53 protein-coding genes and 2 pseudogenes (1 of these 55 cut by a window edge) are annotated in these 55788 nt (G+C 59.1%); 30 read left to right on the top strand and 25 right to left on the bottom strand.

Features of this window, described 5'->3' with window-relative positions; translation table 11 throughout:
* The 10 genes from AB4O11_RS07795 to AB4O11_RS07750 form a co-directional block, all read left to right on the top strand.
* A protein-coding gene (locus tag AB4O11_RS07795; RefSeq protein ID WP_460130415.1) for a lysozyme inhibitor LprI family protein crosses the window boundary here: on the top strand, positions 1-151 show its 3' end. The gene continues 989 nt to the left of window position 1, outside the view; 151 of the gene's 1140 nt are visible here — the last part of the coding sequence; the start codon falls outside the window, past its left edge; the stop codon is at positions 149-151.
* Positions 152-197: 46 nt separating this feature from the next.
* A complete protein-coding gene (locus tag AB4O11_RS07790; protein ID WP_460131061.1) occupies positions 198-1565 on the top strand; it encodes a lysozyme inhibitor LprI family protein in 1368 nt (455 codons plus the stop codon).
* Positions 1566-1768: 203 nt separating this feature from the next.
* On the top strand, positions 1769-3163 hold the full coding sequence (locus tag AB4O11_RS07785) for a TIGR01777 family oxidoreductase (RefSeq protein WP_460130414.1): 1395 nt from the start codon (positions 1769-1771) through the stop codon (positions 3161-3163).
* 9 nt (positions 3164-3172) lie between these two features.
* Positions 3173-5623 carry an alpha/beta hydrolase gene (locus tag AB4O11_RS07780; protein ID WP_460130413.1) on the top strand — a complete coding sequence of 817 codons (2451 nt, stop codon included), beginning with the start codon at positions 3173-3175 and terminating at the stop codon, positions 5621-5623.
* Positions 5620-6348: a hypothetical protein gene (locus tag AB4O11_RS07775; RefSeq protein WP_460089280.1), complete on the top strand. Its 729-nt coding sequence runs from the start codon at positions 5620-5622 to the stop codon at positions 6346-6348. Before AB4O11_RS07780 ends, AB4O11_RS07775 begins: the two co-directional genes overlap by 4 nt.
* An 88-nt stretch (positions 6349-6436) precedes the next feature.
* Complete coding sequence (locus tag AB4O11_RS07770) at positions 6437-6892, top strand: hypothetical protein (protein ID WP_460131058.1); 456 nt, start codon at positions 6437-6439, stop codon at positions 6890-6892.
* A gap of 4 nt (positions 6893-6896) precedes the next feature.
* Complete coding sequence (locus tag AB4O11_RS07765) at positions 6897-7442, top strand: hypothetical protein (RefSeq protein WP_460130412.1); 546 nt, start codon at positions 6897-6899, stop codon at positions 7440-7442.
* Positions 7429-8277 (top strand): tetratricopeptide repeat protein, encoded by an 849-nt coding sequence (locus tag AB4O11_RS07760; RefSeq protein ID WP_460130411.1) that lies wholly within the window; start codon positions 7429-7431, stop codon positions 8275-8277. The genes AB4O11_RS07765 and AB4O11_RS07760 overlap by 14 nt, the downstream gene beginning before the upstream one ends.
* A gap of 2 nt (positions 8278-8279) precedes the next feature.
* Positions 8280-9353 carry a tetratricopeptide repeat protein gene (locus AB4O11_RS07755; protein ID WP_460131055.1) on the top strand — a complete coding sequence of 358 codons (1074 nt, stop codon included), beginning with the start codon at positions 8280-8282 and terminating at the stop codon, positions 9351-9353.
* 66 nt (positions 9354-9419) lie between these two features.
* Positions 9420-9851 carry a hypothetical protein gene (locus AB4O11_RS07750; protein WP_095119799.1) on the top strand — a complete coding sequence of 144 codons (432 nt, stop codon included), beginning with the start codon at positions 9420-9422 and terminating at the stop codon, positions 9849-9851.
* Positions 9852-9908: 57 nt separating this feature from the next.
* Here the strand turns inward: AB4O11_RS07750 and AB4O11_RS07745 are convergent, their stop codons facing one another.
* A complete protein-coding gene (locus AB4O11_RS07745; RefSeq protein WP_093429654.1) occupies positions 9909-10271 on the bottom strand; it encodes a DUF6124 family protein in 363 nt (120 codons plus the stop codon).
* A 365-nt stretch (positions 10272-10636) separates the two neighbouring features.
* Between AB4O11_RS07745 and AB4O11_RS07740 the strand changes: the two genes are divergently transcribed.
* Together AB4O11_RS07740 and AB4O11_RS07735 are read left to right on the top strand one after the other, a co-directional pair.
* Positions 10637-11020, top strand: a complete 384-nt coding sequence (locus AB4O11_RS07740; RefSeq protein WP_007920327.1) for a hypothetical protein — start codon at positions 10637-10639, stop codon at positions 11018-11020.
* A 192-nt stretch (positions 11021-11212) separates the two neighbouring features.
* A complete protein-coding gene (locus tag AB4O11_RS07735; RefSeq protein ID WP_460130410.1) occupies positions 11213-13822 on the top strand; it encodes a hypothetical protein in 2610 nt (869 codons plus the stop codon).
* Here AB4O11_RS07735 and AB4O11_RS07730 read toward each other — a convergent pair.
* Positions 13808-14027 (bottom strand): annotated as a pseudogene (locus tag AB4O11_RS07730) (DUF6124 family protein); the annotation flags it as partial. The gene AB4O11_RS07735 and the pseudogene AB4O11_RS07730 sit on opposite strands and share 15 nt — an antisense overlap.
* 264 nt (positions 14028-14291) lie before the next feature.
* Here AB4O11_RS07730 and AB4O11_RS07725 point away from each other — a divergent pair.
* Positions 14292-15653, top strand: a complete 1362-nt coding sequence (locus tag AB4O11_RS07725) for an NHL repeat-containing protein (protein WP_460130409.1) — start codon at positions 14292-14294, stop codon at positions 15651-15653.
* Positions 15654-15743: 90 nt separating this feature from the next.
* Here the strand turns inward: AB4O11_RS07725 and AB4O11_RS07720 are convergent, their stop codons facing one another.
* From AB4O11_RS07720 to exbB, 6 genes are all read right to left on the bottom strand, one after another.
* A complete protein-coding gene (locus AB4O11_RS07720; RefSeq protein ID WP_460130408.1) occupies positions 15744-17144 on the bottom strand; it encodes an aminoacyl-tRNA deacylase and HDOD domain-containing protein in 1401 nt (466 codons plus the stop codon).
* Between the two features lie 79 nt (positions 17145-17223).
* Positions 17224-19299, bottom strand: a complete 2076-nt coding sequence (gene recG, locus AB4O11_RS07715; protein ID WP_316917317.1) for an ATP-dependent DNA helicase RecG — start codon at positions 19297-19299, stop codon at positions 17224-17226.
* A gap of 9 nt (positions 19300-19308) precedes the next feature.
* Entirely contained in the window at positions 19309-20238 is a 930-nt protein-coding gene (locus AB4O11_RS07710; protein WP_460130407.1) for a LysR substrate-binding domain-containing protein, read from the bottom strand.
* A 276-nt stretch (positions 20239-20514) separates the two neighbouring features.
* Complete coding sequence (locus tag AB4O11_RS07705) at positions 20515-21261, bottom strand: energy transducer TonB family protein (protein WP_093429658.1); 747 nt, start codon at positions 21259-21261, stop codon at positions 20515-20517.
* Complete coding sequence (exbD, locus tag AB4O11_RS07700) at positions 21258-21686, bottom strand: TonB system transport protein ExbD (protein WP_007920333.1); 429 nt, start codon at positions 21684-21686, stop codon at positions 21258-21260. The genes AB4O11_RS07705 and exbD overlap by 4 nt, the downstream gene beginning before the upstream one ends.
* A 6-nt stretch (positions 21687-21692) precedes the next feature.
* Complete coding sequence (gene exbB / locus AB4O11_RS07695) at positions 21693-22652, bottom strand: tonB-system energizer ExbB (RefSeq protein ID WP_099757518.1); 960 nt, start codon at positions 22650-22652, stop codon at positions 21693-21695.
* Positions 22653-22840: 188 nt separating this feature from the next.
* Between exbB and AB4O11_RS07690 the strand changes: the two genes are divergently transcribed.
* Positions 22841-23698 carry an SDR family oxidoreductase gene (locus AB4O11_RS07690; protein ID WP_320336150.1) on the top strand — a complete coding sequence of 286 codons (858 nt, stop codon included), beginning with the start codon at positions 22841-22843 and terminating at the stop codon, positions 23696-23698.
* Between the two features lie 139 nt (positions 23699-23837).
* Here the strand turns inward: AB4O11_RS07690 and AB4O11_RS07685 are convergent, their stop codons facing one another.
* The 6 genes from AB4O11_RS07685 to AB4O11_RS07660 all read right to left on the bottom strand — a co-directional run bounded on the left by AB4O11_RS07685 (position 23838) and on the right by AB4O11_RS07660 (position 29143).
* Complete coding sequence (locus tag AB4O11_RS07685) at positions 23838-24578, bottom strand: putative periplasmic lipoprotein (protein WP_099757516.1); 741 nt, start codon at positions 24576-24578, stop codon at positions 23838-23840.
* Positions 24579-24647: 69 nt separating this feature from the next.
* Positions 24648-25028 (bottom strand): RidA family protein, encoded by a 381-nt coding sequence (locus AB4O11_RS07680; RefSeq protein ID WP_003229509.1) that lies wholly within the window; start codon positions 25026-25028, stop codon positions 24648-24650.
* 24 nt (positions 25029-25052) lie between these two features.
* Complete coding sequence (spoT, locus tag AB4O11_RS07675) at positions 25053-27158, bottom strand: bifunctional GTP diphosphokinase/guanosine-3',5'-bis pyrophosphate 3'-pyrophosphohydrolase (protein ID WP_064589822.1); 2106 nt, start codon at positions 27156-27158, stop codon at positions 25053-25055.
* A gap of 57 nt (positions 27159-27215) precedes the next feature.
* Positions 27216-27479 carry a DNA-directed RNA polymerase subunit omega gene (gene rpoZ, locus AB4O11_RS07670; protein ID WP_003177259.1) on the bottom strand — a complete coding sequence of 88 codons (264 nt, stop codon included), beginning with the start codon at positions 27477-27479 and terminating at the stop codon, positions 27216-27218.
* 167 nt (positions 27480-27646) lie between these two features.
* On the bottom strand, positions 27647-28267 hold the full coding sequence (gmk, locus tag AB4O11_RS07665) for a guanylate kinase (RefSeq protein WP_008078609.1): 621 nt from the start codon (positions 28265-28267) through the stop codon (positions 27647-27649).
* Positions 28268-28279: 12 nt separating this feature from the next.
* Positions 28280-29143, bottom strand: a complete 864-nt coding sequence (locus AB4O11_RS07660; protein WP_093429970.1) for a YicC/YloC family endoribonuclease — start codon at positions 29141-29143, stop codon at positions 28280-28282.
* Positions 29144-29414: 271 nt separating this feature from the next.
* Here AB4O11_RS07660 and rph point away from each other — a divergent pair, with 271 nt between their 5' ends.
* From rph to gltS, 3 genes are all read left to right on the top strand, one after another.
* Positions 29415-30137, top strand: coding sequence for a ribonuclease PH (gene rph, locus AB4O11_RS07655; protein ID WP_016985814.1), 723 nt, complete (start codon positions 29415-29417; stop codon positions 30135-30137).
* Positions 30138-30165: 28 nt separating this feature from the next.
* The gene (locus AB4O11_RS07650) at positions 30166-30534 is read left to right on the top strand and encodes a DUF4870 domain-containing protein (RefSeq protein ID WP_007920344.1); all 369 of its coding nucleotides are present in this window, start codon (positions 30166-30168) and stop codon (positions 30532-30534) included.
* A gap of 357 nt (positions 30535-30891) precedes the next feature.
* On the top strand, positions 30892-32103 hold the full coding sequence (gene gltS / locus AB4O11_RS07645; RefSeq protein ID WP_093429662.1) for a sodium/glutamate symporter: 1212 nt from the start codon (positions 30892-30894) through the stop codon (positions 32101-32103).
* A gap of 78 nt (positions 32104-32181) precedes the next feature.
* Here the strand turns inward: gltS and AB4O11_RS07640 are convergent, their stop codons facing one another.
* A complete protein-coding gene (locus AB4O11_RS07640) occupies positions 32182-32961 on the bottom strand; it encodes an exodeoxyribonuclease III (RefSeq protein ID WP_007920349.1) in 780 nt (259 codons plus the stop codon).
* A gap of 82 nt (positions 32962-33043) precedes the next feature.
* Here AB4O11_RS07640 and pyrE point away from each other — a divergent pair, with 82 nt between their 5' ends.
* On the top strand, positions 33044-33688 hold the full coding sequence (pyrE, locus tag AB4O11_RS07635; protein ID WP_008078597.1) for an orotate phosphoribosyltransferase: 645 nt from the start codon (positions 33044-33046) through the stop codon (positions 33686-33688).
* Positions 33689-33856: 168 nt separating this feature from the next.
* Here pyrE and argB read toward each other — a convergent pair whose 3' ends face one another.
* From argB to coaBC, 4 genes and pseudogenes are all read right to left on the bottom strand, one after another.
* Positions 33857-34762 (bottom strand): acetylglutamate kinase, encoded by a 906-nt coding sequence (gene argB / locus AB4O11_RS07630; RefSeq protein WP_003229488.1) that lies wholly within the window; start codon positions 34760-34762, stop codon positions 33857-33859.
* Positions 34763-34779: 17 nt separating this feature from the next.
* A pseudogene (locus AB4O11_RS07625) lies at positions 34780-36156 on the bottom strand (phosphomannomutase/phosphoglucomutase); the annotation flags it as partial.
* Positions 36157-36474: 318 nt separating this feature from the next.
* On the bottom strand, positions 36475-36930 hold the full coding sequence (gene dut, locus AB4O11_RS07620) for a dUTP diphosphatase (RefSeq protein ID WP_038359240.1): 456 nt from the start codon (positions 36928-36930) through the stop codon (positions 36475-36477).
* Positions 36931-36935: 5 nt separating this feature from the next.
* The gene (gene coaBC, locus AB4O11_RS07615; protein WP_007920365.1) at positions 36936-38144 is read right to left on the bottom strand and encodes a bifunctional phosphopantothenoylcysteine decarboxylase/phosphopantothenate--cysteine ligase CoaBC; all 1209 of its coding nucleotides are present in this window, start codon (positions 38142-38144) and stop codon (positions 36936-36938) included.
* A gap of 135 nt (positions 38145-38279) precedes the next feature.
* Between coaBC and radC the strand changes: the two genes are divergently transcribed.
* Positions 38280-38954, top strand: a complete 675-nt coding sequence (gene radC, locus AB4O11_RS07610; protein WP_095125023.1) for a RadC family protein — start codon at positions 38280-38282, stop codon at positions 38952-38954.
* A gap of 133 nt (positions 38955-39087) precedes the next feature.
* Here radC and AB4O11_RS07605 read toward each other — a convergent pair whose 3' ends face one another.
* Positions 39088-40674 carry an ABC transporter substrate-binding protein gene (locus tag AB4O11_RS07605; protein WP_460130406.1) on the bottom strand — a complete coding sequence of 529 codons (1587 nt, stop codon included), beginning with the start codon at positions 40672-40674 and terminating at the stop codon, positions 39088-39090.
* Positions 40675-41122: 448 nt separating this feature from the next.
* On the opposite strand from AB4O11_RS07605, the gene rpmB reads away from it, so the two are divergent.
* Both rpmB and rpmG read left to right on the top strand, forming a co-directional pair.
* Entirely contained in the window at positions 41123-41356 is a 234-nt protein-coding gene (rpmB, locus tag AB4O11_RS07600; RefSeq protein WP_007920377.1) for a 50S ribosomal protein L28, read from the top strand.
* 11 nt (positions 41357-41367) lie between these two features.
* Complete coding sequence (gene rpmG / locus AB4O11_RS07595) at positions 41368-41523, top strand: 50S ribosomal protein L33 (protein ID WP_007894709.1); 156 nt, start codon at positions 41368-41370, stop codon at positions 41521-41523.
* Positions 41524-41703: 180 nt separating this feature from the next.
* On the opposite strand, the gene AB4O11_RS07590 is transcribed toward rpmG, so the two are convergent.
* Entirely contained in the window at positions 41704-42066 is a 363-nt protein-coding gene (locus AB4O11_RS07590) for a cupin domain-containing protein (protein WP_460130405.1), read from the bottom strand.
* A gap of 238 nt (positions 42067-42304) precedes the next feature.
* Here AB4O11_RS07590 and AB4O11_RS07585 point away from each other — a divergent pair, with 238 nt between their 5' ends.
* Together AB4O11_RS07585 and AB4O11_RS07580 are read left to right on the top strand one after the other, a co-directional pair.
* Positions 42305-43798 (top strand): aldehyde dehydrogenase, encoded by a 1494-nt coding sequence (locus AB4O11_RS07585; RefSeq protein ID WP_257356602.1) that lies wholly within the window; start codon positions 42305-42307, stop codon positions 43796-43798.
* Between the two features lie 188 nt (positions 43799-43986).
* Positions 43987-45129: an MFS transporter gene (locus tag AB4O11_RS07580; protein ID WP_099757511.1), complete on the top strand. Its 1143-nt coding sequence runs from the start codon at positions 43987-43989 to the stop codon at positions 45127-45129.
* 86 nt (positions 45130-45215) lie between these two features.
* On the opposite strand, the gene AB4O11_RS07575 is transcribed toward AB4O11_RS07580, so the two are convergent.
* Both AB4O11_RS07575 and AB4O11_RS07570 read right to left on the bottom strand, forming a co-directional pair.
* Entirely contained in the window at positions 45216-46784 is a 1569-nt protein-coding gene (locus tag AB4O11_RS07575; RefSeq protein WP_460130404.1) for a phospholipase D family protein, read from the bottom strand.
* 60 nt (positions 46785-46844) lie between these two features.
* Complete coding sequence (locus tag AB4O11_RS07570) at positions 46845-48266, bottom strand: aminotransferase-like domain-containing protein (protein WP_093429671.1); 1422 nt, start codon at positions 48264-48266, stop codon at positions 46845-46847.
* Positions 48267-48444: 178 nt separating this feature from the next.
* Here AB4O11_RS07570 and AB4O11_RS07565 point away from each other — a divergent pair, with 178 nt between their 5' ends.
* A complete protein-coding gene (locus tag AB4O11_RS07565; protein ID WP_095049332.1) occupies positions 48445-48690 on the top strand; it encodes a DUF1127 domain-containing protein in 246 nt (81 codons plus the stop codon).
* Positions 48691-48833: 143 nt separating this feature from the next.
* Here AB4O11_RS07565 and AB4O11_RS07560 read toward each other — a convergent pair whose 3' ends face one another.
* Positions 48834-50144 (bottom strand): NAD(P)/FAD-dependent oxidoreductase, encoded by a 1311-nt coding sequence (locus tag AB4O11_RS07560; protein WP_460130403.1) that lies wholly within the window; start codon positions 50142-50144, stop codon positions 48834-48836.
* Between the two features lie 147 nt (positions 50145-50291).
* Between AB4O11_RS07560 and AB4O11_RS07555 the strand changes: the two genes are divergently transcribed.
* Positions 50292-50645: a YkgJ family cysteine cluster protein gene (locus AB4O11_RS07555; RefSeq protein ID WP_064389779.1), complete on the top strand. Its 354-nt coding sequence runs from the start codon at positions 50292-50294 to the stop codon at positions 50643-50645.
* Positions 50646-50755: 110 nt separating this feature from the next.
* Here AB4O11_RS07555 and AB4O11_RS07550 read toward each other — a convergent pair whose 3' ends face one another.
* Entirely contained in the window at positions 50756-51244 is a 489-nt protein-coding gene (locus tag AB4O11_RS07550) for an Lrp/AsnC ligand binding domain-containing protein (RefSeq protein ID WP_003177284.1), read from the bottom strand.
* 156 nt (positions 51245-51400) lie between these two features.
* Between AB4O11_RS07550 and dadA the strand changes: the two genes are divergently transcribed.
* The 5 genes from dadA (at position 51401) to AB4O11_RS07525 (ending at position 55433) form a co-directional block, all read left to right on the top strand.
* A complete protein-coding gene (dadA, locus tag AB4O11_RS07545; RefSeq protein WP_460130402.1) occupies positions 51401-52705 on the top strand; it encodes a D-amino acid dehydrogenase in 1305 nt (434 codons plus the stop codon).
* Positions 52677-53030 (top strand): RidA family protein, encoded by a 354-nt coding sequence (locus AB4O11_RS07540; protein WP_460130401.1) that lies wholly within the window; start codon positions 52677-52679, stop codon positions 53028-53030. Before dadA ends, AB4O11_RS07540 begins: the two co-directional genes overlap by 29 nt.
* A 94-nt stretch (positions 53031-53124) precedes the next feature.
* Positions 53125-54198: an alanine racemase gene (gene alr, locus AB4O11_RS07535; RefSeq protein ID WP_186620152.1), complete on the top strand. Its 1074-nt coding sequence runs from the start codon at positions 53125-53127 to the stop codon at positions 54196-54198.
* A gap of 88 nt (positions 54199-54286) precedes the next feature.
* Complete coding sequence (locus AB4O11_RS07530) at positions 54287-54835, top strand: cupin domain-containing protein (RefSeq protein WP_007920393.1); 549 nt, start codon at positions 54287-54289, stop codon at positions 54833-54835.
* A 181-nt stretch (positions 54836-55016) separates the two neighbouring features.
* Positions 55017-55433, top strand: a complete 417-nt coding sequence (locus AB4O11_RS07525) for a c-type cytochrome (protein ID WP_175555627.1) — start codon at positions 55017-55019, stop codon at positions 55431-55433.
* Positions 55434-55788: the final 355 nt, after the last annotated feature.

The raw sequence follows: 55788 nt of genomic DNA, 5'->3' as shown, positions 1-55788 counted from the left end.
CAATGTTGCGGATAAGACGTTAACAAAAATTGCGAAAGCTAGTGATGAAGGAATGATCCAGAATCCTACCCCTGTCGATATTAATGGGCGCGAAGCCGTCGTTTATCTGAATGGATCTACTCTGAAAATGGCTATCTCCCTTGAAGAATAAGCACGACTTAAAAAAACACTTTCGCAAGATATTGTTGGAATTTGCCTTGAGTAAATATCTTATTCCGGTGCTGCCCGCCGTGCTGATTGGTGGTTTATCTCTGTTGGGGGGACATGCATTTGCTGACGATGCATGTGCCGATATCACTACGAACTCTCAGAGGGAAAGATGTTCTGTAAGTGCCAAGGTTGCTGCAGATAATCAGTTGAATACCAGTTATCAAGAACTGATGGTTCGGCTCGAAGGTGGGTATCAGACCGATCCGGTTCTTGCCGCAAGCCAAAAGGCCACGGTTCAGGAGGCTCAGCGCGCCTGGATCAAACTGCGCGATACCGATTGCCAGATCGATGCGTTGGAAGCGGAACCGGGCTCTTCGGCGCATGTGGCAGCGGTTAACAATTGCATCGCCAGCATGAGTCGTGTTCGGTCAGCGTTTCTGGACAATATCGCGTCCGATACCGGGAGTGGCCCGACAATTGGACGTGGCTCGTGCCCTACGCAAGACTTTGCACAGTTTCTTCCAGCATTCTCCGCTAATGCCGAATCGCAGAAGCGACTAACTGCGCAGGCCGTGAAGCTGCTGGTATTAAAGGGGACGTCGGATATAGGGCGGATTGTGACTTACGTTACTGCGGAGGTGGGACGCGATATGGCGTTTCCCTTAATGGTGGCTGTGCCCGATGGGAAAGTGGAAGGAATAGAGATCGAGAAGGTGGATGACCGCCACGTTAACGTTGTGGATAAACGCGCCGGCAACAGCAATATCAAGATTTTCAACTTTTCGCGGAAGTCCTGCTGGACGCTAGATGGGGTTGAGGACTGGTCGATTCCTGATAAAGAGCTTTCTGTAGCCAGTACGCGGAAAATGAGTCGTGCGGAGAATTTCTGTTGGCAGCGCGGACAAGGATTTGCTGGCTTGGGCGGCCTTGAGCAATACCGACTGACAGGAGAACTTTTTGAGGCGACTTTGGAAAATTACCTGTGCGCGGCCGCTTCAGGCGATCCTATATCTAGTTCGGCTGCGGCCGGGCTGAGTCTGTCGGGTATGGCCCCGCAATTGGAATACGGCAAAGTTGAGGCTCTTTTCAAAGCAGCAGCCGTTGATTCACCGAGCGGTGCTGAGTCGTTGGCTGGCTTCTATTGTTTTGGCAATGAATTGGCCGGTTCAGGACCCTGCCAGCGCCCGCTGGACGTTGAAAAAGAGTTGATTCGTGCTACCACCATGGGATCAACCCATGCATTCGTTTCGTTAGGCGATTATTGGAAAAGCGGCGATCTAGGAAAGAAAGATATTCTTCGCGCCTTGGCCTGTTATCAGCTTGCTGCCGACAAAGGTAACGACTCGGGTATCAATGCGATTAAGCGACTTCAGTCCGAAGTGGCTGAACCGATAGTGGCCAGCAGCTGCTTTTAGTGCGGTTAAGTGAAGAAGGGCGTTTACAGCGCCCGACGCCTTTTACCTCGATGTGATCAAACGCGTTCAGCCATCATGGCTAACGCGTTTTCATATGCGCTGAGCCAGAATCCGCAGCGCTTAAACGTTTAATACTTGAGCATCTGACGACCGCGATTTTCCTTTAAACTCCCCACCCCCAAGGAATGCGCTCAGGACACGGAATGCCAGCCCCCTCGAACTCCCTTCGCCCTGCGTTAGTGCTCTGGCTATACGCCGCCGCAATCGTGCACATTCTCGCCGGTCTCACCCTGACCTGGGCCGGGCATTCCGGTTTACTCGACGGCTATCTGCACATCCTCGAACTCGCATTCTGGGGCGCTGATGCGGTGCCCGCTGCCGGCCACGAACAACAAGTCTGGTGGCTCGCGCTGTTCGGCGCGACGCTGCAAAGTTATTCGTTGTACATGCTCGCGTTGGTGCACTTGGGCAATCGCTTGAAAACCCCGGCAGTGTGGGGCTGGTTGATCGCCGGCATCCTGTTATGGGCGCCGCAGGACATGTGGCTCTCGGCGCAACAGCAGGTCTGGTCGCACCTGTGGCTCGACGGTTTTGCGTTGCTGGTGTTGTTGCCTCCGTTGTTCTGGCTGTATCGGCATGACCGCCGGAAGCCTTCTGCAGTAAAGACACCGAGCGAATCCAACCCGTTTGCCGGCGGCGCTTTCAAGCGCGTGCTGATCACCGGCGGCACCGGATTTATCGGCGAAGCCTTGGTCAACCAACTGTTCGCCGCCGGCCACTCGGTCAGCGTACTGACGCGCGATCCATTGAGCGCAGCCAATCTATTCAACGGCCGCGTCCGCTGCGTGCATTCGCTCAGCGAACTCAGCCACGACGAAGCCTTCGACGTAGTGATCAATCTCGCCGGCGCCCCCGTCGCCGGCCCACGCTGGACTCCCAAACGTCAGGCGCAATTGCTCGCCAGCCGAGTCGGCACCACCGAAGCGCTGATGACCTGGCTGAAGAACACCAAGCACAAACCAGCGCTGTGGATTCAAGCCTCGGCCATCGGCTTCTACGGCGTGCGCGACGCCAGCGAAAGCCTCGACGAACACGCCAGCAAGGGCGACGGTTTCATGGCCGAACTCTGCGCACGTTGGGAAGCCGCCGCGCAACCGGCCACCGAGTTTGGCGTGCGTCAGGTGGTGCTTCGCCTCGGAGTAGTGTTCGGCCCCGGCGGTGCGTTGACGCCGTTGCTGCTGCCGTTCCGCTTGGGTTTCGGCGGGCGCATGGGCGACGGTCGGCAGATCATGAGCTGGGTGCATCGCGACGATGTGCTTCAGGTGATCGAGCGGGCTTTCAACGACGACAGTCTGCGCGGCACCTACAACATGGTCGCGCCCGAAACGGTCAGTCAGGCAGCGTTCGCCGAGCAGGCCGGCAAGGTCCTCAAGCGCCCGGTGTGGTTGCACATTCCCGCCGCGCCAGTGCGCGCATTGGCAGGCGAGATGGCGCAGTTGTTCTTCGACGGTCAGCGCGTGGTGCCGCAGCGTTTGACCGAGGCTGGCTACACATTCCGCTTTCCAACCCTCGACGCCGCTCTGCGCGATCTGACCTGAGGATCGCTCATGAGCAAGCCGTTGATGTACCTGCTAGCCGGCAACGGTAGCGCTGCCGATTGGTGGGACGACGCGCTGCCGCACTTTCAGCGCTACGACGTGGTGCCGCTGGAGTTGCCGGGCTTCGGCGCGAATCTGCAGCCGCCCTGCGAGGATCTCGCGGACTACGCGCAGACCTTGTTGGCGATGACCCAGCAGGGCAGCGCGATCATGGCAGTCGGGGTTAATGCCTTGCTTGTATTGCATGCGTTGCAACGTCGGCCCGGGCACTTTTCGCGCAGTGTTCTGTTGGCGCCGGTTGGGGCATTTTTGTGGCAGCGTCGCTTGCCGGCGCTGATGTCGCCACTGCCGATTCGCAAGACCATTCACTGGCTGCTGTCGAACAAACCCACGCTGTTCGCGCGCAAGTTCTCCAACCAGACCTGGACCCCCGCGCAGTACCAGCGCATGGGCGCCGGCTATGCGCGCTGCCGCGCGTTTGTGCCGCATTGGGATCTGGTTCGCGCCGATACCGCACTGCCGCTGCTGGAGTGGATCACCGATCCGGTCGAGCTGGTTTGGGGCGATCAGGACGCGGTGCTCGGCATCGAGCAAGCGGCGGCGTGGTCGGCGATTCTCGCCCGCGCTGATCTGACCATCAGCCTCAAACCCGGCTGGGGTCATTACCCGTGGATCGACTCGCCCGCGCAGTTCGCGCAGTGGCTGGAGTCGGGCGAGCGCGGGTTTGTCGTGCACACCAAGGGTGGTCGTTTGCGTCTGGCCGAACTGGCGCGGCAAGCGGTGCCGGCGGCGCTGACGCTCAACGATTGTGCCGATCCGCGTCTGCCGGCATTTCTCGCCGCCCAACCTGATGTGACCTGGGCGGTGCGCTCCTCCAGTTATGGCGAGGATCAGGCCGACTCGGCGAATGCCGGTTTGAGCACCACCTATCTGCGCGAGCCGACCGCCAACGTGCCGAAACGCATTGCCGAACTGACGGCCGAAGGTGTCGAGGAAGTGGTGGTGCAGCGCTTCATCACGCCGGTCGTTTCCGGGATCGCTTTTGTGCGCCATCTCTCGGTAGAACTGGAGTGGGTTGAAGGTCATCTCGAATCGCTGGCCGACGGTCACGTCAGCCCCTCGCGGGCAACGCTTTCGCGGCTCGGTGATGCGTGGCGCAGCGGCACGTTCAAGCCGTCCCATGGCTTGACCGAAGACCTGCTCTGGCGCTTTCTGCAAGACGTGCTGCGCGTGTTCCACTACGTGCCCGGCGACGTCGAATGGGCCTGGGACGGCGCGCAACTCTGGCTCCTGCAATACCGGCCGATCAGCGACTACGGCTGGCGCCGACACCTGACCGCCGCCAACATCGCCGAGATCCTGCCGCCGCAACCGAGCGTAATGGTGGAATACGCCCAGCGCCGCGCGGCAGCGAGTATCCCGGCGATCATGGCGCGCTGGGATGCGCGAGTGTTGCAGGACAACGAGCCGTTCACCGCCGTGTTCGGCGGTGCGTCCTATATCAACAATGATTTGTTCCTCGCAAGGCTGGCCGACTGGGGAATCAGCGCCGCTAACTACTCCGGTGAAGTCGGCGGCGCGACGCCGCATCTGCCGTGGCAGCCGCTGAAGATGCTGCGTTCGTTGCCGCTGTTTTTGCGTATGCAACGCAAGGCTCGCGGGCATTTGCTGAATCTTGAAAACGGCTTGCAGCGCTTCGATCGGGAACTGGCCGAACTCGTCGCCCAGAGTGCCGATGGCCAACAACTCGCGGACTGGTTCACCCGGTTTTACGTGTTCGTGGTGCAAGGCAATCTGTGCATCGCCACGGCGCTGGCCAGTAGTGGCGGCGATTGGCTGGGCCGCCCGCCGACCGCGTACGACAACCTTGAAAACAGTCCGCATCGATTGCCGTGGGAAACCGATCCCGCTACGCCTCGACCTATGGCGACTGAGCTGCCGTTACAAGCATTCCCGCAATGGTCAGGGCTGATCCGCCTAGCGCATTCGACCGGCCTACCGGGCCTGCGCGGTTACTACCTGCAAGTGCGCGAGTGGTACCGCGACAACCTCATGCGCATCTTCTTCCGTCTGCATCACGCCATGCCGCTGGCGGATCGCGAGTACTGGTTTGCACTGCACCCCGATGTGCGCACCCGCGATGGCAGCTTTTGGCAGGACGGTCGCGAAGGTGCGGAGCAGGCCACCGGGTTCATGATTTATCCGGGGCAGGTGCAAGGCATCCTCGGCGCCGACATCCTGCTCGAAGACACCCTTGATCCGGGGCGGCATGCGCACTATCAAGCGGCGCGGGCGGTGATTGCGCGAATGGGTGGGCGGTTGTCGCATGGCTCGACGTTGCTGCGGGAATTGCGCAAGCCGTCGGCGGTGATGCCGCAGGTTGATCCGGCGTGGGTGGGGTGTGAGGTGTTGTATCGGGATGGGGATTTGGAATTGATCAATTCGAAGGATGCGAAGTGAAACTACGATGCCTCCGCGAATTGATCTTTGGTCTGTTCGCGTTTTTACAGGTGGATTATGTGACTGCCGCAGGTCCTGTATTGGTCGGTAACGAACCCGGCCAGTCGCCGGTTGCGCAAGGCCCGACCGAGGCAGTTGTAGACATGGGTCCGTGTCGGTTCTCCATGCCGCTGCTGCAGAACCAATGGCTGAAGTTCGACGATTTCTATTCGGTATTTATCGCAGCCAAACAACTGCCCAAACCGTCCAGCGCCCCCAGCTTGTGGCAAGCGCAGACGTTGAGTGGTGCCGACTGGCACTTCGAGAAACACGGTGACCTGAGCCAGCCGTGGTTTGGTTTGATGTGTGAAAACTCGGAGTACTTTTCGCTTCTCACCGACTGGAAACCCCCGGTAGACGATGCGTTTGCGGTGCAAGTCCTGCGTGACGACAACGACCGCAGGTGTCCGGCGACTCGTACCGATCAGGGCTGGGTACCAAACTCTCTGGCGGGTCGTGCGAACACCTACACCTTCGAACAATGGGGTGGGGAGAACTCTTCGGGTTTCATCTTCGGTTTCCACGACAAGTCACGACGGCACATTACCCGCATCGCTTTTTGCCTGCTGAGGGGCAAAGACGTGCTGATCGGCTCGGCGGAATCGGGTTCATCCACCCCATTGGCGATCAGCAACGAAGGGTTCGAGCAAATCAAGAAAGCGGTGCGCGGCATTGCCTTCGAATGAACACACCCACAATGACTTGCGTCGATGGAGCTACAGCGTGAAAGGATTTTCGGTTCTTCTCGGCAGCTTGATATTGGCTGCCGCGTCCATGGCATTCGCTGCCGATCCAACCTTCAAGGATTACACCGTCACGCCAGTTTTCACCGGCCCCAACCATAAGCTGGTGCCGCAAGAAAACAGCAGCCCAATGATGGATCAGGCAAGGGTGCAAGCCCTGAAAGGCAAGGTCAACTTCGCCGGCCATTACATCCTGCACAGGCTCGGTTGTGGCGGCAGCGCCATTTGCGGCGAAGTGCTGGACGCTCAAACTGGGGAAGTCGTTGGCGGGCTGCCCAATGCTTATGACGGCAGTACGTTCGGCATGGTTTACCATCCCGAGAGCCGCATGATCATCGTGTCCGGCATCACGCTCGACGGCGAAGAAGATGCGCAGGGGAATGCTTTGGAGAGCGGCAACCGGGATCGTTACTACGAGTTTGTGAGCAACGAATTCCGGCTGCTGAGCATGACCGACGTGGAATCGTCGCCGATGGATGAGGAGTGAGTGGATGAGCCGTTTTCTCGCGGGCAGCCTTTCGCTGCTGCTCTCTCTGCCAGCTCTCGCCGCGCCTTCGGACACCTTTACCCAGCGCGATGTCATGCAGTGTGGCGGTGTTGAAGTGGTGTTGGTGTCGTCTTGCCGATCGGTGACGGTGGATGGTGCGGAAACCCACGTCATCCCGGTTTGCTCCGACCAAACCATCAACATCGGCGGCAAAGTGCTTCGTCGCGATATCAGCAAAATTTCACAGCTCACTTCCGACGGTGCGAAGACGAAGATGTTGAGCAATGTTGTTGTGGCAATGGATTGCGTGGAAGGCACCAAGGGCAGTCTGGTTTCGATAGGCGGCTATGGCGGTTGTGGTGCCTGCGCGGAGTGGCATGGGTATTACTCGACAGCAGGGCGATTGGAGCAATACAGCTTCGATAATAACCAGCGCTCGTTTGGCTCGAGGGGATCTCGGGACGAGCTGATCAAGGCCTATGGCGTTACGAAGAGACAGTTAATGTCAGAAAGCCCGGTGGTGAAGAGGATCGTCTATGGCCAGCCTTAAGTGGGTGTTGATGATCGGCAGTTTGTTCAGCGCTACCAATGTCTTTGCCGTTGACCCGCCAATAGTGGGAGCCGCCGGAAACACAGTGACGTTCCGGGCTAAAAAATGGACGTCACCCGTCGTGGAATCTACCACTGCCTGGTTCACCGCGAATGGAAAAACGTTCCCGTTGTTCCATGCCGGCATTGCTGCCCAGGCTTATCCTGAGTGGCTCAGCCCTGACCAAAATTTTCTACTGGCGACTGCGGTGGAGTACGGCGTAGTCATAGGTGAGAACGGTGAGGAAATAGCGACATCACAAGGGCATTGCGATGTGATCTCGATGGAAACCGGTTGCGTGCTTGCTGAGAGTTACGAGCGGTTTTGTGAGGGAAAATGGGTAGGCAAGCAATGGGTTTCCGAAGAGGGCGGGGTGCTCAATCCTGTCTTGGAGACTAAGTCACCCAAGGACCTGCTGAAATATGCTTCGAGTATCGAGCCGGTACAGTCCCGAGCAGAGTCCATCGAATGGAGCCTGAGCTTTTTAAGCCCGGAATCCTACATGGCGTGTCATCCCCCGGCGCAAAGTGTTCAGACTTACAACGACCTCGGTTTCTACTTGGCCGAGGGCGGCAACGATGAGTTGGCGCTGAAGTTTTATCGAGGCGTTGAAGCTGTCGGCAAACGCACAGTGCTGATGCTGAACATGGCTGATTCGCTGTGGCGACTTGATCGGCAAGAAGAAGCGCAGCGTTATTACCGCGAATACCGCGACGCGATGAGTGCCGCCGGTAAAGCGCAGAAGATTCCGCAACGCGTCGTTGAGCGATCTGAAATTCAGGGACTGAAACAGTGAATATGTTCTTCCGCTTTATCGTGTTGAGCCTTGGGCTGCTAACCACTTCATGCGCACTCGCTGCCCCACAAGTCCTGAAGGAAATTCCGGCTAGCTTGCTGGGTGATGCATCACGGCAAAAGGTATTTGTTCTGACAGGGGATGCGGACGAGGCCTCCAACCGGTTGTTGATCGCGCCGGTGCAGGCACGTAATGAGGAAATTTTGCTTGATACGTCGAAGGCGCTGCCTCTGATCAAGAGTCAGTACTCGTCCGCTCTTCAGGGTGTCTTCAGCGTCCATGTAGTCAAAGGTCGCCCCGGCGTCATGACTGTCATTGATCCGCAGTCTGAGGAAGCTGTCGTCAAGCAGCCGTTCGTTGAGGCTGGGGATTACATCGCGCTGGTAACCAGCGAAGAAGATAACGCGGTTTACAACTTCAACCTGTTGTTCGCCTTCAATAGAGGTTCAAAGCAGTTTGAGCTGAAAGCTCTGCTGGAAGTGGCGAATAACGACTCCTGTGACCGGTCGCTTGTCAGCGTTGTGGAGTTGCCGGTGCAGACATTGGGCCCGATCACCCTCGCCTCTTTCGATGGGCGTGAAGCGCTGCAGAAGCTGCGGGTTGCTCGTACTGGCAGTATTGAGGGCGTTAGAAAGAAATTGATGACCGTCAATTCGGCTGATTTGATGGATATGGCGCTGGCAGCCTACCGAAAGGGTGATGACTCTTCCTTCAAGGATACGATGAGCTACGCGTTGATGGGCGGTGGCTCGCATGACACTTGTCCCCCGGATAGCTATATCGTCGCAAAGTACTACTACCCGCAGCGTCCCGGCTGGTCCAACGACCTCGGTTTTCTGCTCGGCGAGGCGGGTTACTACGCTGAGTCGATTGAGTTGCTCAACGCAGTGATTGCTAACCACCCAAACAGGACGGTTGCTTACCTGAATCTCGCTGACAGTTATTGGGCCGTGAAGGATAAAGAGCGGGCGGTGGCGGCGTACAAGCAATACGCATCGCGAATGTCTGAAGCGGGAAAAGCTTCGAAAATCCCGGCGAGGGTGGGTGAGCGCAGCGCTGTGGCGCCCGAGGCGTGACAAGAGCTCGTTGAGTTGCTGTAACTGTGTGTTCTGTACCGATGAACCGCTAAAGGAATGTTCGGTTTGAAATTTTCGTCTGCATTGTTTTCCGCGTTGCTCGTTTTCGTTCCTCTGGCGGCTCATAGCGAGGTCACGACCGAGGTTTTTTGCTTCCGCTCCTACGAAGGCAAACCCATAAATTTTGAATTCAGAACCTATTACGACTCTGTCGCCAAATGGAGCGGTGCTGGCGTCAAATACAGCAAGTCAAAAAAGGCTATTGGGTTGGTTCATCGCAGTACTGAACAAGAAGAACTCGTGTATGGCCGGCCCTACCAGTACACGACAACTTGGGTTGAAGTAGTTGATGGCGCACTGACAGGTGAGTATCAGATGGTCACTCAGGGTGGCCGGGTTGATGCGATGTCGTATACGAATTACAAATCCGCAAAGAAGTATTCGTTTGAAAACGATTACAACGTGGATTCGAAACCTGAAACAGGTTGCCAGTGGTGAAGCAGGGAATATTCAGAAAGGGGACTTAACGTCCCCTTTTTTCATCCACAAACCTCGCTACGGCTTAGCCGCCACGCTTCGCACTTCAATCTGGTCGAGCGTCCCTTCCACCATCAATCTCACCCCATCCGCCATTCTGCTCAGGGCCAGCGCTACCGAGCGGCGGGAGCCGTGGAGGTCGTCGGCGAGGTCACAGGCGATGACGCTGATGGACAGGAGGTCTTCGGAGGCGTTGGCCATGAGGGCTTCGGCGTCGGTGCCGGGGGAGAGTTTGAAGAGGCCGTTCTCGCGTTTGGGGTGTGGATCGACGGCTGGTTTGAAATGGTGGTCGAGGGCGCGTTCGGCGGCTTCGTGGAATTTCTTCGAATTGGGGGATTCGTAGGGCGAGGTTGCTTCCGCGCTGAATGTTTCATCGGTCATCGGTGTAAATCCTGAGCAGTTAATTGATTTCCCCGAGTTCGGACTTGCACATCCGGCCACCGATTTTGCGGCGACACACAAAGCCTATCGATAGCCAGCCAACTCGCCTAGTTCATGGACAGCACCGCACTTTGCAGGAAATTTCCCATAGATTCGCGGGCCGGAAGATCAAAAGATCGCAGGCTTCGCCAGCTCCTACAGGGATGTGTTTCAACAGGTGTAGGACGTTGCCTGCGGAATCGTGACTTGGCGGTCATCGTGCGGGAATTGGACTGCATCATCCTCCAACAGAGTCAGATACTGGCGTTATCGTCCGAATCCCTTACACTGCCCCGGCCGTTCATTTTCCTTTTGAGGCTGTGCGCATGAAATTTCGTTTTCTTCTGTGGATGATGGGTTTGTTGATGGGTAAGGCCAGCCGGACAAATCCTGCGTTCCAGCAGCAGTTGGGTGACAAGGATCTGGTATTTCAGCTACAGACGCTGGACGGGAAAGTGGCGCGGCATTTCGTGGTCAAGGATCAGCGCATCACCAGCAAGTCTGGCGTGGTCGCAGAGCCGGCGTTTGCGATTGCGTTTAAAGATGCCGGTTATGGCTTTGCGACGATGCAGGCGAAGAACAAGCAGTTGGCGTTTATGCAGGGCATTCAGGACAAGTCGATCCAGCTTAAGGGCAACCCTGCGCTAGTGATGTGGTTTCAAGGGTTGATGAAGTATTTGAAACCAAGAAAGGCGAAGGCTAAAGCTTAGGAAGTCGCTGGCTAGAACAAACCCATGCACGCGCACTGAATAACGGTGCGCTTGTCTTGTAAGGCCATCATTGTGGCTCGCAAAGACTGCCGGACTGTCATTTCTATCAGGTGTTTCGTGCACAGTCGCGATGTTCTACTCAAGTTCCAGTTCCGGCATTAAGGGACTTGACTGACTTGATGGAGCAAGCTCATGACGCAGACACACAGTATTTCGATCCCTAGGTCTCTCGATCCGACATTTGCTCAGGATGGTGTGTTGACCTTACCGATACCTGGTATCGCGGGCGACGAAGCGGCGGCGGTCCTGGCGCTCCCCGATGCAAAATTACTCGTTGCGATACCTTTAACGGGAGCGAATGCCCCGGTTGCCATTGCGAGGCTGAATGACGACGGTTCGCTGGACGAAACCTTTGGTCCCGCGCGCAGAGGTTTTGTTGAAATAGCGTTGGAAGGTGCTCGGATCAGCTATGTATCCGGTCTCGATGCGCTTGAGGATGATGGTTGGCTGATACACCTTCAATATTCCTCGACTACCTCCAATGACGTTGGCCTTGCACTAGTCCGCCTGAAAAATACCGGTGAACTGAACGAATCGTTCGGCACCAACGGCATGCGGTTTATCTCCCATTACGGCAATCCCCATCCCGCTAGCGTGCCGCGTGAGGCAAGTCACCCGAACACCGGATCCTCACAGACTGCCCGCGTCCCATCACGATCAACGGCCCGGCAGGTGGATGGCAAAATCGTCCTGCTCCATTTAGTGTTTTTTGATGATGCACCACTGCCAGCGGGTGTTGTGATTCGTCTGTTAGCGGATGGCTCACTCGATCAATCATTCAACGGTTCAGGCTATGTGGTTGTGGATGTCGCCACATCGAATAACGTCTACGGTATCGCCATTCAAGCCGATGGCAAGGTGCTGGTCTGCGGTTCATACCAGGACGGGTCGGGAGGTCGTGGAGTTTTTCTGGCGCGTCTGGACGCAAGTGGCGCGCCGGACAGTCAATTCAACAACGGTGTGGCCGTGTTGATGCCCGATGATGAAGGCGAGAGTTTTCTGCAGTCGATTTCGGTACGTGAAGGCGATGGCAGGATTATCGTCGCGGGCCAAGCCCAGCGTGGTGGTCTCGACGGTGGGTTGATCGTTGCATTCACGACCAGCGGCGCGCCCAACCTTGTATTCAATGGGGGCAAGCCGCTGTTTTCGCCGTTACTAAAAGGGTTGGCATGGACGCACACCTCGCAGGTGGGTGGTTCGATCGTTGTTGTCGGTCAGGGTGAATCAGCCATGGTGACGGCGCGTTTTCTTGCTGATGGAAAACCGGATACGGCTTTCAACGGTACGGGGCATGCGCTGTTTGAAGACAGCGCAGGGGCTGCCTTTGCGCGAGGTGTCTCCGTTATGACGGACGGCCGGATCGTGGTGTGCATCGAACTCTCCGTCCATTCTGATCTTCCCAACGTCCCTGGGCGTTTCGTGCGCTATGTGGCGGGCACGCCATCCTTGAATAACGATCCGACCTTCGGCGACGGTGGCATCCTCAGATTTCCATTCCCCGGATTCTCGGGATATGACGTCAGGGCGCTGCTGGCGCTGCCGCAAAACAAATTGCTGGTTGCCGTTCGCCTTTCAACGCCCGGTGCACCTACGCAGGTCGTTCGTCTGCTTGAAGACGGTGCTCTCGACTCAGCTTTCGGTGGAGAAGGCTCCGGCTACGTCGAGATCAGGCTGAAAGAAAATTTTTACATGAGCCGGATCCTCGGGTTTACACCGCTGAGCGATGGCGGCTGGCTGGTTCGTGCTCAGTACGCGGAAGAGGGCGCGAATAACTCGACGGGCCTGGTGCTGGTCAGACAGCGCGAGGACGGGCAACTGCAGACGTCTTTCGGGGAACAAGGTGCGCTCTATCTTCCCTACGCGAAGATGGGCGGCGGATATACCGGGGTGGTGCAAGCGTCTGCCAGCGGTGCCGCAGGGAATGGCGCAGCAGGGATGGTCGCTCAACAACTGGACGAAAAAATCGTCGTGGTCAGTAACGTTGAGGATGCTTCCCGCCGGACAAAAGGTATCGTTCTGAGGTTCGAGCCGAATGGCTCACCCGATACGACCTTCAACGGCACGGGCTTTGCGTTCGTAGAGCTTGCAGATATTTCGCCTTTGGACATCGTTGCGCAGGCGGCCGCGACCCAGGCTGACGGCGCCGTGGTGATCTGCGGCAATTACTTTGCGGTGAGTGGGCATGGCGCCTTCGTTACTCGTTTCGACGCTACGGGTAAGGTTGACACACGCTTTGGAGTCAACGGAGCGGTGAACGTGCCCCTCGATCAATGGATCAGCCTGGACGTTGCGGCAATCGTCGACGACAAGATTGTTGTGGCCGGCGGTGCGGCGGTGGAGGGCGTCTCTCAGGGCTTGATTGCGGTGCTCAATCTCAGCGGCTCCTACAATCGGGTGTTCAATGATGGTCAACCACTGATTTCGTCACCTGTGTCCCAAGGCGTCAGATGGTTGCATTGCGTGCCGCGTACGGACGGTTCAGTCATCGTTTGCGGTAACAGTGGCACTGGCGCGCTTGACGAGAATCTCAGCGCGGTCACCGCACGCTTTCTGGCGGATGGTTCTCCAGACTCCTCTTTCTTTGGTTCGGGATTTACCGTTTTCAATGAAAGCGCGGGTTTCGAATACCCCCACGGCATGGCGGTAATGGACGATGGGCGCATCGTGGTGGGCGGAGTGTATTTCACCGACTCTGGATACGATAAAGGCTGGGTGATCCGTTACCTGGACAAGTCGGCTTAAGCCGTGGAGGTCGTCGGCCCAGGTCGCAGGCGATGACGCTGATGGACAGGAGATCTTCCGAGGCGTTGACCATGAGGGCTTCGGCGTCGGTGCCGGGGGAGAGTTTGAAGAGGCCGTTCTCACGTTTGGGATGTGGATCGAGGGCTGGTTTGAAATGGTGGTCGAGGGCGCGTTTGGCGGCTTCGTGGAATTCCTTTGATTCCAAACCGGCGCTGGTGTTGTGGTTTCAGGAATTGATGAAGTATTTGAAGCCGAGGAAGGCCAAGCCAAAACCGTGATGTCTGGTTGGCATGTCCAGGCTGTTTTTCAAAGCCAGGGCGGGTAATTGAGTGACTCGTAAACCCTCTTCAAAACTCTTAAATACTCGAACACACCTGTCAGGTCTGACAGGTGTGTTCGAGTACTTGTTGGTGTTTCACTGTGAGCAGTGTCCATTGGTGGGCGCATGGAAATCACAGGGAGTTCGATGATGAAGAGGATTGAAGCGCTATCTGCCGAAGGAAAGCTTGACCTGAATTTTGGTGACCAGGGCGTGGTGAGCTTTCCACGTCCCGAAATTTCAGCGATGACACCTGATGCGATCCTGGAACTAACTGACAACAAGCTGTTGGTTGCCATGGTGGAACTTGGTGTGGATGCCAACCTTGTTTTAATGCGCCTGAATGAGGACGGAGCACTCGACAAGAGTTTTGGCGAGCGCAAACTGGGCTTCGTTGAAATCCAGTTCGACGATGGATTTCAAGTGACGGTTTCCGGCCTGACTGCGCTGGTGGACGGTGGGTGGTTAGTGTTTGGCCTGTACATGGTTTTCGTAGGCGACGACATTTCCGAGACTGGGTTGTTTGTTGTGCGTCAGTCTGCAGACGGCAGGCTTGATGAGTCTTTTGCTGAGCGCGGCGTTCTTTTAATCAATCGACGGGATATTGGTTACCCTGACGATAAGAGCATGGCACTTGGCTGCGCTTCTCAATTGGATGGCAGTAACCTTAGAAGCGCTAGCCTTGGTGTCAATGCCGTTGCTGCCGAGCAAGCCGACGGCAAGATTTTTTTGCTAACCAGTGTCTCGGTGGGTTGGCTGCAGGCACGAAGTCTTGTCTTGAGTTTCAATGCGGATGGTTCGAAAAATAGCTCTTTCAATGGTGGGTCTGCGAGGGTGGAGCTACCGGGCGTTACTCATGCGTCTAATTCAGGTGGGGCGATTGCACTTCAAGCGGACGGGAAAGTGCTAGTCGGAGGGTATTACTCTGACGATAGTCTTAAAGTTCTTGGAGCCTATGTGGCGCGCCTTGGCCCAGATGGTCAGGTGGATGCCGGGTTCAACGGTGGCATCGCTGTGACCATTCCTCATACTGGTTATATCCAGGTGCACGGCCTGAAGATCCGGTCGGAAGACGGCGCAATCGTTGGGATAGGGGAGGCTCATCGCGGTGTGCGTAGCGGGTTGATCTTCAAGTTGAACGCTAGTGGTTCATTCAATCGCATATTCAATGGTGGCAACCCACTGTTTTCTCTCTTGGTGCCGCAGGGTCTCGGGTGGGGAGGCTGCACTTCTCAAGAAGATAGTTCGATTGTTGTGTTCGGCAATACTGGCATTGGCCTTCTGACGGAGGAACTCAGAACGATAACGGCGCGCTACCTCGCAACAGGTGAACTGGATACCAAATATGGTAATGGCAAAGGCTATGTCATATTCGAGGATGAGTATTGGTGCAACAGTGCCTATGACATGGTGCTGATGCGGGATAAACGTATTGTAATGTGCGGTAGTTCATATAAAGAGGCTGAGCCTTTTCCTGTCGCTACGAAGGGCTGGGTTGCACGTTACGTGTGAGGCGGGTCTTGGCTGAAATGCATTTATCGCAAGCAAGCTCACTCCCCACAGGGATTTGTGTAAATCCTGGGGGAGCGGGCCTGTTTGCGTTTAGGCCTGGCTGAACTGCGAGGCCAGTTCGCGCAGCAGCACTTCAGCCTCAAGCACTTTGCTGACGACGTCGTTGGCTTTGTCGCGGGTCAGACCAACGCGTTCGAGCAGGGCATCCGGAATGTCTTCATCCGGGCCGGAGCCAATCCCGCGGCTGCGCAGCAAGCGCACGGCCAGGCAGACGAGGTTCGGGTATTCGGCGTAGGCGCCGTCGTAGCTTGGGTCGTGCTGGAAGCGCAGGGCGGTGGCCAGCTCATCCGGCATGTCCCAGTAGCGCATCAGCCACGAGCCGATCTGTTCACGGCTGATACCGAGCAGATGTTGCTCGATGTAGCTGTGGCACAGGTGCGGGTTGACCTCCAGGTGGCGGCAGATCAGCGAGAAGTGCGGCGGAAAGACGTGGGCCAGCAGCAGGTAACCGAAGTTATGCAGCAGACCGGCCAGATACGTCAGGCCGGCTTCCGGGCGCTGGGCGCGCGGCATGGCACGGGTCAGACCTTCGATGACGGCGGCGGTGTAGATCGACTGCTGCCAGTACGGCGTGGTGTGTTGCGGATGGTCTTTGGGCAGGCTCAGGGTCTTGCCGAGGGCCGGGCCCAGCGCGAGGTTGATCACCAGATCGAAGCCGAGTACGCGAACGATCGCGTCTTCCACCGAACGGATCTTGCCCGGCGAGGCGTAGTACGGCGATGCCGCCCAGCTCACCACTTGCGCGGCCAGCGCCGGGTCGGTTTCAACGACGCCAGTGATGTCGTCGATGGTGGCGTTGGGGTCGACGCGCAGTTTGATGATTTTTTGCGCGGTTTCGGCCAGCGGCGGAATCTCGATGGTCGCTTCCAGACGCTGCTGAATGCGCCGCGCGGTGAACGCTTGCACGGCCTGGGTGATTTCCTCGCGGTCATCGTCCGGGCGGTCGAGGTTCGGGCGGATGCTGCTCAGGGCTTCGCCGAAGTTGGCGGCGCTGGCCTTGGTCAGCATGGTCTTGAAGTCTTCGCTGGCGATTTCCAGCAGCAGGCCCGGCTCGCCGGAGTTGATCAGCAACTTCGGTTCGCGCAGCAGGCTTTCTTCGTAGAGGCACGGCGAGCTGGTCAGCGCTGGCAGGCCCGGCAGCAGGCTCAGGCTGTGTTTGCCGAGCATCTTTTCCAGGCGCTCGGTGGACACGGCAGTCAGACGCCGGCCAGTGAGTTCGGCGAGGCGGTTGAGGTCGAGCAATTGGCTCTGCGGAAACAGCACCATCAGCGCGCCGACGGCGTCGTCCAGCAACACGGCTTGTACCTTGCGCGATGCATTGAGGCCGTGGTGGTCGAGCACTTCTTCGTAGGCGATGCCCAGCTTGCCTAGCAGCAGCCGAATAACAGACGGCGCGTGCGGGGATTCGGGGGCGAGAGCGGCTTCGGTCATGGTCTGTATCCGTTTTTGAAACAATGGCAGGAGTATAACCAGCTTGGTCGGAACGATCTGTCAGAAACTGCGACGGTGCTCACACTTGGCCGTATTGCTGCCCGTGACGCAACCAGCGATCGAGTAATGGGCTGACGTGGGTTGGCCAGCGTTCCAGCAGGGCTTGCGCGGCGTCGCGGACGGCGGGCAGCAGGTCGGCGTCGCGCATCAGGTCGGCAACTTTGAATTGCAGCAGACCGGTCTGGCGGGTGCCGAGCATTTCCCCGGGGCCGCGCAGTTCGAGGTCTTTTTCGGCGATGACGAAGCCGTCGTTGGTCTCGCGCATGATGCCCAGGCGCTGGCGACCGATCTGCGACAGCGGCGGATGGTAGAGCAGCACGCAATGGCTGGCGGCGCTGCCTCGGCCAACACGTCCGCGCAATTGATGCAGTTGCGCGAGACCGAGGCGCTCGGGGTTTTCGATGATCATCAGGCTGGCGTTGGGCACGTCGACGCCGACTTCGATCACCGTGGTGGCGACCAGCAGTTGCAGGTTGCCGGCCTTGAACTCGGCCATGACGGCGGCCTTCTCGACGGGTTTCATGCGCCCGTGAATCAGCCCGACTTTCAGTTCGCCGAGGGCAAGAGTGAGGTCTTCAAACGTGGTTTCGGCGGCCTGACAGGTCAGCTCTTCGGATTCTTCAATCAGCGTGCACACCCAATAGGCCTGACGGCCCTCGGCGCAGGCACCGCGCACGCGTTCGATGACTTCGACGCGACGGGTGTCGGTGACCAGCACGGTGTTGACCGGGGTGCGCCCGGGCGGCAGTTCGTCGAGGATCGAGGTGTCGAGGTCGGCGTAGGCGCTCATCGCCAGCGTCCGCGGAATCGGCGTGGCAGTCATGATCAGTTGATGCGGACACATGCGCCCGCCGACGCCTTTCTGCCGCAGCGCCAGACGCTGCTGCACGCCGAAGCGGTGTTGTTCGTCGATGATCACCAGCGCGAGGTTCTTGAACTGCACTTCGTCCTGGAACAGCGCGTGGGTACCGACCACCATCGGCGTGCCGCTGGCGATCTGCTCCAGCGCGGCGACGCGGTTCTTGCCCTTGAGCTTGCCGGCCAGCCACGCGACTTCAATGCCCAGCGGTTCGAGCCAGCGCTTGAAGGTGATGAAGTGCTGTTCGGCGAGGATCTCGGTCGGCGCCATCAGCGCAACCTGATAACCGGCCTCCAGCGCTTGCAGTGCGGCGAGGGCGGCGACCACGGTTTTACCCGCGCCGACGTCGCCCTGAATCAACCGCAGCATCGGTTCGTGCTGGCTGAGGTCGTAGGCGATTTCGTTGCCGACGCGCTGTTGCGCGCCGGTCGGGTTGAAGCCGAGGTTGGCCAGGTATTTCGGCGGCAGCTTTTTGGCTTTCGGCATCGCGGGCGCGCGCAGGGAACGCATGCTTTCGCGCAGACGCTGTTGCGACAGTTGGTGCGTCAGCAGTTCTTCGAAAGCGAGGCGATGTTGCGCCCAGTGATGACCGAGGGCGAGTTCGTCGACGTCGGCGTCGGCGGGCGGGTTGTGCAGGTAGCGGATCGCATCGGCCAGCGGCGCCAGTTGATAGTCGCGCGCCAGTTCGGTTGGCAGCCAGTCGGGCAGGGTATCTGGCTTGAGCAGGGTCAGCGTTTGCATGCACAACTGACGAAGGCGCGCTTGGGTCAGACCTTCGGTGAGCGGATAGACCGGGGTCAGGGTTTCATCCACGGGCGGCGGTTCGTCACCGGTGATGGCGCGATACTCCGGGTGGTAGATTTCCAGGCCGGACGCACCGGGCCGGGCTTCGCCGTAGCAGCGAACCCGCGTGCCGCGCTTGAGGCCTTCTTTCTGTGCGTTGCTGAAATGGTAGAAGCGCAGGCTGAGTCCGCCAGTGCCGTCCTGCAGGCGTACGACCAGGCTGCGGCGTCGGCCCATGACCACGTCGGCGCCGCTGACGGTGCCTTCGACCACGGCGTCCTGCCCCGGCCGCAGCGCGCCGATCGGCACCACGCGGGTGCGATCCTGATAACGCAGCGGCAGGTGAAACAGCACGTCCTGCAGATTCTCCAGACCGACCTTGGCCAATTTCTCGGCCATGGCTTCGCCGACACCCTTGAGTGCCGTCACCGACACTTGCGACAGCTCCGTCATGACGCTCGCTTAACCGGCTGTAACCGGTGCCGCTGGCTTGGCCACCGAACACAGGCGAATGGAGTCGGCGAGGATCTCGATGGCTTTTGGCCGTGGGAAGCTCGCGCGCCGGGCAATGGCCACGGTGCGGAACGGCACCGGCGGCGACAGTGGGCGCACTTCGATCACGCCGGGGGCGTAGTGATGGCTGTCGACCGCCGACAGCGGCAGGATCGAGATGCCCAGACCGGACGCGACCATGTGGCGGATGGTTTCCAGCGAGCTGGATTCAACCGTGGTGTGCTTGGCGCCATCGTTGCCCTTGGTCAGGGTCGGGCAGGCTTCCAGCACTTGGTCGCGGAAGCAGTGGCCTTCGCCGAGCAGCAGCAGGCTTTTGTCGTTGAGCAGGCCGGCGTCGATGGTTTCTTTTTGCGTCCACGGGTGCTGCGCCGGCATCAGGACGTAGAACGGCTCGTCGTAGAGCGGCAGGGTCAGCACGTCGGCTTCGTTGAACGGCAGGGCGATGATGATCGCGTCGAGCTCGCCGTTGCGCAGTTTGTCGCGCAGCACGTGGGTGAAGTTTTCTTCGATGTACAACGGCATCTGCGGGGCGACCCGGTGCAGTTGCGGAATCAGGTGCGGGAACAGGTACGGGCCGACGGTGTAGATCGCGCCGACTTTCAGCGGTGCGGTCAGCTGGTTCTTGCCGGCCTGGGCCAGTTCGCGGATGCCTTGCGCTTGCTCGAGGACTTTCTGCGCCTGGGCGACGATGCCTTCGCCGACCGGGGTCAGGCGCACGGCGCTTTTGCTGCGCTCGAAAATCAGCACACCGAGTTCGTCTTCAAGCTTTTTCACGCCCACCGACAGGGTCGGCTGGCTGACGTGGCAACGTTCGGCGGCGTGGCCGAAATGCTGCTCTTGGGCGAGGGTAACGATGTAGCGTAATTCTGTGAGGGTCATAGCAAGCGTCCATGAAGATGCGGGCCAAGCATACCGGCTGCAATCGATAGACGCACGTTATCAGACTGAGTGTGGAATGCGACACCGGGCAATGTCGGTTTGCCGTTGCAAGATATGCAAAAGGCACCTTCGGTGCCTTTCTCTCGATTTAACGGTCGACTCATAACCCATGTGGGAGCGAGCCTGCTCGCGAAAGCGGTGGGTCAGACAAGCATGTGCTGACTGACACGACCTCTTCGCGAGCAGGCTCGCTCCCACAGGGTATTGCGGTGTGGCTTAGCGGCGGCGTTCGAGGGAGTAAACAAACGGCGCAACAATTTCGATCGAACCGTTGGTCAACATGTCGGCCGGTGGCTTGGGCAGCGGTTGTGCGCGGCGGATCATTTCCAGGGTGGCCCGGTCCAGATCGGCGTTGCCTGAGCGGCCCACCAGTTCAAACGACAACACGTTGCCTTCGGCATCGACTACAAAACGCAGACGGTTCAAGCCTTCCTTGCCCCGCGCCTGTGCACTTTGCGGGTACTTCTTGTACTTGGCCAAATGCGCAAGCAGAGTGCCTTGCCAACTGGCCTTGGCTGCCAACTGTGCCGGCGACGGGCCGGGCGCCGGTGCAGCGGATTTCTCCGTCGGTGCCGGGGTCGGTGGTGTATCGGCCGGTTTCTCCTCGGAAGGTTTTTCCTTCGGTGGATCAGGCAGCTTCTTCTCGACCGGCTTCGGCGGTTTAGGCTTTGGCTTCGGCTTGGGCTTCTGCACCGCGATTTCAGCTTTCGGTGCTTCGGCCAACTTCGGAATCGGCAACTCTTCAACCGGAGCCGGTGGCTGCGGCGGTGTGACGACTTTCGGCGGAGCAGGCGGTGGCGGGGCTGGAACCGGGGCCAGCTCGACCATCATTGCCTGTGGGGGCAATTCGATGGGCGGGCGGGCGGTCCAGTTCAGTGCCAGCGCGATGGCCAGCGCATGCACGCCCAGCACCACGGCCAGGCTACCGCTGTAACGCGTCAGCTTATGGCGCGTCGTGATCATTTCTTGGCTGCCGTCTCAAGTCCGACCAGGCCGACCTTCAGGTAACCGGCGGAGCGTAGCTTGTCCATCACGCTCATCAGGTCGCCGTAATCCACGCCTTTATCAGCCTGGAAGAAGATAGTGGTGTCTTTCTTGCCCTGAGTCTTGGCGTCGAGCACGGCGCCAAGGGTTTCGGCTTTCACTTCGTCGTCGCCGATGTACAGGCGCTGGTCAGCTTTGACGCTGAGGAACACCGGCTTCTCTGGCCTTGGCGCCGGTTTGGCGGTCGAGGCCGGCAGGTCGACTTTGATGTCCACGGTGGCCAACGGAGCGGCCACCATGAAGATGATCAACAGCACCAGCATCACGTCGATGAACGGCGTGACGTTGATTTCGTGGTTCTCGGCCAGATCGTCGTCTGCGCCTTCTTTCAAATGCAGGCCCATGGCCGATTACCCCACTTTCACCATGTGCGGTTGCGAGCTGCGCTCAGGCTGGTGATCGAGGTCGCGGCTGACCAGCAGCAGAACTTCTGCCGACGCGTCGGAAACCTGCGCCTTGTAACCGGCGATGGAACGGGCGAAGACGTTGTAGATCACTACCGCAGGAATCGCCGCAACCAGACCCAATGCAGTGGCCAGCAGCGCTTCAGCAATACCGGGCGCTACGACAGCAAGGTTGGTGGTCTGGGTTTTGGCGATGCCGATGAAGGAGTTCATGATCCCCCACACGGTACCGAACAGGCCGACGAACGGCGCGGTGGAACCGATGGTGGCGAGGACGCCGGTGCCGCTGCTCATGTTGCGACCGCAGGCCGCTACCAGACGCTCGAGGCGGAAGCTCACGCGTTCCTTGATGCCTTCTTTCTCGCGGCTGTTGACCGACAAGCGCATCTCTTCGAGGGCGTCGTGCACCAACAGGTTGGCGAGGGTGCCTTCCTTGCCGGCGGTGGCGCTGGCTTCTTTAAGGGTGGTGGCTTTTTTCAGAGCGGCGATTTCGCCACGCAGACGACGTTTGGCGCCCATCAGCTCGAAGCCTTTGGCGATCCAGATGGTCCAGGTGATGATCGAAGCGATGGCCAGACCGATCATCACGATTTTCACGATGATGTCGGCGTTCTGGTACATGCCCCACGGCGACAGGTCGTGGGCCATGCCCAGGCTGTTGTCCGCTTCGAGAACTTCAGGTACGTCGGCAGCGTCTACCGCTTGCACTGGATCAGTGGCAGCGGGAGCAGCGGCAGGCGCGTTGGCGGCCGGTGCGTGCTGTTCGGTCGCGGCCGGGGCTGCTGGCGCTTGTGCGTCGGCGAACGCGGCGGTCGGTGCCAGCATCATGCTGAGCAGCAGAGCCGCCAGCGCGCTCCAGGCGCGAGGTCGATTGGTTGGCGAAGCGGGGATTTGATTGCGTGTCATGCTGGCCGGACCTGAGATAGAAAAACGTTGATGCTCTTCCAGGCCTCGTGAGGCCGAGAACAAAAGTGAGGTGCATTATTGCAAGTAATTCTTGTTAACAAAAGTAATAGAGTATCTTTTTTTCCTTCATTGCTAGCCGCCCGTCCTTTGCCAGCGCTAGTCTGTGTCTTTCCGATAGGAGTTTTTTGATGTCCGCGCCTTCTGTTTTGATTGCCGGTTGTGGTGATGTCGGCAGTCGTCTGGCCAGGCAATTGCTGGCGGCTGGTTGGGAAGTTCACGGCCTGCGCCGGGATGTTTCGAAGCTGCCTGCTGGGGTGATCGGCGTTGCCGGCGACCTGTTCAACGAAGACTGCCCGGCGACCTGGCCGGTGGGTGCCGTGGACTATCTGGTGTATTGCGCTGCAGCGACTGATCACGATGAGGCCGGTTATCGCGCGGCTTATGTGCAGGGTTTGCAGAATGTCCTGAGCTGGCTGGACGATTACGGGCAAGTTCCTGAGCGGCTGCTGTTCGTATCCAGCAGCAGTGTCTACGGTCAGCAGGATGGCGAGTGGGTTGACGAGGCATCCGCGACGGTCGCTGCGGGTTATTCCGGGCGACTGATGCTCGAAGCAGAGCAGGTGGCTCTAAACAGTGGAATCCCTGCGAGCATCCTGCGCCTGACCGGGATTTACGGCCCGGGTCGCGAATGGCTGCTGACTCAGGTGCGTCGCGGTTATCGCGTCGCGGTGGAGCCGCCGCTGTATGGCAACCGGATTCACGCTGACGACGCGGCGGGATTGCTGGCGTTTCTGCTGGAGAAGGATCGGCAGGGCGTGAAGCTGGAGGATTTCTACATCGGCGTGGACGATGCACCGGCACCGTTGGCCGAAGTGGTGGGCTGGTTGCGTGAATATCTGGGCGTTACCGAATGGGCGGAAGACGCCAGCGTTCGGCGCACGGGCAGCAAGCGATGCAGCAATGCCCGGGCGAAAGCGTTGGGCTGGACGCCAGCGTACCCAAGTTACCGCGAGGGCTATGCCGCGATCCTCGAAGGTAAGTGCTGACTTCCTGACACCCCAAAACAACTGTAGGAGTGAGCCTGCTCGCGATAGCGGTCTAACATTCAACACTTATGCTGACTGTTACACCGCTATCGCGAGCAGGCTCACTCCTACAGGGGATCTCAGCGGATTGTGGTCCGGATTACTGCTTCTCCAGCAACCACTTACGCTCGCCCGGCGTGTATTGCGGCATTTCATCCGCCAGCGCGGTGTTCACTGCCTGGAAAATCTCCAGTTCCTTGCCCTTGCGCGCAAAGATGTAGGCATTGCCCTGACCGTTGAGCTGCAACCACATGTTGTCGTTGGTGCTGCTCATCGAAGCGCAATCACCTGCCAGGCACAAGGCATAACGGTCGGCTCCTGGCAGCCCGGAAACCTGGCCGTCAGCCTGGAACTGCACGGTGCTGCCTTCGCCCTGACCACTGGCGATTGTCCAGCTGCCGCCCATGTAGGCGGAATACAGCGCACGTTCGAAACTGGCGCCGATCGGCGCACCTTCCGGCACCGGAATCTGCGCACGGTCGAAAAGCTGCTCGGGTTCGTTCTCGCTGGCGGCTTGCTGCAGTTGCCCGCCGTCGCGTTTCAGCTCGCTGGCGGAGCTGCCATAGAAGTCGACTTTCCAGGCGCCGGATTTCTCACCCAGTAGCCGTCCTTCGACGTTCTCAAAACCGTTGGTGTAGCGGGCCTGACCGGCCTTGGTGTTGACGTCCCACTCAAGGTTCGGGCCGTAAGCCTGAAGCGCTTCGCGCAGGGGGCCGCCCTTGGCTGCGGCATCGATCGCCACCTGGTTGATCCAGGTGCCGCTGATGTCACGGTCGGCAGGGTTGCTGGCGCAGCCGCCGAGGAAAATGGCGAGCAGCGGGAGAGCTAGCGCTTTGCGCATGGTGGAATCCTTTCAAAACCTTTTCTTGCTGAGCAGTCGGCGCGGCGTTTGAAGGCCGCGCCGTGCGCATCACTCGATGACCAGAATGGCATCCATTTCAACCTGCGAACCCTTTGGCAGGGCAGCCACGCCGATGGCGGCGCGAGCCGGGTATGGCTGGTCGAAGTACTTGCCCATGATCTCGTTGACCTTGGCGAAGTGGCTCAGGTCGGTGAGGAAGATGTTCAGTTTGACGATGTCCTTGAACGAACCGCCAGCGGCTTCAGCCACGGCTTTGAGGTTCTCGAATACCTGGACGGTCTGGGCTTCGAAGCCTTCAACCAGTTCCATGGTTTTTGGGTCCAGAGGAATCTGACCCGACATGTAAACGGTGTTGCCTGCCTTGATCGCCTGGGAGTAAGTACCGATGGCGGCCGGGGCCTTGTCGCTGGTGATTACGGTTTTGGTCATGTATGACTCCTTGTAATAGGCAGGTTATGCACGCATGCGGGTGATGCGGATCACCCCGGTCAAGGCGCGCAGCTTCTTGATCACGCGGGCCAGGTGCACACGGTCGTGGACGCTGACCACCAACTGGACCACGCTGATGCGACCATCGCGCTCGTCCATGCTGATTTTCTCGATATTGCCGTCGGCTGCGTTGACGCTGCTGGCCAGCAGGGCAATCAGGCCGCGCTGGTGTTCCAGCTCGACGCGCAGTTCGACGTTGAATTCGCCGGTGACATCCTTGGCCCACGAGAGCTGGATGCATTTTTCCGGGTTGTGCCTGATTTCGCTGATGTTACGGCAGTTGTCCAGGTGCACGACCATGCCTTTGCCCGCCGACAGGTGCCCGACAATCGGGTCGCCCGGGATCGGCGTGCAGCACTTGGCGTAGCTCAGCACCAGACCTTCGGTACCGCGAATCGCCAGCGGGCCTTCCGGGCTTGGCAGCTGCTCGCCTTCGCCAAGCAGGCGGCGGGCGACCACGTAGGCCATGCGGTTACCCAGGCCAATGTCTTCGAGCAGGTCTTCGATCAGTTCGAGGCGGTACTCGGTGAGCATGGCTTTGACGCGTTCGGCCGGGATCTTTTCCAGCGCGCTGTCGAAACCGTTGAGCACTTTGTTCAGCAAGCGTTCGCCGAGGCTGATGGACTCCGAGCGACGTTGCAGTTTCAGCGCATGACGGATGTGCGTGCGCGCCTTGCCGGTGACCACGAAATTAAGCCATGCCGGATTCGGTCGTGCGCCCGGAGCGCTGACGATTTCGACCGTGGAGCCGCTTTGCAGCGGTTCGGACAGCGGTGCGAGTCGACGGTTGATCCGGCAGGCAATGCAGCTGTTGCCGACGTCGGTGTGTACCGCGTAGGCAAAGTCGACCGCCGTGGAGCCTTTCGGCAGCTCCATGATCCGGCCTTTGGGTGTGAACACGTAGACCTCGTCCGGGAACAGGTCGATCTTCACACTCTCGATGAATTCCAGCGAGTTGCCGGCGCGTTGCTGCATCTCCAGCACGCCTTTGACCCACTGGCGGGCGCGGGCGTGAGTGCCTTTCGGCTGTTCGTCACCGCTGGACTTGTACAGCCAATGGGCGGCGATGCCGTTGTTGGCCATCTCTTCCATTTCGCGGGTGCGGATCTGGATTTCGATCGGTACGCCGTGCATGCCGAACAGCGTGGTGTGCAGCGACTGATAGCCGTTGGCCTTGGGAATCGCGATGTAATCCTTGAAGCGCCCTGGCAACGGTTTGTACAAATTATGTACAGCACCCAGCACGCGGTAGCAGGTATCGACCTTGTCGACGATGATCCGGAACGCATAGACGTCCATGATCTCGTTGAAGGCCCGACGCTTGCCGCGCATTTTCTTGTAGATGCCGTAGAGGTGTTTCTGCCGACCGCTGACTTCGCCCTGGATGCCGTCGATGGCGAGGCAATGGCCAAGGGATTCTTCGATTTTGTTGACGATTTCCTTGCGGTTGCCCCGGGCGCGTTTGACCGCTTGGTAGATCCGCGCGGAACGCATCGGGTGCATGGCCTTGAAGCCAAGGTCTTCAAATTCGATACGAATGGCATGCATGCCCAGCCGGTTGGCGATGGGCGCGTAGATTTCCAGGGTTTCCTTGGCGATGCGTCGGCGCTTTTCGCCGGACAGCACTTCCAGCGTGCGCATGTTGTGCAGGCGGTCGGCGAGTTTGACCAGGATCACGCGAATGTCGCGTGCCATGGCCATGGCCATTTTCTGGAAGTTTTCGGCTTGGGCTTCGGCCTTGGTCTCGAAATTCATCTGGGTCAGTTTGCTGACCCCGTCGACCAGTTCGGCCACGGTTTCACCGAACTGCGCTTGCAGCGCTTCTTTGGCGATACCGGTGTCTTCGATCACGTCATGCAGCATCGCCGCCATCAGGCTCTGATGGTCCATGTGCATGTCGGCAAGAATATTGGCCACGGCAAGAGGATGCGTGACGTACGCCTCGCCGCTACGACGGCGTTGACCGTCATGGGCTTGTTCGGCGTAGAAATACGCTCGGCGGACCAGGTTGACCTGGTCGTTGCCGAGGTAGGTCGATAAGCGATCGGCGAGGGCGTCTATGCTCGGCATGATGATTCCTGCCGTAAGCTGTGATCCCGCGCCGTGCTACGTCGACCAGGCATAGGCTTAGACGGCCTCGTTGGACTCGTCCTCGAACGCTGCAAACAGCGGTTCGTCTTCGACGATCTCAGCGTTGGCGATGAACTCGTAGCTCATCAGGCCTTCAGCGATTTCACGCAGGGCGACAACGGTCGGCTTGTCGTTTTCCCACTGAACCAGTGGCTCTTTGCCGCCGGTGGCCAGTTGACGGGCACGCTTGGTAGAGAGCATGACCAGCTCAAAGCGGTTTTCCACGTGTTCTAGGCAGTCTTCAACGGTTACGCGGGCCATGGTATTCCTCGGAGCGAATGCAATATGCGCGCTGCCCGGTTGGGCGAGCGGACTCAACAGTTTAAAAAATCACCAGCGATTAGGGAAGCGCTGATTTTTTGACCAAGCCCTTCAACGCGCTGCAAGCACCAATGTAAAGCGCTTGCAGCTGTTTTGGGAAGTGCTGATTATCCGAGCAATTCGGCCAGCAATTTGCCGAAACGTACTTGCTGGCGTTTCTGCTGGAGTTGATTGGCGCGGAAAATCGCCTTCAGATCGTCCAGTGCGTGAGCAAAATCGTCGTTGATGATCAGGTAGTCGTATTCGACATAGTGACTCATCTCGCTGACCGCTTCGCGCATCCGCCCGTCAATGATCTCGTCGCTGTCCTGACCGCGATTGGTCAGGCGTTGGTGCAGGGCCTGAAGCGACGGCGGCAGGATAAAGATCGAGCGTGCTTGCGGCATCAGCTTGCGTACTTGCTCGGCGCCTTGCCAGTCGATTTCCAGAATCAGGTCGTGACCTTCGTCCAGCGTCTGCTGCAGGCGGCTTTGCGAGGTGCCGTAGAAGTTGCCGAAGACTTCGGCGCGTTCGAGGAAGTCGCCATGCTCGCCCATCTTCACGAACTCTTCGCGGGTCACGAAGTGATAGTTCACGCCGTCCACTTCACCCGGACGCATGGCGCGGGTGGTGTGGGAAACCGAAACGCGAATTTCCGGTATGGCATCGGTCAAGGCCTTGACCAGACTGCTCTTGCCCGCGCCCGATGGCGCGGAAATGATGTACAGGGTGCCGGTGCTGTGGGTCATGTCGGGGTAGCCTTACTCAATATTCTGCACTTGTTCGCGCATCTGCTCGATCAACACCTTGAGGTTGACGGCGGCTTGGGTGCTGCGCGGGTCGAAGGCCTTGGAGCCCAGTGTGTTGGCTTCGCGGTTGAGTTCCTGCATCAGGAAGTCCAGGCGCCGACCGGCGGCACCGCCGGACTTGAGCACCCGGCGAACTTCGATGATGTGGGTGCTCAGGCGATCCAGTTCTTCGGCCACGTCGCTCTTTTGCGCGAGGATGACCATTTCCTGTTCGAGACGCTGCGGATCCAGTTCGGCCTTCATGTCGGCGAAGCGATCGAGGACTTTCTGGCGCTGGGTCGCGAGCATCTGCGGCACCAGTTCACGCAGGGTCACCACGTCTTCTTCAATGGAGGTCAGACGCTCGTTGATCAGGCGTGCCAGCTCCGCGCCTTCGCGCTCGCGGCCGGCCTTCAACTCTTTCAGGCCTTGATTGAACAGCGCCAGTGCGTCGGCATTCAGCGCCTGCGGGTCGCTCGCATCGCCCACCAGTACGCCGGGCCAGGCCAGCACTTCCAGCGGGTTGAGTGCGGCAGGGTTCTTGATCAGGCCAGCCACGGTCTCAGCCGCTGCGACCAGCTGCGCGGCGCGCTCGCGATCGACTTGCAGGGTTTTGCCGGTGCTTTCTTCGGTGAAACGCAGGGTGCATTCCAGTTTGCCCCGCGACAGGCCCTGACGCAGCGCTTCACGCACCGCGCCTTCGAGGTCGCGAAACGACTCCGGCAGGCGCAGGTGCGGTTCCAGATAGCGGCTGTTCACCGAGCGCAGTTCCCAGCTCAGGGTGCCCTGTGCGCCGGCTTTTTCGACGCGGGCGAAGGCGGTCATGCTGTGCACCATGGCGGTGACCTCGCAAATGCAGATCGGCGCGAAACCTGTGTTCCGCAGGCGCGATATGTATGAATTTAAGCCGACTGGCAGCAAAGGCGCAGGATTGTAGCGCAGTGCGGCGAATGCGCCCAAACACACGGTGTGACAAAGGGCTGCATCCCGTCGGTAACGGGTGTTTCAGGGCCTTCGATCGTCGGGCTGGATTTTTAACGAGTGCCCACGCGCGGTGCAGCGCTCTATAATGCTCGGCAGTTTTCCGTCCCCAGTACAGGTATTCCCTATGAAACGTCCAAGTGGTCGCGCTGCCGATCAGCTCCGCTCGATCCGCATTACCCGCAACTACACCAAACACGCCGAGGGATCCGTACTGGTCGAATTCGGTGATACCAAAGTCATCTGCACCGTCAGCGTCGAAAACGGTGTACCACGCTTCCTCAAAGGCCAGGGCCAGGGTTGGTTGACCGCCGAATACGGCATGCTGCCGCGCGCCACTGGCGAGCGTAACCAGCGTGAAGCGAGCCGTGGCAAGCAGGGCGGTCGCACCCTGGAAATCCAGCGCCTGATCGGCCGTTCCCTGCGCGCTGCGCTGGACATGTCCAAGCTGGGCGATGTGACCCTGTACGTCGACTGCGACGTGATTCAGGCCGACGGTGGTACTCGCACGGCTTCGATCACCGGCGCCATGGTTGCACTGGTTGATGCACTGAAAGTAATCAAGAAGCGTGGCGGCCTGAAGGGTGGCGATCCGCTCAAGCAGATGATCGGTGCCGTGTCGGTGGGCATGTATCAGGGCGAGGCTGTGCTGGATCTGGACTATCTTGAAGATTCCGCCGCCGAGACTGACCTCAACGTGGTGATGACCAGCACCGGTGGTTTCATCGAGGTGCAGGGTACGGCTGAAGGCGCGCCGTTCCAGCCTGAAGACTTGAACGCCATGCTGGAACTGGCCAAGCAAGGCATGAACGAAATCTTCGAACTGCAAAAGGCTGCACTGGCCGACTGAGCAGGTTCATAACCGCAAGGAGGACGCGATGAGTGACGAACAAGAGTTGCTGCCCAAACCGAGCCAGGAGGTTCGCCAGTGGGCGATGTTTTGTCACTTGTCCGCCTTGCTGGGGATCTGGATCCCGTTCGGCAATCTGATCGGGCCGTTGATCCTCTGGCAGATGAAGCGCGAAACGGACCCGTTCATCGACGCTCAAGGCAAGGAGGCGCTGAATTTTCAGATCACCGTCGCCATCGCCTCGTTGATCTGTTTCCTGCTGATGGTGCTGATCATCGGGTTCTTCCTGTTGGGGATACTGGCCATTGGTGCGCTGGTATTGACCATCATCGCCGGTGTGAAGGCCAATGAAGGTTTTCCTTACCGATATCCGTTTACCTGGCGGCTGATCAAATAAGGCGCTCGAAAAGTTTTAAAACAAATGCCCTGACCTGTCAGGGCATTTTATTAATGCAACAAAATTAATCGTTATTATGGGTAGGAATGATCTGATCGCGATGATCGGTCGATACTCTTTCTGTATATACACTTTTAGTCACAACTGCATCGGCTTAGTTAGGATTCATGGCCTTGGAATCAAAGGCGACGATTGTTAAAGTTGCTCGGATAATATTTCTCCTGAAATATTAAGATATATTCAAGCCATCGAAGGCTATTGAATTTCCGAGTAATCAGTGTTGAGACAATCAGCCGGTTCATGAGGCGCGTGCAGGTAAACAGCTCGCCTCTGAATATATAGCCAAGAATAATCCCAATGATTCAGCTCGATTTTTACGGAACACTTGTGGCCGCCTCCTTAGTCCTTCTGCTAGGACGCGGGCTCGTTATGCGTGTTGGTTTCATGCGCAGTTACAACATTCCCGAACCTGTCGCGGGTGGCCTGGTAGTTGCCTTGATCTTGTTGCTGCTGCGAACGCTCAATATTGAAATTCGTTTCGATACTTCGCTGCAGACACCTTTGATGCTGGCCTTTTTTGCCACCATTGGTCTAAGTGCAGACTTTGCCAGCTTGAAGAAAGGCGGGCGCGTTGTCGGGATATTTCTATTGGCAGTCACCGGATTGTTGGTAGTGCAGAATGCGATGGGGATCGGGCTGGCAACAATGCTCGGGCTCGATCCATTGATGGGACTGCTGACCGGATCGATCACCTTGGCGGGCGGTCACGGCACTGGGGCTGCGTGGGGTACGGTATTCAGTGAGAAATACGGTCTGGCATCTGCGTCGGAGCTGGCGATGGCTTCCGCGACGTTTGGCCTGGTGCTGGGTGGTTTGATCGGCGGACCAGTCGCGCGCTTGCTCATCAAGCGAGTGCAGGTGCCCGGTTGTCAGAGTCCGGATGCGCCGCTGCGGTTGCCGAAAGGCTTCGAGCAACCAAACAAAGAACGCTCGATTACCCCGTTTTCGTTTATAGAAACACTCGCCCTGATCGCGGTCAGTTTGCTGGCGGGCAATCTGTTGAACGGCCTGCTGCAGGGCACCGCATTCGAGTTGCCGACGTTCGTTTGTGTTCTGTTTGTTGGCGTGGTCTTGCGCAACGGGCTTTCGGCGTTGGGTCTGTATCAGGTGTTCGAGCGTGAGGTGTCGGTGCTGGGCAATGTCAGCTTGTCGCTGTTTCTGGCGATTGCCCTGATGTCGCTCAAACTGTGGGATCTGGCAGCATTGGCGCTGCCCATCTTCATCATCCTGGCAGTGCAGGCGCTGGTCATGGCGTTGTTCGCGATTTTCGTGACATTCCGGATGATGGGGCGCAACTACGACGCGGCCGTGCTGGCGGCAGGGCACTGCGGTTTTGGCCTGGGTGCCACGCCGACTGCCATTGCCAACATGCAGGCCGTGACGCAGCGCTATGGCCCCTCGCAGATCGCGTTTCTGGTGGTGCCGATGGTTGGAGCGTTCTTCATCGACATTATCAATGTCATCGTGATCAAGCTGTATCTGGCCTTACCGTTCTTCGCGGCAGTCTGAGTTCGAATCTGCTGCACTGTGAGGCACAAAAAATGCCCGTATCTTGCGATACGGGCATTTTTAACTGCGAAAAGGCGCTTAGATGGTCAGCGTCCAGTCGTAGTCGACGATCAGCGGTGCGTGCTGCGAGAACCGTGGCTGACGCGGCAGGCGAGCACTGCGCACGAAGCGCCGCAGGCCCGGGGTCAGGATCTGGTAATCGAAACGCCAGCCCAGATTGAGCATCTCAGCCTGTTCGTTGTCCGGCCACCAGCTGTACTGGTCGCCTTCGCGGCTGACTTCGCGCAGGGCATCGACGTAGCCCATGTTGCCAACAATCTCGTCCATCCAGGCGCGTTCTGGCGCCAGGAAGCCCGGGGATTGTTGGCTGTCGCGCCAGTTCTTGATGTCGAGCTTCTGCTGCGCCACGTACAGCGAGCCACAATAAATGTACTCGCGACGTTTGCGCCGCTGTTTGTCCAGGTACTTGCCGAAGTCGTCCATGAGCTTGAACTTCTGGTTCAAGTCCTCATCGCCGTTCATCCCCGAAGGAAGCAGCAAGGTGGCAATACTGACTTTGTCGAAATCTGCTTGCAGGTAGCGCCCGTAGCGGTCGGCCGTCTCGAAACCGAGACCGCTGATGACAGCCTTCGGTTGCAACCGCGAATACAAAGCCACGCCGCCTTGGGCAGGGACTTCAGCATCGCAGGCATAAAGGAAGTAGCCATCCAGTTGGAAGGCTGGGTCATCCAGTTCAAAGGCGGAGGCACGGGTGTCCTGCAGGCAGATGACGTCGGCATTCTGTGCTTGCAGCCAACTGAGCAAACCACGCTCGACTGCAGCCTGAATACCATTGACGTTCACACTGATGATCCGCATAAATGGCCCCAAAAATCGCGTGCGTGTATGATACACGGCGTCAAGCTAATTAGCTAAATCCGTGGTATTTGGGGTTTTTTTCATGCAAGCGTATCAGCGCGATTTCATTCGTTTTGCCATCGATCGCGGCGTTTTGCGCTTCGGTGAGTTCACCCTGAAGTCCGGGCGCACCAGTCCTTACTTCTTCAATGCCGGCCTGTTCAACTCGGGTTCGGCCCTGGCGCAGCTGGGGCGTTTCTACGCGGCAGCCATCGCTGAGAGCGGCATTCCTTTCGACGTTCTGTTCGGCCCGGCCTACAAAGGCATCCCGTTGGCGGCAACCACCGCTGTGGCACTGGCCGAGCACCACGACCGTGATCTGCCGTGGTGCTTCAACCGCAAGGAAGCCAAGGCCCACGGCGAGGGCGGTAGTCTGGTCGGCGCGCCACTGACTGGCGATGTGCTGATCATTGATGACGTAATCACGGCCGGTACAGCAATCCGCGAAGTGATGCAGATCATCGCTTCCCAGGACGGTGCCAAGGCTGCGGGCGTGCTGATTGCGCTGAACCGTCAGGAACGTGGCAACGGTGAATTGTCGGCCATTCAAGAAGTCGAGCGTGATTTCGGTATCCCGGTGATCAGCATTGTTTCGCTGAATCAGGTGCTGGAATTCCTTGCCGATGATCCGCAGCTCAAGCAACACCTGCCCGCCGTGGAAGCCTATCGCGCCCAGTTCGGCGTTTAACCGCAGAGCACTGTGGGAGCGAGCCTGCTCGCGAAGAGGGCTTCACATTTAACATTGATGTGATGCAGAGACCGCTTTCGCGAGCAGGCTCGCTCTCACAGGGAATGTGGTGCAAAAAAAGACCCCGCTCAGCCAGGCTGAGCGGGGTCTTTTTGTTTACGTCAGCGCTTATGGGCGCTTGCGATTGCTGATCAGCGTGCCCACACCGGTGTCGGTGAAGATTTCCAGCAGGATCGCGTTCGGCACGCGGCCGTCGATGATCAGCGAGCTGCCCACGCCGCCCTGAACCGCTTCCAGTGCACAACGGATCTTCGGCAGCATACCGCCGTAGATAGTGCCGTCGGCGATCAGGTCGTCGACCTGCTGCGTGCTCAGGCCGGTCAACACGGTGCCCGACTTGTCCATCAGGCCGGCAATATTGGTCAGCAACATCAGCTTCTCGGCTTTCAGTGCCTCGGCGACTTTACCAGCCACCAGATCCGCGTTGATGTTGTACGACTCGCCGTTCTCACCCACGCCGATCGGCGCGATCACCGGGATGAAGTTGCCTTTGACCAGCAGGTTCAGCAGTTCGGTATTGATCCCGACCACTTCGCCGACCTGACCGATGTCGATGATTTCCGGTTGAGTCATCTCCGGCGTCTGACGGGTGACGGTGAGCTTCTTCGCACGAATCAGCCCGGCGTCTTTACCGGTCAGGCCGATGGCGCTGCCGCCGTGACGGTTGATCAGGTTGACGATGCTTTTGTTGACCTGGCCGCCAAGGACCATTTCCACCACATCCATGGTCGCGGCGTCGGTGACGCGCATGCCATCGACGAAGTGGCTTTCGATCGACAGACGCTTGAGCAGATCGCCGATCTGCGGGCCGCCACCGTGAACCACGACCGGGTTGATGCCCACGGCTTTCATCAAGACGATGTCGCGCGCAAAGCCGGTTTTCAGCTCCTCGCTTTCCATCGCGTTGCCGCCGTATTTGATCACCAGGGTCTTGCCGACATAACGTCGGATGTAAGGCAACGCTTCGGACAGGACCTGGGCGGTATGGGCGGCGGCTTCGCGTTCGAGGGTCATTCAGGGCTCCGGGTGGATCAGAACGGTAGTTGGAGATCAGGTGCAACGCGTTTCAGTTGGGCGTGGAACACATCCTTGATGCGTTGCAATTCAGCCTCGTCATCGGCCTCGAAGCGCAGCACCAGCACCGGTGTGGTGTTGGACGCGCGCACCAGGCCCCAGCCTTTGGCGTAATCGACTCGCACGCCGTCGATGGTGGTCAGGTCAGCGCCTGCGCCCCACTGTGCGTCGTGCAGTGCATCAATGATGCTGAATTTGCTCTCTTCGGTCACATGGATATTGATTTCCGGCGTAGAAATATCGTTCGGGAACGTCGCAAACAGCTCTTCCGCGGTGGATTTTTCCTTGCTGAGGATCTCCAGCAGCCGTGCGGCGCTGTAGATGCCGTCGTCAAAACCGAACCAGCGCTCCTTGAAGAAGATGTGCCCGCTCATTTCCCCGGCCAATAGCGCACCGGATTGTTTCATTTTCTTTTTGATCAACGAATGACCGGTCTTCCACATTAGCGGACGACCACCGTATTCCTTGATCAGCGGCACCAGGCGACGGGTGCATTTGACGTCGAAGATGATTTCCGCGTCCGGGTTGCGCGCGACCACGTCACGGGCGAACAGCATCAGCAGGCGGTCGGGATAAACGATGCTGCCGGTGTTGGTCACCACGCCGACGCGGTCGCCGTCGCCGTCGAAAGCCAGGCCGATATCGGCGTTGGTTTCCTTGACCTTGGCGATCAGGTCGACGAGGTTCTCAGGCTTGCCCGGATCCGGGTGGTGGTTGGGGAAGTTGCCATCGACCTCGCAGAACAGCGGGATGACTTCGCAATTCAGCGCTTCGATCAGTTGTGGGGCGATCACACCGGCCGCGCCGTTGCCGCAGTCGACCACGACTTTCAGGCGCCGTGCCAGTTTAATGTCCTGGACGATTTCGGTGTTGTAGCGGTCGAGGATCTCGACCTGAGTGACACTGCCGGTGCCGCTGCTCAAGTTGTTGCTCTTCAGGCGCTCGTGCAGGGCCTGGATCTGTTCGTTGGCGAGGGTGTCGCCGGCGATGACGATCTTGAAACCGTTGTAGTTCGACGGGTTGTGGCTGCCGGTGAGCATCACCCCGGATTTGCCGGCCAGGACGTTGGCGGCGTAGTACAGCGCAGGCGTTGGCACCAGGCCGACATCGCTGACGTGGCAGCCGCTTTCGGCGATGCCGCGAATCAGTTCTGCAACCAGCTCCGGGCCGGACAGGCGGCCGTCGCGACCGACGGAAACGTTCGGTTCACCTTGGGCCAGGCTCTGCGAACCGATGGCGCGGCCGATCCAGTAAGCGGTTTCGGCATTGAGGAATTCCGGCACGGTGCCGCGAATGTCATAGGCGCGGAAAATGCTGTCGGGCAGCTTCGGGGCGATCTTGGCTGGGGTGCTCATCTACGGAAATGCTCCATCTCGAAAGTGGCGGGACAGACCGACGAATCGTTCGACGGCAGGCTCAAACTGAAGGGTATGACGGCGTTTTTCACGGAGAGTTCGTGGTATGAAAGGGCCATGATGCCTCGGCGGGCGTGGCTTTCGGCCGGCAAAACCTTGATTTTCGGTGTTAAACCTTTCAGCTGATCTGCTGAAACTTCCCCCTGTAGGAGCTGCCGCAGGCTGCGATCTATTGATCTTGATCTTAAAAATCAAAAGATCGCAGCCTGCGGCAGCTCTTACAGAAGATGACTCCGGTTACTTGGTGCCGGTGTGGCCAAACCCGCCGGTGCCGCGTTCGGTTTCGACGAACTCTTCAACCATTTCGAAATGCGCCTGTACCACCGGTACCAGCACCAGTTGCGCCAGACGTTCGCCGACGGTCATGGTGAAATCGGTCTGGCCACGGTTCCAGCAGGACACCATCAACGGGCCTTGGTAATCGGAGTCGATCAAACCGACGAGGTTGCCCAGCACGATGCCGTGCTTATGGCCCATGCCCGAGCGCGGCAGGATCAGCGCGGCGAGGTTCGGGTCGCCGATGTAAACCGACAGACCGGTGGGGATCAGCACGGTTTCACCCGGCTTGATCACGATGTCCTGATCCAGCATGGCGCGCAGGTCGAGGCCGGCGGAACCCGGGGTGGCGTATTGCGGCAGCGGGAAATCGGTACCGATGCGTGGGTCGAGGATCTTGGCTTGCAAAGCGTGCATGTAAATTAAACCTGGTTCAGACGTTCGGCGATAAAGGTGACCAGTTGGCGAGCGATCTTGCTCTTGCTGGTCTGGGCGAAAACCGTGGCGTGCAGCGCACGGTCAATCACGCTGCAGGCGTTTTCTTCGCTGTTGAAACCGATGCTCGGGTTGGCGACGTCGTTGGCGACGATCAAATCGAGATTCTTGTCCTTCAGCTTGCGTGCAGCGTAGTCGAGCAGGTGTTCGGTCTCGGCGGCGAAACCGACACTGAACGGACGGTCGGGACGGGTCGCGATGGTGGCCAGGATGTCCGGGTTACGCACCATTTGCAGGACGAAGCCGTCACCGCTCGTAGGATCTTTCTTGAGTTTTTGCGGGGCGACGACTTCCGGGCGGTAGTCCGCAACGGCCGCCGAGGCGATGAACACGTCACACGGGATCGCCGACTCACAGGCCGCGAGCATGTCGCGGGCGCTGACCACGTCGATGCGCGTGACGCGATCCGGCGTCGGGAGGTGCACCGGGCCGCTGATCAGCGTGACGCGGGCGCCGGCCTCAACTGCGGCTTCAGCGAGTGCGAAGCCCATTTTGCCGGAGCTGTGGTTGGTGATGTAGCGAACCGGGTCGATGTTTTCCTGAGTCGGGCCGGCGGTGATGACGACGTGTTTGCCGGTCAGCGCCTGGCGCTGGAAGCAGTCCGCCGCGCATTGTGCGAGGTCGGTGGCCTCCATCATGCGGCCCATGCCGACGTCGCCGCAGGCCTGGCTACCCGAGGCCGGGCCGAAGGTCTTCAGGCCACGGCTTTCCAGGAGTTGCAGGTTGGCCTGGGTCGCCGGATCACGCCACATCGCCTGATTCATTGCCGGCGCGACTGCCACAACGGCGTCGGTGGCCAGCACCAGGGTGGTCAGCAAATCGTTGGCGATGCCTTGGGCCAGGCGGGCGATCAGGTCGGCAGTGGCCGGGGCGATCAGTACCAGATCGGCCCATTTCGCCAGCTCGATGTGGCCCATCGCGGCTTCGGCAGCCGGGTCGAGCAAGTCGAGGTGGACCGGGTGGCCGGACAGCGCTTGCATGGTCAGCGGGGTGATGAACTCGGCGCCGCCATGGGTCATGACCACGCGTACTTCGGCACCCTGATCGATCAGGCGACGAACCAGATCGGCGCTCTTGTAGGCCGCGATGCCGCCGCCGACGCCGAGCACGATGCGTTTCCGATACAGCCGCTGCATAGGTCTGCCTTTCATTTCGTGGGTGACATACGTGGCGAAACCCCCTCCCCAGGGTGAATTCGCCCGCAAAAAAGATGGGCTACGATATCACAGCGACCGCTACGGAACAGCGGCGCCCACAGACAGGGAAGTGCTATGAGTATTCGCGATTGGCCTGCGGCGGAACGTCCGCGGGAAAGGTTGTTGGAACACGGGGCAGCGAGCCTTTCAGACGCTGAGTTGCTGGCGATTTTTCTGCGCACCGGATTGCCCGGACTAAGTGCTGTGGATCTGGCGCGCAATCTGTTGACTCAATTCGGCAGCCTGCGTTTGCTGCTTGAGGCCGATCAGGACGAATTCAGCAAACAATTGGGGCTCGGGCCGGCGAAGTTTGCGCAACTGCAAGCTGCTCAGGAAATGAGCAGGCGGCATCTGGCTGAGAAATCACGGCAGAAACCAGCCTTGGAAAACCCTCAGGTCGTTCGCGATTATCTGAAATCGATGCTTCGTCACGAACCGCATGAGGTGTTTGGTTGCCTGTTTCTCGACTCCAAACATCAAGTACTGAATTTCGAGATACTGTTTCGCGGCTCAATCGACAACACCAGCGTGCATCCACGCGAGGTTGTGAAGCGATGTTTGGCCAATAACGCCGCTGCGTTGATCCTGTGCCACAACCATCCATCGGGGAACACTGACCCCAGTCAGGCAGATCGGCTGCTGACCAAACGCCTGCAAAAGGCACTGGAGTTGATTGACGTGCGGGTACTCGATCACTTCATCGTTGGTGATGGTGAGCCGTTGTCGATGGCGGAGTGTGGCTGGATGTAACTCTCAGGGACAAACGCTAAACCCCTGTAGGAGTGAGCCTGCTCGCGATAGCAATTTTCCAGTCACCGAATGGGTTGACTGAAATGACGCCATCGCGAGCAGGCTCACTCCTACAGGTGATGTGCAGGGCAGGTTATTTCAGGTTGACCTTGGAATAGTCCTGTCGGCCGAACGGGCTTACCGAGTAACCCTGCACGTCCTTACGTGTCAGCGCATACGCGGTCGGATGCGCCAGCGGCAGCCACAACGCCTGCTGCTGAATCTGCGTCTGCGCCTGCTCATAGAGCTTGGTGCGTACGCCTTGTTCGCTGGTGGTCTTGCCGGCGCTGATCAGCTTGTCCAGATCGGCGTTGCAGTAGCGTGCGAAGTTGGTGCCCGATTTGACCGCGGCGCAGGAAAACTGCGGTGTCAGGAAATTGTCCGGGTCGCCGTTGTCGCCGGCCCAGCCCATGAACAGCAGGTCATGCTCGCCCGCCTTGGCGCGGCGAATCAGTTCGCCCCACTCGATCACGCGGATTTCCGCCTGAATACCGATTTCCGCCAGATCCGATTGCAACAACTGTGCACCGAGGCTTGGGTTCGGGTTGAGCAGGCTGCCCGAAGGACGCGTCCAGATGGTGGTCTGGAAGCCGTCTTTCAAACCGGCCTTGACCATCAGCGCCTTGGCTTTGGCCACGTCATGCGGGTAACCCGGCAGGTTCTTCGCATAACTCCAGGTGTTCGGTGGGTAAGGGCCATTGGCCGCTTCGGCGGTGTCTTCGAACACCGCCTTGATGTAGTTGGCCTTGTCGAAGGCGAGGTTTATGGCCTGACGCACCTCTGGCTTGTCCAGCGGGGGATGCTGGCTGTTGATGCCAACGAAAGCGGTCATGAACGCGTCAGTCTTTTCTACTTTCAGTGTCGGCTCTTTCAGCGCGGCCTGTACGTCCAACGGTTTTGGCGACAGGGCGATCTGGCATTCGTTGCGCCGTAGCTTTTGCAGGCGCACGTTGGCGTCCGGGGTGATGGCGAAGATCAACGGGTCTACCGAAGGCTTGCCGCCGAAGTAATCCGGGTTGGCCTTGTAGCGAATCGCCGCGTCTTTCTGGAAGCGATTGAACACAAACGGGCCGGTACCGATCGGCTGGCTGTTGAGCTTGTCCGTGGCGTTGGCCTTCATCAATTTGTCGGCGTATTCGGCGGAGTAGATCGAGGCGAAGCCCATGCTCAGGGTCGCCAGGAAGGTCGAGTCCGGGTGATCAAGAGTGAAGCGCACAGTCAGCGGATCGAGCGCGTCGATCTTCTTGATTAACGCTGGCAACTGCATCGATTGCGCATGCGGGAAGCCGCTCTGGGCGACTTTGTGCCACGGGTTGGCCGGGTCGAGCATGCGGTCGAAGCTGAATTTGACGTCTTCTGCAGTCAGCTCACGGCTCGGCCTGAAGTAGTCAGTCGTATGAAACTTCACCTGCGGGTGTAGCTTGAAGACATACGTCAGGCCATCGGTGCTGACTTCCCAGCTGTCGGCCAGGCTCGGCACGACTTTGCCGCTGGCGGTGTCGAATTCAACCAGACGGTTCATCAGCACGTCGGCCGAGGCGTTGGTGGTGGTCAGCGAGTTGTACTGCACCACGTCGAAACCCTCAGGGCTGGCCTCGGTGCAGACGCTCAGCGCGGCGGCCTGGGCCGGGGGGCTCAGCAGGAGCGGGGCGAGCAACAGGGGTAGGGCAGCGAGGCGCATGGTCGGTTTCCTTTTACAGATCGAAGGCCCATCTGCAAGTGCAGTCTGGAAAAGGCCTACCCTAGAGGTCTGGATTACAAATGACTATCCCCTTTTTGCATTTTCGGGGCACAGTGATGGCGGTTTTTCAGACCGCGGTGCGCGGTAAAAAGTCTGAATCGCCCGTAGGGACGATTTTCTGCGACGAGTGGTAAAAATCGATGCCAGCCTTTATCCAAGGCGTTCGCAGGCTGAAAAAGCGCCTTTTTGTGGATTGTTTGCACACCGAATGTTGTTGCTCCGAAGTCTTTCTGGTATAAAGCAGCGCTCTTTTCTAGGGGCCCGGTTCCTTCACTGTAGGTGTAGCCGGTAAGACCTCTAAAGAAACGCGGCGCCTGGCGCCAAATGACTGAGAGATTAAGCGGCCAACCCATGCCGGGTTGGGCATGTGGTTTTAGAGGGCTGAGGCATGTCGAGAGTATGTCAAGTTACCGGTAAGGGTCCGGTGACTGGGAATAACATTTCCCACGCAAACAACAAAACCCGTCGTCGTTTCCTGCCGAACCTGCAGCATCACCGCTTCTGGGTTGAAGAAGAGAAACGTTTTGTGCGTCTGCGCGTATCTGCCAAAGGCATGCGTATCATCGACAAGCGTGGCATCACTGTCGTGCTCGCCGAACTTCGCCGCGATGGCAAGATTTAAGGGAGCTAATCATGCGTGAATTGATTCGTTTGATCTCGAGCGCCGGTACTGGTCACTTCTACACTACCGACAAGAACAAGCGTACTACCCCGGACAAAATCGAGATCAAGAAATTTGATCCGGTTGTTCGCAAGCACGTGATCTACAAGGAAGGCAAAATCAAGTAATTGATTTTTCCCGACTTACGAAAAAGGCCCGTATCTCACGATACGGGCCTTTTTTGTGGTCTCGATTTTTGTGTCGCCTGTCCTGACGCCTTCGCGAGCAAGCTCGCTCCCACCATGGAATGCGGTCAATTGTAGGAGTGAGCCTGCTCGCGATAGGGCCGGATCAGCCAGCGAAAATCCTCAAGCCTTCTGTTCAAAGATCACATAGATCTTGCGGCAAGCTTCGAGCACTTCCCAAGTGCCCCGAAACCCTGCCGGAATCACAAACCGGTCGCCAACGCGCAAGGTCTTGGCATTGCCCTCGCCGTCACGCAGCACCGACGCGCCCTGTAAAATCTCGCAGTATTCATGCTCGGTGTAATTCACCGTCCACTGACCCACCGCACCTTCCCATACGCCAACGCCCATCTGCCCACACGGGCTGTCGTATTGATGAAACACCGCTTGCTCAGGATCACCCTTCAGTACTTTCGCCGGGTCCGGGCGATAGCGTTCGGCTTCGCTGCTGGTCAGGCTGATGTCGACGACGTTCTGGATGTTCATTGTTGTTATCCCCCGTAAATACGGCGCGATTGGCTGGAAAGGGCCAAAGTCTATGTTGATTAAAATCAACACCGCAAGGCCGTATGACCACCTTATGTCAAATATATTGAAACAACCCCGGCCGCTGGTTTAGGGTGGCGGGTGCCTTGGGCCGAAATGCAGGCTGGCCGGGCAGAATTTTTGAGGACGCTGGCGACGATCGCGCGGCGCTCGTATTGAACAAGAGGAGGACACTTAAATGACCACCCTGACTCGTACCGACTGGGAACAACGCGCCCGCGATCTGAAAATCGAGGGCCGCGCCTACCTCAATGGCGAATACACCGACGCCGTCTCCGGCGAGACCTTCGAGTGCATCAGCCCGGTCGATGGCCGTCTGCTTGGCAAGATCGCCAGCTGTGACGCCGCCGACGCCCAGCGCGCCGTGGAAAACGCCCGCGCCACCTTCAACTCCGGCGTCTGGTCGCGTCTGGCACCGACCAAACGCAAAGCCACCATGATTCGTTTTGCCGGCCTGCTGAAGCAGCACGCTGAAGAACTGGCCCTGCTCGAAACCCTCGACATGGGCAAGCCGATCAGCGATTCGCTGTACATCGACGTTCCGGGTGCGGCGCAAGCGCTGAGCTGGAGCGGTGAAGCGATCGACAAGATCTACGATGAAGTGGCGGCCACGCCGCACGACCAACTGGGCCTGGTGACCCGCGAGCCAGTGGGTGTCGTCGGTGCCATCGTGCCGTGGAACTTCCCGCTGATGATGGCCTGCTGGAAACTCGGCCCGGCGCTGTCGACCGGTAACTCGGTGATCCTCAAACCATCGGAAAAATCCCCGCTGACCGCCATCCGCATCGCTGCGCTGGCTGTTGAGGCCGGTATTCCGAAAGGCGTGCTCAACGTGCTGCCGGGCTACGGTCACACCGTCGGCAAGGCGCTGGCCCTGCACAACGATGTCGACACGCTGGTGTTCACCGGTTCGACCAAAATCGCCAAGCAACTGATGATCTACTCCGGCGAATCGAACATGAAACGCGTCTGGCTGGAAGCCGGCGGCAAGAGCCCGAACATCGTCTTTGCCGATGCGCCGGATCTGCAAGCCGCTGCCGAATCCGCTGCCAGCGCCATCGCCTTCAACCAGGGCGAAGTCTGCACCGCCGGTTCGCGTCTGCTGGTCGAGCGTTCGATCAAGGACACATTCCTGCCGATGGTGATCGAGGCACTGAAAGCCTGGAAGCCGGGCAACCCGCTGGATCCGGCCACCAACGTCGGTGCATTGGTCGACACTCAGCAGATGAATACTGTGCTGTCGTACATCGAATCCGGTCACACCGATGGCGCCAAACTGGTCGCCGGCGGCAAGCGCATTCTTCAGGAAACCGGCGGCACTTATGTTGAGCCAACGATCTTCGATGGCGTGAGCAACGCGATGAAGATCGCTCAGGAAGAGATCTTCGGCCCGGTGCTGTCGGTCATCGCTTTCGATACGGCTGAAGAAGCGATCCAGATCGCCAACGACACGCCGTATGGCCTGGCCGCTGCGGTATGGACCCAGGACATCTCCAAGGCGCATCTGACCGCCAAGGCACTGCGCGCAGGCAGTGTCTGGGTTAACCAGTACGATGGTGGTGATATGACCGCACCGTTCGGCGGCTTCAAGCAGTCGGGTAACGGTCGCGACAAATCGCTGCACGCGTTCGACAAGTACACCGAGCTGAAAGCGACGTGGATCAAGCTGTAAGCCGCTGAGGGGAGCCTGATTCAATCAGGCTCCCGAACCATACAGAGATCCCTTGTGGGAGCGAGCTTGCTCGCGAATGCGGTGTATCAGTCAGCAGATCTGCTGAATGTGAAACCGTATTCGCGAGCAAGCTCGCTCCCACATTGGTTTTGTGGTGCACATAAAAATAATCCACAGGAGCGTGGAACATGCGGTGGGCGACGTATTTCGCCGTGTTGGCGTCTGTCTTGAGTGTCGGCCTGGCCCTGGGGGTCAGCATGCCGTTGGTGTCGTTGCGCCTCGAAGGTTGGGGCTACGGCTCCTTTGCCATCGGCGTGATGGCGGCGATGCCGGCGATTGGCGTGTTGTTGGGCGCGAAGATTTCCAGCCATCTGGCGGCGCGTTTCGGCACGGCGAACCTGATGCGCCTGTGCCTGTGGGCCGGTGCGCTGTCGATCGGTCTGTTGGCGTTGCTGCCGAGCTACCCGATCTGGCTGGTGCTACGGCTGATGATCGGGGTGATCCTGACCATCGTGTTCATCCTCGGCGAGAGCTGGATCAATCAACTGGTGGTCGAGAACTGGCGCGGGCGGCTGGTGGCGCTGTATGGCAGCAGCTATGCGTTGAGCCAACTGTCGGGTCCGTTGCTGTTGGGCGCGCTGGGTACCGAGCATGATTATGGTTTCTGGGTCGGTGTCGCTTTGCTGTTGCTGTCGCCATTGCTTTTGCTGGGCCGCAGCGGTGCTCCGAGCAGTGAAGCCAGCAGCGTAACGTTCAAGGAGTTGTGGGGCTTCGCCCGTGAGTTGCCGGCGATTGCCTGGGCGGTGTCGTTGTTCGCCGCATTCGAGGCGATGATCCTGACGTTACTGCCGGTGTATTGCCTGCAACAGGGCTTCACTGCCGAGATTGCGCTGGCGATGGTCAGCACGGTGGTGGTGGGTGATGCGCTGCTGCAACTGCCGATTGGTGCGCTGGCCGATTATCTGTCGCGGCGCACCCTGTTCACTGGGTGCGCAGTGATCCTGATGCTGTCGAGCCTGGCGATTCCAATGTTGATCGACACGCTGTTGATCTGGCCGCTGTGGGTGCTGTTCGGTGCCAGCGCCGGCGGGCTGTTTACCCTGTCACTGATCCTGATTGGCGAGCGTTATCGTGACGATGCACTGGTGCGGGCCAATGCGCATATTGCGCAGCTGTGGGGGGTTGGCTGTCTGATCGGGCCTCTGATGGCGGGGGCGGGCAGTCAGTGGATCAGCGGACATGCGTTGCCGCTGCTGATGGCGGTTGGGGCGTTTGGACTGGTGATTCTGCTGATGCGGCAAGGTGCATTCGGTACGGTGCAAACGGCTTAAGGTCAAAAGATCGCAGCCTGCGGCAGCTCTTGCAGGGGGAATGCATTTCAACTGTAGGAGCTGCCGCAGGCTGCGATCTTTGCTTTTTAAAGCATCCGCTCAAGGCCGACAGTGGTGCTGAACCATGCGTTGAAGCGCCGCCACCAGCTCCCCGGTTCCTTGGTCAGCGTGTGCAGCTGGCCGTTGTCTTCGGTGATCCAAACGATCTGGCCATCCTGCAATTTCGCTTGGTAACTCAGCGCCGGCGCCATCCCCTGCAAGGCCAGCTCACGCACATGCTCGGCCAACTCCGGACTGTCGACCAAGACCCCGACCTCGGTGTTCCACAACACCGAGCGCGGGTCGAAGTTGAACGAGCCGATAAACGACTTCTGCCGATCAAAGATCATCGCTTTGCTGTGCAAGCTTGAATCAGAGCCGCGAAACGATTTGCTGTAAAACACATGCGGGCCACTGCCGTAGTTATCCCCAGGCTGACGGCGCAGTTCATACAGTTTCACGCCATGCTCCAGCAACGCTTTGCGATACGGCGCATAGCCGCCGTGCACCGCTGGCACATCGGTGGCTTCCAGCGAGTTGGTCAGAAGGCTTACCGAGACGCCGGCATCGGCACGACCGGTCAGGTAGACCAGTCCCGGCTGGCCCGGAACGAAATAGGCCGAGATCATCACCAGTTCTTTGCTGACGTTTTTCAACTCCGGGCCCAGCTGCGTGGTCAGCAGCAATTGCGGATCCGGTTCAGCCTTGGCCAGCACCTTGCTCGGCGCGTCCCACAGCGCCTGATTCCATGCCCAGATCAGCTCTTTGCGCCAGATATCCATGCGCGGCGCAGTCTTGAATGTCATCAACTGCTGGTACAGCGCGTGATTCTGTTTGCGGGTTTCCTCCAGCGATTCTTCCAGACGTGTGCGGGTGTTCTGCAGGTCCTTGGCGGTCGGTCGGCTGGAGAGAAATTCGTCGATCGGTTTGCTCAGGGCGCTGTTCCAGTACTGGTCGAAACTGTGCCCGAGCTGCTCGGCCACCGGCCCGACACTGAGCATGTCGATGTCGGTGAAATTCAGGTTTGGCTCGGCGTCGAAATATTCGTCACCGAGATTGCGCCCGCCGACGATGGCCACACTGTTGTCCGCCAGCCACAGCTTGTTGTGCATGCGCCGGTGTTGCAGCGACAGGTTGAACAAGCGGCCCGCCGCGCGGGTGACGCCGGTGCTGCGGCCCAGATGCAGCGGGTTGAACAGGCGGATCTGGATCTGCGGATGCGCCGCCAGCGTGGCGATGATCTGGTCCAGACCGTCGCTGGTGGTGTCGTCGAGCAGAATGCGCACGCGCACGCCGCGATCGGCAGCCTTGAGCAGTTCCTCCACCAGCATTCGCGTGCTGATGCCGTCATGGACGATGTAGTACTGCAGATCGAGACTGGTCTGGGCGTTGCGAATCAGCTCGGCGCGGGCGGTGAACGCCTCGCTGCTGTTGGACAGCAGGCGAAAACCTGAGCGGCCCTGATAGGGCGCCGCTTGCGCCTGAATCGAACGGCCGAAGCTGGAATCAGCTGCCGGTAACGCCTGACTTGGCTCGCGCGGGACATCGAGACTGGCACAGCCGCTCAGGAACGAGGCGAGTAACAGCAAAGCGAGTAGGGGCTGTCTGAAGCTCACGTAGGATCATTCCGAATGGCGGCAAGGGTCGGCATATGGACGCGGTTCTCTGGAAAAAGGTCAGTCGGCTTCCGCCAGCAATCTGACAGCGGTCGCGCCGACCTTGCGCACCGCCTCTTCGATCTGCGCTGTCGGTTTGGCAGCGTAGTTCATCCGCAGGCAATTGCGGTACTTGCCTGAGGCGGAAAAGATACTGCCGACGGCAATCTGTACGCCTTGGTCGTGCAACTCACGATTCAGTTTCAAGGTGTCGAAACCTTCCGGCAACTCGACCCACAACATGAAGCTGCCTTGCGGCCGGCTGGCGCGGGTACCTGCCGGGAAATAGCGGGTCACCCAATCGATCATCAGGTCGCGGCTGCGTTGGTATTGCGTGCGCATGCGCCGCAAATGCGGTTCGAAATGGCCAGCCTTGAGAAATTCGGCAATAGCGATCTGCGGCTGCGGCGCGGTCGAGCCGGTGCTGATGTATTTCATGTGCAACACCCGTTCAAGGTATCGACCCGGCGCGACCCAGCCAATGCGCAGCCCCGGCGCCAGGGTCTTGGAAAACGAACTGCACAACAGCACACGGCCGTCTTCGTCGAAGGATTTGATCGTGCGAGGGCGCGGGTAGGTGTAGGACAGTTCGCCATACACATCGTCCTCGATGATCGCTACGTCGAAGCGCTGCGCGAGGTTGAGGAGGGCGCGTTTGCGCGACTCCGGCATGATGTAGCCGAGCGGGTTATTGCAGTTGGGCGTGAGCTGGATGACCTTGATCGGCCATTGTTCCAGTGCCAGTTCCAGCGCTTCGAGGCTGATCCCGGTGAGCGGGTCGGTGGGAATTTCCAGGGCTTTCATACCCAGGCCTTTGAGGGTCTGCATGGCGCCATGAAAGCTTGGCGAGTCCACCGCGACAATATCGCCCGGTTCGCAGATCGCGTGGATGCTGGTAGACAGCGCTTCGTGGCAACCGGTGGTGATCACCAGATCGCTCGCGCTCAACTGGCAGCCGGAGTCGAGCATCAGTCGAGCGATCTGTTCGCGCAGTTCGAGAGTGCCGTGGATGTTGTCGTAATACAGACCGGGCATGTCCTGACGGCGGCTGATCCGCGCCAGCCCACGCAGCAAAGGCTTCATCGTCGGCGAGCTGATGTCCGGCATGCCACGACCCAGTTGCACGACATCCTTGCGCGGCACCGCGCGAATCAACTCCAGCACTTGATCCCACTGCGAAATCTCCACCGGGCGCTGCGCCGGACGGCCGACGGCGGGCAGCTCCGGCAGTTCGCGGCCGACCGGCACAAAGTAGCCGGACTTGGGTTTCGGCGTGGCCAGGCCGCTGTCTTCGAGCACGCGATAGGCCTGTTGCACCGTGCTCAGACTGACCCCGTGTTCGACGCTCAAGGCGCGCACCGATGGCAGCCGGTCACCTGGGCGATAGAAGCCGTTTTCGATGCGCGTGCCGAGCAATTCGGCGAGGTTTACATAAAGGGTCATGGCGCAGCCTCGGTGCGGTGATTCGATAAACCAGTACAGATCTCGCAAAAATCGACAATTCAGTCGACAAAGCGGCAAATCTGTATGGAGTTAATACAGTGTCTTTGAATCTGTAATGGTTTTGCTCGCCCGCGCATCATGGAATCTCTGGCTACCCAAGTAAACAGGAGCATTGAAAATGAACGGCTTGAGCGATGTGCGGTTGACGTTACACGGTCAGGAACTGGCGGCAGGGCAGAAGGACAGTGCGCGCAATGAGATCATGCGCAATGCGCCGTCCGGCCTGAGTCGCTGGAGTCTGTTGTGGCATCGTCTGCACACGCGCAAGGCGTTGCTGGCACTGACGGCGGATCAGCTCAAGGACATCGGGCTGACGCGTGAGCAAGCGCAGGAGGAGGGGTTGAAGCCTTTCTGGCGGATCTGAGATCTGTATTGTTCTTTCGATCCATTCGCGAGCAAGCTCGCTCCCACATTGATCTTCAGTGGATACAAAATTCCCATCCACCGCATATCCCCTGTGGGAGTGAGCCTGCTCGCGAAAGCGGCCTCAGGATCGCTGCAAAACCATCAGACCAACTCTTTCATCCGATGCCACAACATCCCCAACGCCAACAACGGCGAACGCAAATGCTTGCCGCCCGGGAAGGTGATGTGCGGCACCTTGGCAAACAGGTCAAAGCCACCGCTGTGCTGCCCGCTGATTGCTTCGGCGAGCAATTTGCCCGCCAGGTGCGTGGCATTCACCCCGTGCCCTGAGTACGCCTGGGCGTAATACACATTCGGCTGATCCGCGAGGCGGCCGATCTGCGGCAAGCGATTGGCGCCGATGCCGATCATGCCGCCCCACTGATAATCGATCTTCACACCCGCCAGTTGCGGGAATACCTCAAGCATCTTCGGCTGCATATACGCCGCGATGTCTTTCGGGTCGCGTCCCGAGTAATGGCAGGCACCGCCGAACAGCAGGCGGCGATCCGCCGAGAGCCGGTAGTAATCCAGCGCCACACGCTGGTCGCAGACCGCCATGTTCTGCGGCAGCAGGTTGTGCGCCTGCGCTTCGCTTAACGGCTCGGTGGCGATGATGTAGCTGCCGGCGGGCAGGACTTTGCCGCTGAGTTGCGGGTTCAGATCGTTGAGATAGGCATTGCAGCCCAGCACCAACGTCTTCGCGCGCACTGAGCCTTGCGCTGTATGCACCTTCACTTCAGGGCCGTAGTCGATACGGGTTACTGCCGAATGTTCGAACAGCTTCACGCCCAGTTGCTGCGCTGCTGCTGCTTCGCCCAAGGCCAGGTTCAGCGGATGCAGATGCCCGGAGCCCATGTCGATCAAGCCGCCGACATAGCGTTTGGAACCGACCACCGTGTGCATGTCGTGGGCTTGCAGCAAGCGGGTTTCGTAGCGATAGCCAAGGCCACGCAGTTCTTCGGCGTCTTCGGCAAAGCCTTCGAGGTCGGACGGTTTGTTGGCGAGGTCGCAATAGCCCCAGGTCAGGTCGCAGGCAATCTGAAAACGCTCGACGCGCTGGCGAACGATTGCCACTGCTTCCAGGCCCATCAGTTTCATCTCGCGCACGCCGTCGGTACCGATGACGTTGGTGAACTGATCGAGACCATGACCGACCCCGCGAATCAGCTGCCCGCCGTTGCGACCGCTGGCGCCCCAACCGATCTTGTGCGCTTCCAGCAACACCACGCTGAGGCCGCGTTCGGCCAGTTCCAGCGCCGTGTTCAACCCGGAAAAGCCGCCGCCGACCACACAGACGTCGGCCAGTACGTCACCTTGCAACACCGGGTGATCGGGCTGCGGCAGGCTGCTGGCGGCGTAGTAAGAGGCAACGTGGGGTTGGCTCGCGGAGGTGAAGGCGCGGGCAGTCATGGGCGTCATCCAACGGCTAAGTGTCGAGAAAATTTGACGGAGCATAAGCCGCACGCCCGAACGTGGGCAACATTGGTCGGCCTGCGGTGTCTGGATCGCGGCTTTTGCGGCACAATTGCCGCAAATTCCTTCTCGGTCAGCGCTGCAATGAGCTGCAACAGCCAGAAAATCCGCACCTTGCGCCAGCAGATACCCTCGTTCGAGTGCGTGCCCGGCTGTCACGATTGCTGCGGTCCGGTAACCACCTCGCCCGAAGAAATGGCGCGCCTGCCGCGCAAGACCCGCGCCGAGCAGGATGCGGCGATGGAAGAACTGAACTGTGTGCATCTGGGGCCGAATGGCTGCACGGTGTATGAGGAACGGCCGTTGATTTGCCGTTTGTTCGGCACGACCAAGACCTTGCCTTGCCCGAATGAGCGGCGCCCGGTGGAGTTGATTCATCCGAGAGTGGAGAAGCAGATATTCGAGTACATGGCGGCGAATCGGCAGGTGTTGGTTTAACGCGTTCACTCGGAACCGAGTCGACGCCATCGCGAGCAGGCTCGCTCGCACATTTGGAATGCATTTCCCTGTGGGAGCGAGCCTGCTCGCGAATGGAGCGCCAGCGATCTTCAATCCGGAATAGGTAAGCTCAAGCTCTCCTTCACCTCTTCCATCACGATATAGCTCTTCGACTCACGCACATGCGGCAGCTTCAGCAGAATGTCGCCGAGCAGCTTGCGGTACGAGGCCATCTCGGAAATCCGCGCTTTCACCAGATAGTCGAAATCCCCCGACACCAGATGACACTCCAGCACGTGCGGCAACTTCAGCACCGCGCGTCGGAACTCCTCGAAAGTGTCGCCGGATTTGTAGTCGAGGCTGATCTCGACGAACACCAGCAAGCTACCCTTCAAATGCTGCGGATTCAGTCGGGCGTTGTAGCCCATGATGATCCCTTCACGCTCCAGGCGCCGTACCCGTTCGGTGCAGGGCGTGGTGGAGAGGCCGACCTTTTCCCCAAGTTCGGTAAAGGAAATCCGCCCGTCCGCCTGCAGGATCCGCAAGATGTTGCGGTCGATCTTGTCCAGCTCACGTTTGGTCTGAGTGTTGGTACGCATAGGGGATGCGCCTCCGTGAAAAGGGTTTTTGCCGAGAATTGTCGCCAAATATAGGCGCTTATATAGTGAAAAGCACTGGCATTTCTTTTTTACACTGCGCCCATCATTGCTCTAACAACAGACGTACGCGGCCCTGCCGCGATGAGGGATACAAAAATGCGCGTAATGGTCTTGGGTAGCGGCGTCATCGGTACCGCCAGTGCTTACTATCTGGCCCGTGCCGGGTTTGAAGTGGTGGTGGTCGACCGGCAGCCAGCCGCGGCCATGGAGACCAGTTTCGCCAACGCCGGCCAGGTATCGCCGGGCTACGCCTCGCCGTGGGCCGCGCCGGGCGTGCCGCTGAAGGCGATCAAGTGGCTGTTGCAGCGCCACGCCCCTCTCGCGATAAAAGCCACCGCCGACATCGACCAGTACCTGTGGATGGCGCAGATGCTGCGCAACTGCACCGCCAGCCGTTACGCGGTGAACAAGGAGCGCATGGTGCGTCTGTCCGAGTACAGCCGCGACTGCCTCGATGAACTGCGTGCGGATACCGGCATCGCCTACGAAGGCCGCAGCCTCGGCACGACTCAATTGTTCCGCACTCAGGCACAGCTTGATGGCGCCGCCAAAGACATCGCTGTGCTGAAAGAATCCGGCGTGCCGTTTGAAGTCCTCGACCGCGCCGGCATTGCCCGCGTAGAGCCGGCCCTGGCAGGTGTCACTGACATCCTCGCCGGCGCCCTGCGCCTGCCGAATGACCAGACTGGCGACTGCCAGATGTTCACCACGCGCCTCGCCGAAATGGCCGTGAAACTCGGTGTCGAATTCCGTTTCGGCCAGGACATCCAGAAACTCGACTACGCCGGTGATCGCATCAACGGTGTGTGGATCGACGGCAAACTGGAGACCGCTGACCGCTACGTTCTGGCGCTCGGCAGCTACTCGCCGCAACTGCTCAAGCCGCTGGGCATCAAGGCGCCGGTGTATCCGCTCAAGGGTTACTCGCTGACCGTGCCGATCACCAACCCGGCAATGGCCCCGACGTCGACTATTCTCGACGAGACCTACAAGGTCGCGATCACCCGTTTCGACAACCGCATCCGCGTTGGCGGCATGGCCGAGATCGCCGGTTTTGACCTGTCGCTGAACCCGCGCCGCCGCGAAACCCTGGAGATGATCGTCAACGACCTTTATCCTCAGGGCGGTAATCTGGCCGAGGCGAGCTTCTGGACCGGCCTGCGTCCGACCACCCCGGACGGCACCCCGATCGTTGGCGCTACGCCGTTCAAGAACCTGTTCCTCAACACCGGTCACGGCACGCTCGGTTGGACCATGGCGTGCGGTTCCGGTCGTTTGCTGGCCGATCTGATGGCGAAGAAAAAGCCACAGATCAGCGCCGAAGGCCTCGATATTTCTCGTTACGGCAACAAGACCCAGGAGTCCGCAAAACATGTCAATCCAGCGCCAGCTCACCAATGAGCGCATGAGTCAGATCGTCAGCCACAACGGCACCGTGTATCTGGCCGGGCAGGTCGGCGACGACTTCGACGCCGGGATTGAACAGCAGACTCGCGAGGTAGTGGCCAATATCGAGCGCTTGCTCGATCTGGCCGGCACCGACAAACAGCATCTGCTGTCGGCGACGATCTACCTGAACGACATCGAAGCCCACTTTGCCGGGATGAACTCGGTGTGGGACCAGTGGCTGCCCAAAGGCGCCGCCCCGGCCCGCGCCACCGTCGAAGCGAAAATGGCCAAGCCGAGCATTCTGGTGGAAATTTCCATCGTCGCCGCGCTGCCGTAACCGTTGTAAAGATCCCTCTCCCGGCGCTGTTGGCGGTTCACGTCGTCAGTCGGCGCCGGTTTTTCTTCCCATGACCGCCTAGAAGTCTGCCGCCATGCGTCCTGCCCGTGCCCTGATCGACCTAGAAGCCCTGCGCCACAACTACCGAATTGCCCGCGAAGTCACTGGCGCCAAGGCGCTTGCGGTGATCAAGGCGGACGCCTACGGCCATGGCGCGGTGCGTTGCGCCCAGGTACTGGAAACCGAGGCCGACGGTTTTGCCGTCGCCTGCATCGAAGAAGCGCTGGAGTTGCGCGCGGCCGGCATCAAGGCCCCGGTGTTGTTGCTCGAAGGCATCTTCGAAGCCGATGAGCTGGCGCTGATTGTCGAGCATGATTTCTGGACCGTGGTGCATTCGCTGTGGCAGCTCGAAGCGATCGAGCAGGCGACACTGAGCAAGCCGATCACCGTGTGGCTGAAGCTCGATTCGGGCATGCATCGCGTTGGTCTGCATCCGAAGGACTATCCGGCGGCCTATCAGCGTCTGCTGGCCAGCGGCAAAGTGGCGAAGATCGTGTTGATGAGCCACTTCGCCCGCGCCGATGAGCTGCACGCGCAGAGCAGCACCGAGCAAGTCGCGGTGTTTGAAGCGGCGCGTCAGGGCCTGGCGGCGGAAGTCAGCCTGCGTAACTCGCCGGCCGTGCTCGGTTGGCCGCAGATTCACAGCGACTGGGTACGTCCGGGCATCATGCTCTACGGCGCGACCCCGTTCGAGGAGGCCAACGCCGTGGCTGATCGCCTGCAACCGGTGATGACCCTGGAGTCGAAAGTCATCTGCGTCCGTGAACTGCCCGCCGGTGAGCCGATCGGCTACGGTGCCAAATTCATCACCGACAAGCCGATGCGCGTCGGCGTGGTGGCGATGGGTTATGCCGATGGCTACCCGCGTCAGGCGCCGACCGGCACGCCGGTACTGGTGGCGGGTAAACGCAGTCGGATTCTCGGTCGCGTGTCGATGGACATGCTCTGCATCGACCTCACCGATGTGCCTGAAGCTGGCCTCGGTTCGAGCGTTGAGCTGTGGGGTAAAAACATCCTCGCCAGCGAAGTGGCGCAGTGGGCGGACACCATTCCGTACCAGATCTTCTGCAACCTGCGTCGGGTGCCAAGGCTCTATTCCGAGGGTTGACGCCGCTGCGGGGGCCAAGTGTTGTAAATACTGAACGCTGTCGCCATGATAACGCTCAATATTCTTACAACATCAGGAGGCTCCCGCCTTGGACGTCGGTGAACGACTGCAATCGATCCGCAAGCTCAAAGGGCTTTCCCAGCGTGAACTCGCCAAACGCGCGGGCGTCACCAACAGCACCATTTCGATGATCGAAAAGAACAGCGTCAGCCCTTCGATCAGTTCGCTGAGGAAGGTACTGGGCGGGATTCCCATGTCGATGGTCGAGTTCTTTTCCGAAGAAATCCTGCAGGAAGTCCCGACCCAGATCGTCTACAAGGCCAACGAGCTGATCGACATTTCCGACGGCGCCGTGACCATGAAACTGGTCGGCCGTGCGCACCCCAGCCGCGCCATCGCCTTCCTCAATGAAATCTACCCGCCGGGCGCCGACACCGGCGAAGAAATGCTCACCCATGAAGGCGAAGAAACCGGGATTCTGGTGGAAGGTCGTCTGGAGCTGGTGGTGGGTCTGGAAACTTTTATTCTCGAAGCCGGCGACAGCTACTACTTTGAAAGTACCAAGCCGCACCGTTTTCGTAATCCGTTCGACGCGCCTGCGCGACTAATCAGCGCAGCCACGCCGGCGAATTTTTAACAAAGAGGTGTCAAGCCATGATGGCAAAGGCATCCGGAGAGTTTTTCTACCGTGCGGTATAACCCCTTCGACTATGGGGTTGTTTCAGTGTGGCGGGCTACCCGCTATACTTCCGCCCGCCTGCGAACCGTGGCCGCAGGCGTGAATAGCCACCATTGAGGGTGAACGCGTGAACCTAATTATGAAAATGCTGGCTGCACCAGCAACCGTACTGGCCCTCTGGGCTGTCAGCGCTCAAGCTGCGACGAATGACGACATTGCCAAACGCCTCGAGCCTGTTGGCCAGGTGTGTGTGCAAGGCAAGGAATGCAAGGGGATGGAAGTTGCCGCTTCCGCAGGCGGCGGTGGCGGGGCGAAAACCCCGGATGAAGTGATTGCCAAGCACTGCAACGCTTGCCACGGTACCGGGTTGTTGGGCGCGCCGAAGATCGGTGACACCGCAGCGTGGAAAGAGCGTGCTGATCATCAGGGCGGTCTTGATGGCATCCTCGCCAAAGCCATCACCGGTATCAATTCGATGCCGCCGAAAGGCACCTGTGCCGATTGCTCGGATGATGAGTTGAAGGGCGCGATCCAGAAGATGTCTGGCCTGAAATAAGCCGCGTCTCTGGCGAAAAAAACCGTCTTCGGACGGTTTTTTTGTGCCTGCGATTCAGTAGCCTCATCGGAACGCCGCCCGCCCAGCCCTCTCCCTGAGGGAGAGGGGGCCGACCGAGGTGTCTTTCGCTATCCATCGACCTGAGAGACCTTAGCGATTATGGATTCAGCACATCACTTTCACGTCGGCATACCTCCCCAATATCCCCCAATCTGTCCCCTCTACCTCTGGGAGAGGGCTAGGGTGAGGGCAAGCGATCTCCAGCCATAAAAAACTCCTGTGGCCGACAATCGTCCAGGACTTTTGGGCTGTCCTTTGCAGCAAACTCAAGGCAAGCTCGGTCTACCCCTATTCA

It is taken from the genome of Pseudomonas sp. H1_D05, from assembly GCF_054682705.1.
The sequence above is the reverse complement of the archived record's forward strand: the minus strand, read 5'-3'. Positions and strand labels throughout refer to the sequence as shown.

Excerpts from the sequence above, each read along its gene's own strand:
- AB4O11_RS07570 (WP_093429671.1), bottom strand. The coding sequence starts at position 48,266 with ATGACCCTTTATGTAAACCTCGCCGAATTGCTCGGCACGCGCATCGAA.
- AB4O11_RS07735 (WP_460130410.1), top strand. The coding sequence starts at position 11,213 with ATGACGCAGACACACAGTATTTCGATCCCTAGGTCTCTCGATCCGACA.
- alr (WP_186620152.1), top strand. The coding sequence starts at position 53,125 with ATGCGTCCTGCCCGTGCCCTGATCGACCTAGAAGCCCTGCGCCACAAC.
- radC (WP_095125023.1), top strand. The coding sequence starts at position 38,280 with ATGAGTATTCGCGATTGGCCTGCGGCGGAACGTCCGCGGGAAAGGTTG.
- AB4O11_RS07680 (WP_003229509.1), bottom strand. The coding sequence starts at position 25,028 with ATGACCAAAACCGTAATCACCAGCGACAAGGCCCCGGCCGCCATCGGT.
- dut (WP_038359240.1), bottom strand. The coding sequence starts at position 36,930 with ATGCACGCTTTGCAAGCCAAGATCCTCGACCCACGCATCGGTACCGAT.
- AB4O11_RS07745 (WP_093429654.1), bottom strand. The coding sequence starts at position 10,271 with ATGACCGATGAAACATTCAGCGCGGAAGCAACCTCGCCCTACGAATCC.
- gmk (WP_008078609.1), bottom strand. The coding sequence starts at position 28,267 with ATGACCCACAGCACCGGCACCCTGTACATCATTTCCGCGCCATCGGGC.
- AB4O11_RS07770 (WP_460131058.1), top strand. The coding sequence starts at position 6,437 with ATGGCATTCGCTGCCGATCCAACCTTCAAGGATTACACCGTCACGCCA.
- rpmB (WP_007920377.1), top strand. The coding sequence starts at position 41,123 with ATGTCGAGAGTATGTCAAGTTACCGGTAAGGGTCCGGTGACTGGGAAT.
- rph (WP_016985814.1), top strand. The coding sequence starts at position 29,415 with ATGAAACGTCCAAGTGGTCGCGCTGCCGATCAGCTCCGCTCGATCCGC.
- AB4O11_RS07650 (WP_007920344.1), top strand. The coding sequence starts at position 30,166 with ATGAGTGACGAACAAGAGTTGCTGCCCAAACCGAGCCAGGAGGTTCGC.
- exbB (WP_099757518.1), bottom strand. The coding sequence starts at position 22,652 with ATGACACGCAATCAAATCCCCGCTTCGCCAACCAATCGACCTCGCGCC.
- AB4O11_RS07690 (WP_320336150.1), top strand. The coding sequence starts at position 22,841 with ATGTCCGCGCCTTCTGTTTTGATTGCCGGTTGTGGTGATGTCGGCAGT.
- gltS (WP_093429662.1), top strand. The coding sequence starts at position 30,892 with ATGATTCAGCTCGATTTTTACGGAACACTTGTGGCCGCCTCCTTAGTC.
- AB4O11_RS07565 (WP_095049332.1), top strand. The coding sequence starts at position 48,445 with ATGAACGGCTTGAGCGATGTGCGGTTGACGTTACACGGTCAGGAACTG.
- rpoZ (WP_003177259.1), bottom strand. The coding sequence starts at position 27,479 with ATGGCCCGCGTAACCGTTGAAGACTGCCTAGAACACGTGGAAAACCGC.
- argB (WP_003229488.1), bottom strand. The coding sequence starts at position 34,762 with ATGACCCTCGAACGCGAAGCCGCCGCCCATACCGCCCAGGTCCTGTCC.
- spoT (WP_064589822.1), bottom strand. The coding sequence starts at position 27,158 with ATGCCGAGCATAGACGCCCTCGCCGATCGCTTATCGACCTACCTCGGC.
- AB4O11_RS07720 (WP_460130408.1), bottom strand. The coding sequence starts at position 17,144 with ATGACCGAAGCCGCTCTCGCCCCCGAATCCCCGCACGCGCCGTCTGTT.
- dadA (WP_460130402.1), top strand. The coding sequence starts at position 51,401 with ATGCGCGTAATGGTCTTGGGTAGCGGCGTCATCGGTACCGCCAGTGCT.
- AB4O11_RS07605 (WP_460130406.1), bottom strand. The coding sequence starts at position 40,674 with ATGCGCCTCGCTGCCCTACCCCTGTTGCTCGCCCCGCTCCTGCTGAGC.
- AB4O11_RS07660 (WP_093429970.1), bottom strand. The coding sequence starts at position 29,143 with ATGGTGCACAGCATGACCGCCTTCGCCCGCGTCGAAAAAGCCGGCGCA.
- AB4O11_RS07765 (WP_460130412.1), top strand. The coding sequence starts at position 6,897 with ATGAGCCGTTTTCTCGCGGGCAGCCTTTCGCTGCTGCTCTCTCTGCCA.
- AB4O11_RS07685 (WP_099757516.1), bottom strand. The coding sequence starts at position 24,578 with ATGCGCAAAGCGCTAGCTCTCCCGCTGCTCGCCATTTTCCTCGGCGGC.
- exbD (WP_007920333.1), bottom strand. The coding sequence starts at position 21,686 with ATGGGCCTGCATTTGAAAGAAGGCGCAGACGACGATCTGGCCGAGAAC.
- AB4O11_RS07540 (WP_460130401.1), top strand. The coding sequence starts at position 52,677 with ATGTCAATCCAGCGCCAGCTCACCAATGAGCGCATGAGTCAGATCGTC.
- AB4O11_RS07590 (WP_460130405.1), bottom strand. The coding sequence starts at position 42,066 with ATGAACATCCAGAACGTCGTCGACATCAGCCTGACCAGCAGCGAAGCC.
- rpmG (WP_007894709.1), top strand. The coding sequence starts at position 41,368 with ATGCGTGAATTGATTCGTTTGATCTCGAGCGCCGGTACTGGTCACTTC.
- recG (WP_316917317.1), bottom strand. The coding sequence starts at position 19,299 with ATGACGGAGCTGTCGCAAGTGTCGGTGACGGCACTCAAGGGTGTCGGC.
- AB4O11_RS07585 (WP_257356602.1), top strand. The coding sequence starts at position 42,305 with ATGACCACCCTGACTCGTACCGACTGGGAACAACGCGCCCGCGATCTG.
- AB4O11_RS07755 (WP_460131055.1), top strand. The coding sequence starts at position 8,280 with ATGTTCTTCCGCTTTATCGTGTTGAGCCTTGGGCTGCTAACCACTTCA.
- AB4O11_RS07640 (WP_007920349.1), bottom strand. The coding sequence starts at position 32,961 with ATGCGGATCATCAGTGTGAACGTCAATGGTATTCAGGCTGCAGTCGAG.
- AB4O11_RS07550 (WP_003177284.1), bottom strand. The coding sequence starts at position 51,244 with ATGCGTACCAACACTCAGACCAAACGTGAGCTGGACAAGATCGACCGC.
- coaBC (WP_007920365.1), bottom strand. The coding sequence starts at position 38,144 with ATGCAGCGGCTGTATCGGAAACGCATCGTGCTCGGCGTCGGCGGCGGC.
- AB4O11_RS07760 (WP_460130411.1), top strand. The coding sequence starts at position 7,429 with ATGGCCAGCCTTAAGTGGGTGTTGATGATCGGCAGTTTGTTCAGCGCT.
- AB4O11_RS07725 (WP_460130409.1), top strand. The coding sequence starts at position 14,292 with ATGAAGAGGATTGAAGCGCTATCTGCCGAAGGAAAGCTTGACCTGAAT.
- AB4O11_RS07740 (WP_007920327.1), top strand. The coding sequence starts at position 10,637 with ATGAAATTTCGTTTTCTTCTGTGGATGATGGGTTTGTTGATGGGTAAG.
- pyrE (WP_008078597.1), top strand. The coding sequence starts at position 33,044 with ATGCAAGCGTATCAGCGCGATTTCATTCGTTTTGCCATCGATCGCGGC.
- AB4O11_RS07785 (WP_460130414.1), top strand. The coding sequence starts at position 1,769 with ATGCCAGCCCCCTCGAACTCCCTTCGCCCTGCGTTAGTGCTCTGGCTA.
- AB4O11_RS07525 (WP_175555627.1), top strand. The coding sequence starts at position 55,017 with ATGAAAATGCTGGCTGCACCAGCAACCGTACTGGCCCTCTGGGCTGTC.
- AB4O11_RS07780 (WP_460130413.1), top strand. The coding sequence starts at position 3,173 with ATGAGCAAGCCGTTGATGTACCTGCTAGCCGGCAACGGTAGCGCTGCC.
- AB4O11_RS07580 (WP_099757511.1), top strand. The coding sequence starts at position 43,987 with ATGCGGTGGGCGACGTATTTCGCCGTGTTGGCGTCTGTCTTGAGTGTC.
- AB4O11_RS07560 (WP_460130403.1), bottom strand. The coding sequence starts at position 50,144 with ATGACTGCCCGCGCCTTCACCTCCGCGAGCCAACCCCACGTTGCCTCT.
- AB4O11_RS07555 (WP_064389779.1), top strand. The coding sequence starts at position 50,292 with ATGAGCTGCAACAGCCAGAAAATCCGCACCTTGCGCCAGCAGATACCC.
- AB4O11_RS07710 (WP_460130407.1), bottom strand. The coding sequence starts at position 20,238 with ATGACCCTCACAGAATTACGCTACATCGTTACCCTCGCCCAAGAGCAG.
- AB4O11_RS07705 (WP_093429658.1), bottom strand. The coding sequence starts at position 21,261 with ATGATCACGACGCGCCATAAGCTGACGCGTTACAGCGGTAGCCTGGCC.